This window comes from Streptomyces sp. NPDC047974 (assembly GCF_040653375.1).
GTDB lineage: Bacteria > Actinomycetota > Actinomycetes > Streptomycetales > Streptomycetaceae > Streptomyces.
The window spans coordinates 231122-275268 of record NZ_JBEZNU010000010.1; the positions used below are offsets into that span (position 1 = coordinate 231122).

The 44147-nt window shown below is 72.5% G+C and carries 39 protein-coding genes; 19 read left to right on the top strand and 20 right to left on the bottom strand.

Annotated features, from left to right (window positions below; genetic code table 11):
- From AB0E19_RS17215 to mce, 6 genes are all read right to left on the bottom strand, one after another.
- On the bottom strand, positions 1-416 hold a 416-nt coding region (locus AB0E19_RS17215), incomplete at its 3' end, for an ATP-binding cassette domain-containing protein (RefSeq protein ID WP_362180012.1).
- 250 nt (positions 417-666) lie between these two features.
- Positions 667-1446, bottom strand: coding sequence for an ABC transporter permease (locus AB0E19_RS17220; protein ID WP_362180015.1), 780 nt, complete (start codon positions 1444-1446; stop codon positions 667-669).
- A gap of 2 nt (positions 1447-1448) precedes the next feature.
- Positions 1449-2474 (bottom strand): ATP-binding cassette domain-containing protein, encoded by a 1026-nt coding sequence (locus tag AB0E19_RS17225; RefSeq protein ID WP_362180018.1) that lies wholly within the window; start codon positions 2472-2474, stop codon positions 1449-1451.
- A 107-nt stretch (positions 2475-2581) separates the two neighbouring features.
- Positions 2582-3517 (bottom strand): cellulose-binding protein, encoded by a 936-nt coding sequence (locus AB0E19_RS17230; RefSeq protein ID WP_362180021.1) that lies wholly within the window; start codon positions 3515-3517, stop codon positions 2582-2584.
- A 114-nt stretch (positions 3518-3631) separates the two neighbouring features.
- A complete protein-coding gene (gene scy / locus AB0E19_RS17235) occupies positions 3632-7924 on the bottom strand; it encodes a polarized growth protein Scy (protein ID WP_362180025.1) in 4293 nt (1430 codons plus the stop codon).
- Positions 7925-8138: 214 nt separating this feature from the next.
- A complete protein-coding gene (mce, locus tag AB0E19_RS17240; RefSeq protein ID WP_362180028.1) occupies positions 8139-8591 on the bottom strand; it encodes a methylmalonyl-CoA epimerase in 453 nt (150 codons plus the stop codon).
- A 137-nt stretch (positions 8592-8728) separates the two neighbouring features.
- On the opposite strand from mce, the gene AB0E19_RS17245 reads away from it, so the two are divergent.
- Both AB0E19_RS17245 and meaB read left to right on the top strand, forming a co-directional pair.
- On the top strand, positions 8729-9931 hold the full coding sequence (locus tag AB0E19_RS17245; RefSeq protein ID WP_362180031.1) for an acetyl-CoA C-acetyltransferase: 1203 nt from the start codon (positions 8729-8731) through the stop codon (positions 9929-9931).
- A gap of 24 nt (positions 9932-9955) precedes the next feature.
- Positions 9956-10912 (top strand): methylmalonyl Co-A mutase-associated GTPase MeaB, encoded by a 957-nt coding sequence (meaB, locus tag AB0E19_RS17250; RefSeq protein WP_362180034.1) that lies wholly within the window; start codon positions 9956-9958, stop codon positions 10910-10912.
- Between the two features lie 72 nt (positions 10913-10984).
- On the opposite strand, the gene AB0E19_RS17255 is transcribed toward meaB, so the two are convergent.
- The 4 genes from AB0E19_RS17255 to AB0E19_RS17270 form a co-directional block, all read right to left on the bottom strand.
- Entirely contained in the window at positions 10985-11461 is a 477-nt protein-coding gene (locus tag AB0E19_RS17255) for a MarR family transcriptional regulator (protein ID WP_360602069.1), read from the bottom strand.
- 124 nt (positions 11462-11585) lie between these two features.
- Positions 11586-12371: an AIM24 family protein gene (locus AB0E19_RS17260; protein ID WP_362180038.1), complete on the bottom strand. Its 786-nt coding sequence runs from the start codon at positions 12369-12371 to the stop codon at positions 11586-11588.
- The gene (locus AB0E19_RS17265) at positions 12368-13018 is read right to left on the bottom strand and encodes an AIM24 family protein (protein WP_362180041.1); all 651 of its coding nucleotides are present in this window, start codon (positions 13016-13018) and stop codon (positions 12368-12370) included. Before AB0E19_RS17265 ends, AB0E19_RS17260 begins: the two co-directional genes overlap by 4 nt.
- Positions 13018-13656 carry an AIM24 family protein gene (locus tag AB0E19_RS17270; RefSeq protein WP_362180044.1) on the bottom strand — a complete coding sequence of 213 codons (639 nt, stop codon included), beginning with the start codon at positions 13654-13656 and terminating at the stop codon, positions 13018-13020. The genes AB0E19_RS17265 and AB0E19_RS17270 overlap by 1 nt, the downstream gene beginning before the upstream one ends.
- 113 nt (positions 13657-13769) lie before the next feature.
- On the opposite strand from AB0E19_RS17270, the gene AB0E19_RS17275 reads away from it, so the two are divergent.
- The 5 genes from AB0E19_RS17275 to AB0E19_RS17295 all read left to right on the top strand — a co-directional run bounded on the left by AB0E19_RS17275 (position 13770) and on the right by AB0E19_RS17295 (position 19234).
- Positions 13770-14123 (top strand): DUF3817 domain-containing protein, encoded by a 354-nt coding sequence (locus tag AB0E19_RS17275; RefSeq protein ID WP_362180046.1) that lies wholly within the window; start codon positions 13770-13772, stop codon positions 14121-14123.
- Positions 14120-14413, top strand: coding sequence for an MTH1187 family thiamine-binding protein (locus AB0E19_RS17280; protein ID WP_360602059.1), 294 nt, complete (start codon positions 14120-14122; stop codon positions 14411-14413). Before AB0E19_RS17275 ends, AB0E19_RS17280 begins: the two co-directional genes overlap by 4 nt.
- Positions 14414-14655: 242 nt before the next feature.
- Positions 14656-15333 carry a TetR/AcrR family transcriptional regulator gene (locus AB0E19_RS17285; RefSeq protein WP_362180051.1) on the top strand — a complete coding sequence of 226 codons (678 nt, stop codon included), beginning with the start codon at positions 14656-14658 and terminating at the stop codon, positions 15331-15333.
- 91 nt (positions 15334-15424) lie between these two features.
- Positions 15425-17263 carry a cellulose synthase catalytic subunit gene (locus AB0E19_RS17290; RefSeq protein WP_362180054.1) on the top strand — a complete coding sequence of 613 codons (1839 nt, stop codon included), beginning with the start codon at positions 15425-15427 and terminating at the stop codon, positions 17261-17263.
- Between the two features lie 3 nt (positions 17264-17266).
- Positions 17267-19234 carry a kelch motif-containing protein gene (locus tag AB0E19_RS17295; protein ID WP_362180057.1) on the top strand — a complete coding sequence of 656 codons (1968 nt, stop codon included), beginning with the start codon at positions 17267-17269 and terminating at the stop codon, positions 19232-19234.
- Positions 19235-19243: 9 nt separating this feature from the next.
- Here the strand turns inward: AB0E19_RS17295 and AB0E19_RS17300 are convergent, their stop codons facing one another.
- Both AB0E19_RS17300 and AB0E19_RS17305 read right to left on the bottom strand, forming a co-directional pair.
- Positions 19244-20266 carry a glycoside hydrolase family 6 protein gene (locus tag AB0E19_RS17300; protein ID WP_362180060.1) on the bottom strand — a complete coding sequence of 341 codons (1023 nt, stop codon included), beginning with the start codon at positions 20264-20266 and terminating at the stop codon, positions 19244-19246.
- Between the two features lie 64 nt (positions 20267-20330).
- On the bottom strand, positions 20331-21326 hold the full coding sequence (locus tag AB0E19_RS17305) for a DUF5937 family protein (RefSeq protein WP_362180063.1): 996 nt from the start codon (positions 21324-21326) through the stop codon (positions 20331-20333).
- A 77-nt stretch (positions 21327-21403) separates the two neighbouring features.
- Between AB0E19_RS17305 and AB0E19_RS17310 the strand changes: the two genes are divergently transcribed.
- The 4 genes from AB0E19_RS17310 (at position 21404) to AB0E19_RS17325 (ending at position 25557) form a co-directional block, all read left to right on the top strand.
- Positions 21404-22888 (top strand): MFS transporter, encoded by a 1485-nt coding sequence (locus AB0E19_RS17310; RefSeq protein WP_362180066.1) that lies wholly within the window; start codon positions 21404-21406, stop codon positions 22886-22888.
- Between the two features lie 9 nt (positions 22889-22897).
- Positions 22898-23407: a MarR family transcriptional regulator gene (locus tag AB0E19_RS17315; protein ID WP_362180069.1), complete on the top strand. Its 510-nt coding sequence runs from the start codon at positions 22898-22900 to the stop codon at positions 23405-23407.
- 44 nt (positions 23408-23451) lie between these two features.
- A complete protein-coding gene (locus AB0E19_RS17320) occupies positions 23452-23784 on the top strand; it encodes a DUF3817 domain-containing protein (protein WP_362180072.1) in 333 nt (110 codons plus the stop codon).
- Between the two features lie 72 nt (positions 23785-23856).
- The gene (locus AB0E19_RS17325) at positions 23857-25557 is read left to right on the top strand and encodes a methylmalonyl-CoA mutase family protein (protein ID WP_362180075.1); all 1701 of its coding nucleotides are present in this window, start codon (positions 23857-23859) and stop codon (positions 25555-25557) included.
- Between the two features lie 64 nt (positions 25558-25621).
- On the opposite strand, the gene AB0E19_RS17330 is transcribed toward AB0E19_RS17325, so the two are convergent.
- Both AB0E19_RS17330 and AB0E19_RS17335 read right to left on the bottom strand, forming a co-directional pair.
- Positions 25622-26041: a PPOX class F420-dependent oxidoreductase gene (locus AB0E19_RS17330; protein ID WP_362180077.1), complete on the bottom strand. Its 420-nt coding sequence runs from the start codon at positions 26039-26041 to the stop codon at positions 25622-25624.
- Between the two features lie 9 nt (positions 26042-26050).
- Positions 26051-26683 (bottom strand): TetR/AcrR family transcriptional regulator, encoded by a 633-nt coding sequence (locus AB0E19_RS17335; protein ID WP_360602037.1) that lies wholly within the window; start codon positions 26681-26683, stop codon positions 26051-26053.
- Positions 26684-26935: 252 nt separating this feature from the next.
- Between AB0E19_RS17335 and AB0E19_RS17340 the strand changes: the two genes are divergently transcribed.
- The 4 genes from AB0E19_RS17340 to AB0E19_RS17355 all read left to right on the top strand — a co-directional run bounded on the left by AB0E19_RS17340 (position 26936) and on the right by AB0E19_RS17355 (position 31238).
- The gene (locus AB0E19_RS17340; RefSeq protein ID WP_362180082.1) at positions 26936-27904 is read left to right on the top strand and encodes a tetratricopeptide repeat protein; all 969 of its coding nucleotides are present in this window, start codon (positions 26936-26938) and stop codon (positions 27902-27904) included.
- 627 nt (positions 27905-28531) lie between these two features.
- Positions 28532-29194 (top strand): DUF6230 family protein, encoded by a 663-nt coding sequence (locus AB0E19_RS17345; RefSeq protein WP_362180085.1) that lies wholly within the window; start codon positions 28532-28534, stop codon positions 29192-29194.
- 105 nt (positions 29195-29299) lie between these two features.
- Positions 29300-29866 (top strand): DUF6114 domain-containing protein, encoded by a 567-nt coding sequence (locus tag AB0E19_RS17350; protein ID WP_362180088.1) that lies wholly within the window; start codon positions 29300-29302, stop codon positions 29864-29866.
- Complete coding sequence (locus AB0E19_RS17355; protein WP_362180091.1) at positions 29856-31238, top strand: hypothetical protein; 1383 nt, start codon at positions 29856-29858, stop codon at positions 31236-31238. The genes AB0E19_RS17350 and AB0E19_RS17355 overlap by 11 nt, the downstream gene beginning before the upstream one ends.
- Positions 31239-31332: 94 nt before the next feature.
- Here the strand turns inward: AB0E19_RS17355 and pyk are convergent, their stop codons facing one another.
- From pyk to pta, 3 genes are all read right to left on the bottom strand, one after another.
- Positions 31333-32763, bottom strand: a complete 1431-nt coding sequence (gene pyk, locus AB0E19_RS17360; protein ID WP_362180094.1) for a pyruvate kinase — start codon at positions 32761-32763, stop codon at positions 31333-31335.
- A 74-nt stretch (positions 32764-32837) separates the two neighbouring features.
- On the bottom strand, positions 32838-34088 hold the full coding sequence (locus AB0E19_RS17365; RefSeq protein WP_362180097.1) for an acetate kinase: 1251 nt from the start codon (positions 34086-34088) through the stop codon (positions 32838-32840).
- Complete coding sequence (gene pta, locus AB0E19_RS17370) at positions 34085-36202, bottom strand: phosphate acetyltransferase (protein ID WP_362180100.1); 2118 nt, start codon at positions 36200-36202, stop codon at positions 34085-34087. The genes AB0E19_RS17365 and pta overlap by 4 nt, the downstream gene beginning before the upstream one ends.
- Before the next feature lie 375 nt (positions 36203-36577).
- Here pta and AB0E19_RS17375 point away from each other — a divergent pair, with 375 nt between their 5' ends.
- Positions 36578-37603 (top strand): 6-phosphofructokinase, encoded by a 1026-nt coding sequence (locus tag AB0E19_RS17375; protein WP_360602021.1) that lies wholly within the window; start codon positions 36578-36580, stop codon positions 37601-37603.
- A 75-nt stretch (positions 37604-37678) separates the two neighbouring features.
- On the opposite strand, the gene AB0E19_RS17380 is transcribed toward AB0E19_RS17375, so the two are convergent.
- The 3 genes from AB0E19_RS17380 to AB0E19_RS17390 all read right to left on the bottom strand — a co-directional run bounded on the left by AB0E19_RS17380 (position 37679) and on the right by AB0E19_RS17390 (position 40966).
- Positions 37679-38350: a helix-turn-helix transcriptional regulator gene (locus AB0E19_RS17380; RefSeq protein WP_362180104.1), complete on the bottom strand. Its 672-nt coding sequence runs from the start codon at positions 38348-38350 to the stop codon at positions 37679-37681.
- Positions 38351-38657: 307 nt separating this feature from the next.
- Entirely contained in the window at positions 38658-39347 is a 690-nt protein-coding gene (locus AB0E19_RS17385) for a response regulator (protein WP_362180107.1), read from the bottom strand.
- The gene (locus AB0E19_RS17390; protein ID WP_362180110.1) at positions 39344-40966 is read right to left on the bottom strand and encodes a sensor histidine kinase; all 1623 of its coding nucleotides are present in this window, start codon (positions 40964-40966) and stop codon (positions 39344-39346) included. The genes AB0E19_RS17385 and AB0E19_RS17390 overlap by 4 nt, the downstream gene beginning before the upstream one ends.
- A 188-nt stretch (positions 40967-41154) precedes the next feature.
- On the opposite strand from AB0E19_RS17390, the gene AB0E19_RS17395 reads away from it, so the two are divergent.
- From AB0E19_RS17395 to AB0E19_RS17405, 3 genes are all read left to right on the top strand, one after another.
- Positions 41155-42543, top strand: coding sequence for a cation:dicarboxylase symporter family transporter (locus AB0E19_RS17395; protein WP_362180113.1), 1389 nt, complete (start codon positions 41155-41157; stop codon positions 42541-42543).
- Positions 42544-42730: 187 nt separating this feature from the next.
- Positions 42731-43594, top strand: coding sequence for a nitroreductase/quinone reductase family protein (locus tag AB0E19_RS17400; protein WP_362180116.1), 864 nt, complete (start codon positions 42731-42733; stop codon positions 43592-43594).
- Entirely contained in the window at positions 43591-44034 is a 444-nt protein-coding gene (locus AB0E19_RS17405) for a GNAT family N-acetyltransferase (protein ID WP_362180119.1), read from the top strand. Before AB0E19_RS17400 ends, AB0E19_RS17405 begins: the two co-directional genes overlap by 4 nt.
- The last annotated feature ends 113 nt before the right edge of the window (positions 44035-44147 follow it).

Genomic DNA, 44147 nt, shown 5'->3' on the forward strand with positions numbered 1-44147 from the left:
GCGATGCCGAGCCGCTGGCCCATGCCGAGCGAGAAGCCCTTGGAGCGCCGCTTCGCCACCTCCTGGAGGCCCACCACGCCCAGCACCTCGTCCACCCGGCGGGCCGGGATGCCGGCCAGCTGGGCCAGCGACAGGAGGTGGTTGCGGGCGCTGCGGCCGCCGTGCACGGCCTTGGCGTCGAGGAGCGCGCCGACCTGCCGGGGAGCGTTCGGCAGCCGCCGGAAGGGGTGGCCGCCGATCGTCACGTGCCCGGCCGTGGGGGTGTCCAGGCCGAGGATCATGCGCATGGTGGTCGACTTGCCGGAGCCGTTCGGACCCAGGAAGCCGGTGACGACGCCCGGCCTCACCTGGAAGGAAAGGTTGTACACGGCCGTCTTCGCGCCGTAGCGCTTGGTCAGGCCGACTGCCTCGATCATTCTCCAGCCCCATCGACGGCTCGGTGATGTGCGATCGGGGGCAGGACGGCGCGCGCGGCCGCGCGGCCCCCGTACGAGTCAGGAGCTTATCGAGCCGTTGACGGTTCCCGCGCCCGTGATTCGAGACCGAAGCGAAACCTCGGGGAGAAATCCGGGACGCCCCCGAGGGGGCCCGGGGGCGGACCCCCGGGGGCCGGGCTCCGCCCCGGGGTCGCGGCGGAGCTCCGTCCCCAGGGCCGCGCGTCCGCCCTCAGGCGTCCCGCCGCTTCAGCACCAGGTAGCCGCCGAGCAGCGACGCCGCCACCCAGAGCAGCATGATCCCGAGCCCGCCCCACGGCCCGTACGGCGCCTTCTCCGAGCCCAGCGCGTCCGGCACCACCTGCATGATCTTGGAGCCCGCCTGGTCCGGGAAGTACTTCGCGACCTCCTTCGCCTTCGGCACCGCCGACAGGATCTGGGAGATCAGGAAGAAGAAGGGCACCAGGATGCCGAGCGACAGCATCGAGGAGCGGAGCATCGCCGCCACGCCCATCGAGAAGACCGCGATCAGGCCCATGTAGATCCCGCCGCCGACCACGGCGCGCAGCACGTTGTCCGCGCCGATCGTCGTCCGGTGCTCGCCGAGCAGCGCCTGGCCGAGGAAGAACGACAGGAAGCTCGTCACCAGGCCGACGACCAGGGCGAGCACCCCGGCCACCGCGATCTTGGAGAAGAGGAAGGTGGCCCGCTGCGGGACGGCCGCCAGCGAGGTGCGGATCATGCCCGAGGAGTACTCGGTCCCCACCACCAGCACCCCGAAGACCACCATCGCCAGCTGGCCGAGGACCATCCCGGAGAAGCTGACGAAGGTCGGGTCGAAGGTCGCCCGCTCCAGCTCGGACAGGTCGTCGAAGGTCGAGTTCAGGACCGCGGAGAGCGCGGCGCTCATCGCCACGGTGACGATCAGCGCGGACGCCAGCGTCCAGATCGTCGACGAGACGGTCCGGATCTTGGTCCACTCGGACTGGAGGACCGCGGGTACCGCCGCCATGCTCAGACCCCCTCGCCGCTCTGGTCGCTCCGGCCCGCCTCCGCGTTCCGCGCGGGACCCCAGCCGGAGTCCGCGCCCCACGCGGGGCCGGGCGCGGCCGGCTCGCCGCCGCCGTGCACGTCGGTGCCGTGCGCGTGGTACTCCACCGCGCCCGCCGTCATCTGCATGAAGGCCTCCTCCAGGGAGGCGCGCTGGGCGCTCAGCTCGTGCAGCGTCAGCCGGTGCGCCGCCGCCAGCTCGCCCAGCTTCTCGGTCGAGGCCCCGTCGACTTCCAAAGTGCCGTTCCCGGCCTCGATCACCACGAGACCCGCCTCGTGGAGCACGTCCCGCAGCCGTTCCTGCTGCGGAGAACGCAGCCGGACGAAACTCCGCGAATTCTGCTGGATGAAATCCGCCATCGACGTGTCGGCCAGCAGCTTTCCCTGGCCGATCACGATCAGATGATCCGCCGTCAGCGCCATTTCACTCATGAGATGGCTGGAAACGAAGATCGTTCTTCCCTCGCCCGCGAGGGACTTCATCAGATTGCGGATCCAGTGAATTCCCTCGGGGTCCAGACCATTGACGGGTTCGTCGAACATGAGGATCTCGGGATCGCCGAGCAGCGCCGACGCGATCCCGAGCCGCTGGCCCATCCCGAGCGAGAAACCCTTCGACTTCTTCCGGGCCACCGCCGTCAGACCCACCAGGTCGAGCACCTCGCCCACCCGCTGCTCGGGGATCCGGTTCGACTGCGCCAGACAGAGCAGGTTGTTGTAGGCCGAGCGGCCGCCGTGCATCGCCTTGGCGTCGAGCAGCGCCCCGATGTACTTGAGCGGCTCGTCCAGCTCCCGGTAGTGCCGCCCGTCGATCCGCACCGTCCCGCTCGTCGGGTTGTCCAGATCGAGCATCATCCGCATCGTCGTCGACTTCCCCGCCCCGTTGGGCCCCAGGAAGCCGGTGATCATGCCCGGCCGGACCTGGAAGGAGAGATGATCGACCGCCGTCTTCGTCCCGTACCGCTTCGTCAGCCCCTCTAGCTCGATCATGCGTACCAAGCTAAAGGCGCGCGAAACCCCCCGCCACCGGAGTGACGGGGGGTTTCCACGGGGTCGTGCGGGGCGTCGCGCCCGGCCTCGGCGGGTCTGCCGGTGCCTCAGCGGGTCTGCTGGGCCGGAACGCCCGCGGAGCGGTCCTCGTCCAGCGGGGAGCCGGCGGCGGCCACCGCGGCACCGGTCAGCGTCGCCAGCATCTCGCGGACGTTGGTCAGCTGCGCGTTGATGGAGTCGCGGCGGTTGGTGAGCGCCGCCAGCTCGCGCTCCGATTCCGAACGGATCCGGTCGGCCTTGGCGTTCGCGTCGGCCACGATGTCCTCGGCCTGGCGCTGCGCGGTCTCCACCGTCTGGCGGGCCCGGCGCTCGGCGTCCGTACGGAGCTTCTCGGCCTCCAGGCGGAGCTGCTCGGCGCGGTGCTCGATCTCGGCCAGGCGCTTCTCGGCCTTGGCCTGACGGGAGGCCAGGTCGCGCTCGGACTGCTCGCGGCGCTTCGCCAGGTTGGTCTCGAAGTCCGCGGCGGCCTGGGCGGCCTTGGCACGGGTCTCCTCGAAGAGGGCGTCCGCCTCCTCGCGCTTCGACTGCGCGTCCTTCTGCGCCTCCGCCCGCAGCGAGTTCGCCTCGCCCTGCGCCTTCTCGACGATCCGGACGCCCTCGTCCTCGGCCTTCGACTTGCGCTCGGCGGCGAAGGACTCCGCGTCGTTGCGCACCTGCTGGGCGGCCGACTCGGCCAGCTCGCGGTGCTGCTCGGCGGCGCGACGGGCCTCCTCGCGCAGGTCCTTCGCCTCCTCCTCGGCGAGACGGAGGATCTTCTCGACACGCGCGCCGAGACCGGCGTACGACGGCTCCGCGTCGCTCACCTGCGCCTGGGCGTTCTGCGTTTCGAGGTGGAGCTCCTCGATGCGCTTCTCCAGGGAGGTGATCCGGGCCAGAGCACTGTCACGGTCGGCGACCAGCTTGGTAATGCGGTCGTCCACCTGACCGCGGTCGTAACCACGCCGCACGAGCTCGAAGCCGAAGGGGGAGGATGTGTCGCTCATGGGGTTCCTGTCGAATGAGACCGGTGAGGTGTTAGAGGGAATCCTAGGGGCCGAAGCGGCGTGTCATCGAGCGTATGCCCGTTTGATCTGGAGAATGTCCAGCCTTTTGAGTGGCTAGCCGTCCTGGGACTTGCCACTCGAACGAGTGGAACCCGAGGAAGCGCCCGCCTTGAGTCCGTCCTTCGTCCCCGCGGACGGAGTCTCGAAAGACTCCAACGCCTCGAGAACGTCCTGGACACGGGAGATCTCGGCATTGATGTCGGTACGACGCCGGGTCAGGACCTCCAGCTCGCGCCGGCCCTCCTGGACCAGCCGGTCCGCCTCGGCCTCCGCCTCCGCCTTGATCCGCTCGGCCTCCGCCACCAGCGAACTCTTCTTCTGCTCGGCCTCCTTCAGCAGCGTGTCGGCCTTCCGCACGGCCGCGATCCGGACCTTGCTCGCCTCCGAACTCGCCTCCGAGACCATCTCCTTGGCCTTCTCCTCCGCCTCGGCCCGCTGCTCCTCCGCGGCCTTCACCAGCTTGTCGACCCGCTCGCCGGCCGTCTTCATCTGCTCGGCGGACTCGCGCCGGGCCCGCTCGTGCAGCTCCTCGATCTCGCCCTCGATCCGGCCCCGCAGCTCCTCGGCCCGCTCCCTTATGGCGGTCGCGTCCTGCCGGGCCCCGACCAGGAGTTCGTCCGCGTCGGTCCGTGCCTTCTCCACCAGAGCGTTGCCCTCGACCGTCGCCTCGGCGACGATCCGGTCCGCCTCCTTGCGGGCGGCGCCGACCATGGTGTCGGCCTGGGTCTCGGCCTCGGCGGTGGCGCGCAGCGCCTCCTCCTGGGCCTTGGCGATCAGCTGGTCGGCCTGCTCGGCCGCGTCCGCGCGCTTCCTCGCGCCGGCCTCGCGGGCCTCGTCCAGCGTCCGGTCGGCCTCCGCGCGGGCCTCCGAGCGCATCTGCTCGGCGGCCGCCTCGGCGTCCTCCTTGACCCGCGCCGACTCCGTACGGATCCGCTCGGCGTCCTGACGGGCCGACTCCAGCGCCGTGGCGCCGTCCGTCCGCAGCCGCTCGGCCTCGCCGGCCGCGTCCGCGATCGTCCGCTCGGCCTCGGCCCGGGCGTCGGCGGTCACCGAGTCGGCCAGCTCGCCGGCCTCGTCGGTGATCCGGCCCGCCTCCGCCGTCGCCTCGCCGACCAGCGCGTCGGCCTGCTCGGCCGCGTCCTGGCGGCGCTTGTCGGCGGCCTGCCGGGCCTCGTCCAGGATCTGCTCGGCGTCGGCCAGGGCCGCCGTCCGCAGCGCCTGGGCGTGCGCCTCGCCGTCCGTCTTGACCTGCTCGGCCTCGCTCCGCAGCCGCGTCGCGTCCCGCTCGGTGGTCTCCCGCAGCTCGGCCGACTCCGCCGCGATCCGCTCCGCCTCGGCCGTCGCCTCGCCGATGAGGGCGTCGGCCTGTTCGGCGGCGTCCTGGCGGCGCTTGTCGGCGGCCTGTCGGGCGTCGTCGAGGACCTGGGTGGCTTCGGTGGTGATGCGTTCGGCTTCGGTGGTGGCTTCGCCGATGAGGGTGTCGGCCTGTTCGGCGGCGTCCTGGCGGCGCTTGTCCGCCGCCTGACGGGCCTCGTCCAGGACCCGCTCGGCCTCGGCGCCGATCCGGCCCGCCTCGGCCGTCGCCTCGCCGACCACGCCCTCGGCCTTCTCGGCCGCCTCCGAACGGATCCGGTTGGCGTCGTCCCGGGCGTCGGCCCGGGTGCGGGCCGCGTCCTGCTCGGCCGAGGCCAGCGCGTCCGTCGCCTCGGTGCGCATGCGCTGGGCGTACTCGGCGGTGTCCGTACGGAGCTTCTCCGCCTCCGCGATCGCGTCCCCGACGGTCCGCTCGGCCAGCGCCTTCGCCGCCTCGGACTCCTCCTGGGCCCGCGCCCGCGTGCGGGCCGCGTCCTCAGAGGCCCGCTCCCGCTCCTCGTGCGCGTCGGCGCGGACCCGGTCCGCCTCCTCCTGCGCCTCGGTCCGGGTCCGCTCCGCCGCGTGCTCCGCGGCCGAGCGCAGCCCGGCGATCTCCTCCTCGGCCTGCTCGCGCAGCCCGGCGACCGAGTCGCGGACCTCCTGCGCGGTCTGCGAGGCGGCGCCGACCATCTCGGTCGCCCGCGCGTCCGCCTCCTCGACCAGGCGCTGTGCCTCGGCCTGCGCGTCCTCCACCCGCTTGCGGGCGGCGGCCAGGAGCTCCTCGGACTGCTCGCGGGCGTGCTCGCGCTCCCGGCCGGCCTCGGAACGGGCCGACTCCAGCGTCTCCTCGGCCTCCCGGCGGCGCCGGACGGCCTCCTCCTGCGCGGCGGCCAGCGCCTCGGCGGCCTCGGCGGCCACCCGCTCGGCGGCGGCCGCGGCCTCCGCCCGCACCCGGTCGGCCGTCTCCTGCGCCTCGGAGCGCAGCCGCTCGGCCTCGCTCTCCGCCTCGGAGGTCAGCCGCTGCGCGGTCGCCTCGGCCTCGGCACGGGCCGCCGACGCGTCCGCCGAGGCCTCCGACCGCAGCCGCTCGGCCTCCTGCTCGGCCTGCTCCGACAGGCTCCGGATCCGCTCGGCGCCCTCCGCGCGCAGCCGCTCGGTCTCCTCGGCGGCCTCCCGCCGGATCCGCTCGCCCTCGGCCCGGGCGTCGGTCAGCTCCCGCCCGGCCGCCGCGACCTTCGCCTCGGCGTCGGTGTGCAGCCGGGTCAGCTCCTCGGCGGCCTCGGCGCGGCGCGCCTCGGCGGCCCGCTCGGCCTCCGCGCGCAGCTCGGCGGAGGCCTTCTCGGCGGACTCCCGTACCGCCTCGGCCTGCTCCTCGGACTCGGCGCGCAGCCGCTCGGCCTCCGCGCGGGTCCGCTCCAGGGTCTCCTCGGCCTGGGTGCGGAGCGTCTGGGCGCGCTCCATCGCCTCCGACCGGACCTTCTCGCTCTCCGCGCCGGCGCTGGAGCGCAGCTCGTCGGCGTCGGCCTTCGCCTTGGCCAGCAGCTCCTCGGCGGTCTTCGCCGCCTCCTCGATCTGCTGGACGGCCTCGCGGCGGGCCTCGCCGCGGATCCGCTCGCCCTCGGCGATCGCCTCGGCGCGCAGCTGCTCGGCCTCGCCGCGCAGCCGCCGGGCCTCCTCCTGGAGCTCGACCGTCTTGGCCCGGTACTCCTTGGTGTCGTCCTTCGCCGAGCCGAGCAGCTCGTCGGCCTGCTCCTCGGCGCGCGAGCGCAGCCGGTCGGCCTCGGTCTCGGCCTCGCGGCGGATCCGCTCGGCCTCCTCGGAGGCCTTGCGGGTGGTCTCGGCGGCGTCCTCCGAGGCCTTGCTGAGGATCTCCTCGGCGCCCCGGGCGGCCTTGGCGAGCGCGGCGGCCGAGTCCTCGGCGGCGCTGGCGCGGGCCTTCTCGGTGGCCTCGGCGAAGACCTTCTCGGTGTGGGCGGTGGCCTCGCGGAGCTTCTCCTCGGCCTCGGCCTTGAGCTGCTCGGCCTTCTCGGTGGCCTCGCCGACGAGGCGGGCGATCTCCGACTTGGCGGTACGGGTGCGCTGCTCGTTGACGGAGTCGGCGGAGGCCAGCGTCTTGGAGGCGGACTCCTTGGCCTCCGCGAGGGCCTTGTCGGCCTCGGCGCGGGCCTGCCGCAGCTTCTCCTCGGCCTCCTGCATCCGCTGCTCGGCGGCGCGGGTCAGCTCGGTGGCCTGGCGGCGGGCCTGGTCGGTCTCGGCGACGGCGGAGGTGCGCAGCTGCTCGGCGTGGCCGGTGGCCTCCTGGGCCTGGGTGGAGGCGGCCGTCATCAGCCGCTCGGCGTCCTTGCGGGCGCGCAGCAGAATCGCTTCGGCCTCGGCGCGGGCGGCCTCCGCCTCGGCGCCGACGCGGCGGCCGGTCTCCTCGGAGAGGCGGGTGGCCTCGGCCCGGGCTGCGGTGATCGACTGCTCGGCCTCGGCGCGGGCCTCGTCCATCAGCCGGCGGGCCTGGGACTCGGTGCGGGCGCGCAGCTGCTCGGCCCAGGCCACGTTCTCGTTGACGTGGGCCTCGACGGTCTGGCGGCGCTCGTTCAGCTCCTGGTCGAGCTGCTGGCGGCGCTGCACGGCCTCGTTGTGGAGCTCGGCCTGGAGCCGGGCCTGGTGCTCGGCGTGCTCCTGGAGGATCCGCTGGGTCTGCGCCCGGGCCTCGCGCAGCTCCCGCTCGGCGTCCTGGCGGAGCTGCTCGGCCTGCGCCTGCGCGTTGCGCAGCAACTGCTCGGCCTGGTACCCGATGTCCGCGCTGTCGTAGGCGGGACGGGACGCGATGGTCCGCCGCGCCTCGTGGAGCTTGGCACGCAGCACCTCGACCTGGTACCCCAGGTCCTCGGCGTGCTGGACGGCCTTCTCTCGCTCCTTCTTCAGCCGGTCCATCTCGGCTTCGAACCGCGAGAGATGGTCGTCCTCAGCCCGGTGGCTCTCCTGCCGTTCGTAGCCCCGCACCGCGCGGTCCATCCTTCCCCGAGCCCTGCGAGCGGGGGAGACCCCGACCCCTGGTCGCGACGTTCCGACGAGCACCGTTCACCCGACAGAACGGCCCCCCGGGGAATCGTGGCAGATCGGACGACCCCGACATCCCGACTACGGCGCCGCGCGAAGCGGCCCCGACCGGCCCCGGCCCGGAGCCGCCCACTCTACCGGGCCGGGAATACGGAGGTCAGTGCTCCGCTGAGGAGTGGTCGGTGGAAGGGGGCGCGGAGGTGACGAGTTCGGTCAGGACGCCGTGGCAGTCCTTGGGGTGGAGGAAGGTGATCCGGGAGCCCATGGAGCCGGTCCGGGGCTCGTCGTAGAGGACCCGGACGCCCTTGCCGCGGATGGCCTCGGCGTCCCCGTCGACGTCCGCGGTGCCGAAGGCGATGTGGTGGACGCCCTCGCCGTTCTTGGCCAGCCACTTGCCGACCGCCGAGTCCTCGCGGGTGGGCTCCAGGAGCTGGAGGTAGGAGGCGCCGCCGTCGTCCGTGGCGTTGATCCGCAGCATGGCCTCGCGGACGCCCTGCTCCTCGTTGACCTCCGAGTGGTAGACCTCGAAGCCGTACGTGGCACGGTAGAACTCGACGGTCTTGTCCAGGTCGAAGCAGGCGATCCCGATGTGGTCGATACGCGTCAGCATGGCTCCAGTCCACCCTGGCGGGGGTGGTTACGCAACGTGCGCGCCGTCACACCGGCAGGCCGGTGACCGCGCGCCGCACCGCTCAGTACATTGGCGGTAAACCCTCGTTCACTCCTCATCCCAAGGGGCTGTGCCTCATGTCTGGAACGACCGGTACCACCTCAGTGATCGTCGCGGGCGCCCGCACGCCCATGGGTCGTCTGCTCGGCTCGCTCAAGTCCTTCTCCGGTGCCGACCTCGGCGGCTTCGCCATCAAGGCGGCCCTGGACCGGGCCGGCATCGGCGGCGACCAGGTGCAGTACGTGATCATGGGCCAGGTGCTGCAGGCCGGCGCCGGTCAGATCCCCGCCCGCCAGGCCGCCGTCAAGGCCGGCATCCCGATGAACGTCCCCGCCCTCACCATCAACAAGGTGTGTCTGTCGGGCCTGGACGCCATCGCGCTCGCCGACCAGCTGATCCGCGCCGGTGAGTTCGACATCGTCGTGGCCGGCGGCCAGGAGTCCATGACCAACGCCCCGCACCTGCTGCCGAAGTCCCGCGAGGGCTTCAAGTACGGCGCGATCGAGATGCTCGACGCGATGGCGTACGACGGCCTCACCGACGCCTTCGAGAACATCGCCATGGGCGAGTCCACCGAGAAGCACAACACCCGCCTCGGCATCGACCGCGCCTCCCAGGACGAGATCGCCGCGCTGTCGCACCAGCGCGCCGCCGCCGCGCAGAAGAACGGCGTCTTCGAGGCCGAGATCACCCCGGTCGAGATCCCGCAGCGCAAGGGCGAGCCGGTCGTCTTCTCGAAGGACGAGGGCGTCCGCGCCGAGACGACCGTCGAGTCCCTCGGCAAGCTCCGCCCCGCCTTCACCAAGGACGGCACCATCACCGCCGGCACCTCCTCGCAGATCTCCGACGGCGCCGCCGCCGTGGTCGTGATGAGCAAGGCCAAGGCGGAGGAGCTCGGCCTGGAGTGGATCGCCGAGATCGGCGCCCACGGCAACGTGGCCGGCCCCGACAACTCGCTCCAGTCGCAGCCGTCCAACGCCATCCGGCACGCCCTGGAGAAGGACGGCCTGACCGTCGACGACCTCGACCTGATCGAGATCAACGAGGCCTTCGCCGCGGTCGCCGTACAGTCCATGAAGGACCTCGGCGTGTCCCCGGAAAAGGTGAACGTCAACGGCGGCGCCATCGCGCTCGGCCACCCGATCGGCATGTCCGGCGCCCGTGTGGTGCTCCACCTCGCCCTGGAGCTCAAGCGGCGCGGCGGCGGCGTCGGCGCGGCCGCGCTCTGCGGCGGCGGCGGCCAGGGCGACGCGCTGATCATCCGCGTGGCCGGCAAGTAAGCACTTCCGACAGGAGAAGGCAGCATGGTGGACGTCCCCGCACTGGTCGCCCAGGCACGGGAGGGCAGGCCGCGGGCCGTGGCCCGGCTGATCTCGCTCGTGGAGGGGGCGTCCCCGCAGCTGCGCGAGGTGATGGCGGCGCTGGCCCCGCTCACCGGCAACGCCTACGTGGTGGGTCTGACCGGCTCGCCCGGCGTCGGCAAGTCCACGTCGACCTCGGCGCTGGTGACCGCGTACCGCAAGGCCGGGAAGCGGGTCGGTGTGCTCGCGGTCGACCCGTCCTCGCCGTTCAGCGGCGGCGCGCTCCTCGGTGACCGGGTCCGGATGTCGGAGCACGCCTCCGACCCGGGCGTCTACATCCGCTCGATGGCCACCCGCGGCCACCTGGGCGGCCTCGCCTGGGCCGCCCCGCAGGCCATCCGGGTCCTCGACGCGGCCGGCTGCGAGGTGATCCTGGTGGAGACCGTCGGCGTCGGCCAGTCCGAGGTGGAGATCGCCGGGCAGGCGGACACCTCGATGGTGCTGCTCGCTCCGGGCATGGGCGACGGCATCCAGGCCGCGAAGGCGGGCATCCTGGAGATCGGCGACGTGTACGTGGTCAACAAGGCCGACCGGGACGGCGCCGACGCCACCGCCCGCGAGCTCAACCACATGCTGGGCCTCGGCGAGGCCCGGGGCCCCGGTGACTGGCGGCCGCCGATCGTGAAGACGGTCGCGGCGCGCGGCGAGGGCGTGGACGAGGTCGTCGAGGCCCTGGAGAAGCACCGGGCCTGGATGGAGGAGCACGGGGTCCTGGCGGAGCGCCGCAAGGCCCGGGCGGCCCGCGAGGTGGAGACCATCACCATCACGGCGCTGCGCGAGCGGATCGGCGACCTGCACGGGGACCGGCGGCTCGACGCGCTGGCCGAGCGGATCGCGACCGGCGCGCTCGACCCGTACGCGGCCTCCGACGAGCTCCTGGCGAGCCTGACCGGCAACTGAGCGCCGGAACGACCGGAACGACGGAGAAGGGCCTCCCCGGACGGGGAGGCCCTTCTCCGTGCATCCGTCAGGTCACGGCTTGCCGCGCTTGCCGCGCAGCCGCTCGGCGATCGGCTTGAGCGACTCGTGGAGGTCGCCGAGCGCCTCGGGGGAGAGCCGGTCGATGAAGTGGTCGCGGACCGACTCCACGTGGTGCGGGGCGACCTTGCGCATGGTCTCCATGCCCTCGTCGGTGAGCACCGCGTAGAGGCCGCGGCGGTCGGACTCGCAGTTGACCCGCTGGACCAGGCCGGCGTTCTCCATCCGGGTGATCTGGTGGGAGAGGCGGCTCTTGGACTGGAGGGTGGCGGCGGCGAGGTCGCTCATCCGGAGCCGGCGCTCGGCGGACTCCGAGAGGTTGACGAGGATCTCGTAGTCGTTCATGGTCAGGCCGAAGGGCTGGAGGTCGCGCTCCAGCTGGTGCGTCAGCATTCGCTGGACGTCGAGGAAGGTGCGCCACGCGCACTGCTCGGCGTCGGTGAGCCAGGGGGTGGCCGTCTCGGTGTCCATAGAGTGGATTCTACCTAAGAAGTTGAATACTTGACGAAATCTGCGGGGTGACGCACGGCACCCGCCGGGCCGGCCGCGGTCCCCGCGCGGCCGTTCGAAGGCGTCACGCTCCGCAGACTACCGCTCACAGCCCGAAGCGCCGCTGCAGGTCTCCGAGCTGGCCGGGAAGGCGCGGTACCGCCCCCTGCACCGCCTGGCCGGAACCATGCGTACCACGCCCGCCCGGTACCCCCGCCTGCGCCGGCGGCGCGCCGATCGCCCGCTCCGCCATCAGCAGCTCCGTCGACTGGAGCAGCACCGTGCCCGCGCCGACGAACTCGAACTGGTGCTCCTCGCCCGAGGAGCCCCCGATGCCGGTCAGGGCGCGTACGCCGCCCATCACGCCCGTCAGGTAGGCGTGGTCGTAATGGTGACAGGGGGACGGGCAGTCCGCCCAGCCGACCAGCGCCTGCGGGTCCACCCGCAGCGGCGGCTCCATGAAGACCACCGGACCGTTGGACGCGGCCACGAACTTCCCGGTTCCGATCAGCGTCACGAAACCCGGCACGATCGACTGCTTCAGCGCCAGCGTCGGCTGGTAGGCCAGCAGGTTCCCCGAACGGATCGTCAGATTGCCCTCGTCCAGGTCGTACGAGTTCACGTCGAAGGCCCGGTCCGCGAGCAGCATCTTCCCCGAGCCCTCGGCCACCACCCAGTCGCTCGCGTGCAGCGGCGAGTGGAAGGACGTGCGCACCAGCCGGTCGAGCCGCCCGTGCCCGATCCCGTTGAACTCGATCCGCCCGTAGTAGGCGATCATCTTGCCCTTCTGCAGGAACCACTGGGAGCCCTTGAGCTCCACGCAGAAGGTGTACGGATTGACGTTGTCGTCCGACGGCAGGGTCTGTGGATCGTGGATGACAGGGGTGCTCACAGCTTCTCCTCCGACGCCTGGACGTACACCGCACCGCTGCCGCTCAGCTCCAGCTGGAAGGCCTCGCCCGAGCCGCGGCCCACCATGTCGCGCCAGCCCAGCGCCGTCGAGAGCTTGTTGCGGACGTCGCCGTGGTGGGCGACGTACGCCTGCGGGTCGACGTGGACGGGGCGGCCCGGGGTGATAGGCAGCTCGATGACCCCGCCGTGGGCCATGACCGCCACCGAACCGTGGCCCTTGAGGGTCGTGGTGAAGAGGCCCTGGCCGGTGACCTGGCCGCGGACCATGCCCATGACCCCGCCCTGCGAGCCCATGAACATGGTGCCCTGCTCCAGGGTGCCGTCGAAGGCGAGCAGCCGGTCCGCCTCCACGTACAGGGTGTCGCCGCTCAGCGCGATCACCTGGATGTGGTGGCCGCCGTGCCCGAACATCACCGTGCCGCTGCCCTCCACGGTCATCAGCGGCGTCGCCTCGCCGGCCACCCGGCGGCCGATCATCGACATCAGACCGCCCTGGCCGCCCGCCGTGTTCGGCGTGAACGTGACGTCCCCGCGGTACGCCAGCATGGCGCCGCGCTGGCTGAAGAGGCGCTGCCCGGGGACGACGGTCGCCTCGATCATCTTCGAGTTGATCTCGCGGAAGGGCACTAGACGTCGCCTCCGATCGTGTTCCGCTCGCTCGGCTGGACGTAGACGAGCCCGTCGCCCTCGAAGCGGATCTGGAAGGCCTCGCCGCCGCCCTCGCCCAGCAGGGTGCGGAAGGTCACACCCGACTGGAAGTGCTGCTGGAGGTTGCCCTGGTGGGCGACGTACGCGCCCGGGTCGACCGACAGCGGGTACTGCGGGGTCACCCGGAGCACCACCGCCGGGCCGTCGGACACGATCGCGGCCTGTCCGGTGCCCTCCACCGTGGTGGTGAAGAGGCCGTTGCCGGTCGCGCCGCCGCGCATGCCCGTGAAGGTCGTGCCGGTGCGCAGCCCGGCGTCGGCGCAGAGCAGGTTGCTCGCCTCCACCCACAGCTTGTCGCCGTGCAGGTGGACGAGGTTGATCTCGGAGGCCCGGTCGGCGAACCAGCAGGTCCCCTGGCCCTTGACCTCCATCACCTCCATCTGTTCCCCCGTCAGGCGGCGGGTGACCATGCCGCGCAGGCCCTCCCCGCCGCCGCTCATCTTCTTGAACGCCATCTGCCCGTCGTAGGCGACCATCGAGCCGTTCTTCGCCTTGACGGCGTCGCCGGTCATCGTCACGGCGAGCACCTTGCTGCCTTGGAGTCGGAACGTAGCCACCGGTCGAAGGTAGCGGGGACCCGGATAAAGAGACAGCAAAGTCGCCGTGCACAATGGACCGACGCTTGTGCGCCGATTCACAAGATCGCCCGCCCCTTCCCGAAGGTGACCCCGTGGACATCAAGACCGCTTCCTCCCTCCACCGGCTCCGGCTCGTCTCCGCGCCCGAGGCCGTGTCGTTCCTGCTCCTGCTGGTCTGCTCGGTGCTCAAGCGGACCACGGACTTCAACGCGGTCCCGGTCATGGGCGCGGTCCACGGCATCCTCTTCGTCCTCTACGTGCTCTTCTGGCTGGACGCCTGGAACCGCACCAAGTGGAGCCTCGGCACCGCGGCCGTCTACTTCCTGCTCTCCGTCGTGCCCTTCGGCGGCTTCTTCGCCGACCGCAAGCTGAAGCGCGAGGCGGAGGCCGCCGTCATCGCCTCCCGCGCCCGCGCCGAGGCCTCCGAGGGCAAGGTGAACGCGTGATCGTCGCCTTCTCCGTCACCCCGCTCGGCGTGGGCGAGGAGGTCGGCGAGTACGTCGCCGACGCCGTCCGCGTCGTCCGCGAGTCCGGGCTTCCGAACCGCACCGACGCCATGTTCACGTCCATCGAGGGGGAGTGGGACGAGGTCATGGACGTCGTGAAGCGGGCCGTCGCGGCCGTCGAGGCGCGCGCCCCGCGCGTCTCCGTCGTCCTCAAGGCCGACATCCGGCCCGGTGTCACCGACGGCCTCACCGCCAAGGTCGAGACGGTGGAGCGCCACCTCGGCGGCTGAGCCCGCCCCGCCCGAGCCCCTGGCCGCCCGGCCAGGGGCTTTGTGCTGCCCGGCGGAACTTTGAGCGGGTGCTCAACATCGGTTAACGTCCTCCTTGAGCGATCGCTCAAGATCGCTCGAAGCGGGGGAGTGGCCGTGGGACGCCACCGGGCATCCCCGTTCCCGGCCGCCGCCGGCCCGGTGTCTCCGCGGGGGAGCGCCACCGGGCCCGCGGCGCGCCGCGCAGGCGAGGAGGGGCGGGTGTGAGCGGGGAGGAGAAGTCCCGGGGGGCGCGGGACGGCAAGGGGCGGGAGACCCGCGAGAAGCTGCTCGATGGGGCCCTGCGGGCGCTCGTCGAGCACGGCATCGCCGGCGCCTCCGCGCGGACCGTCGCCGCCGCCGCCGGGGTCAACCAGGCGCTCGTCTTCTATCACTTCGGCTCCGTCGACGACCTGCTCGCCGCCGCCTGCCGGCGGGGCGCCGAGCAGCGGGTGGCCCGCCACCGCGACCGGCTCCGGGCCGTCACCTGCCTCACCGAACTGCTCGCCTTCGGGCGGGCGATGCACGTCGAGGAGCGGGACGCCGGACACGTCGCCGTCCTCGCCCAGCTGCTCGCCGGCGCCCAGACCCACCCCCGGCTCGCGCCGGCCACCGCCGCCGGGCTCGACCTGTGGGCCGAGGAGATCGAGGGCGTGCTGCGGCGGGTCCTCGCCGGCACCCCGCTGGACGGCGTCACCGACCCGGCCGGCCTCGCCCGCGCCGTCGCCGCCTCCTTCATCGGCCTCGAACTCTACGAAGGCGTCGATCCGGACGCCGCCGACGCCGCGCTCACCGCCCTGGAGCAGCTCGGCGCGCTGCTCGCCGCCGTGGACGAGCTGAACCCCGTGGCGCGGAAGGCGGTCACGTACGCGCTGCGTCGATCGGGTGGACGCGGGCGGTAGAACGCCCTCACTCGGAGTACTCCAGTCGACACGCCGGACGGTGTCCCTTTTCGTGGGGATATCGACCCGATCGACGACAGCTGGAGGCACCGTGCGGCCGGGAGGCTACGACTACGACACCTACAGCCGACTCGCCGGTCCCCTCACGGAACCGGACACGGCGGAGTACCAGGTGCAGTACACGAGTCTGCTCTCGAAGGAACCGCACCGAATACGAGCCGTCCTCCTCATGGCACTCGCGCCGCTGCTCTCCGCGGTGCTCCTCGCCTACCTGGTCTGGCCCACCCACTGGACCGTCCGCGAGGGCGACGACACCTGGCGGGTGCCGTACGACACGGTGATGCTCGTGTCGATCGGCCTCATCTGCTTCTTCATGCTGGTGAACGTCACCTCGATCGCCCACGCCACCATGGTCGCCCGCGACCCCGTCCCGGTGTACCCGGAGAAGGGCACCCGGGTCGCCTTCCTCACCACCTACGTGCCCGGCAAGGAACCCCTCGCCATGGTGCGGGCCACCCTGGAGGCCGCCGTCCGCATCCGGCACGACGGCACCCTGCACGTGTGGCTCCTCGACGAGGGCGACAGCGGCGAGGCCAAGGCCCTCTGCGCCGAACTCGGCGTCCGCCACTTCACCCGGGCCGGCGTGCCCGAGTGGAACCGGAAGAAGGGCGTCCACAAGGCGAGGACCAAGCACGGCAACTACAACGCCTGGATCGCCATGCACGGCGACGCCTACGACTGCTTCGCCTCCGTCGACACCGACCACGTCCCGCTCCCGGACTTCCTGGAGCGGATGCTCGGCTACTTCCGCGACCCCGACGTCGCCTTCGTCGTCGGCCCCCAGGTCTACGGCAACTACACCGGCGCCGTCACCAAGGCCGCCGAGTCCCAGCAGTTCCTCTTCCACGCGCTCATCCAGCGCGCCGGGAACCGCTACCGCGCCCCCATGTTCGTCGGCACCAACAACGTCGTCCGGATCTCCGCCCTCAAGCAGGTCGGCGGCCTCTACGACTCCATCACCGAGGACATGGCCACCGGCTTCGAGCTGCACCGCCGCAAGAACCCCGCCACCGGACGGCGCTGGCGCTCCGTCTACACCCCCGACGTCCTCGCCGTCGGCGAGGGCCCGGCCTCCTGGACCGACTTCTTCACCCAGCAGCTCCGCTGGTCCCGGGGGACGTACGAGACGATCCTCAAGCAGTACTGGAAGGCGCCGTTCAGCATGCCGCCCGGCCGCCTCCTCAACTACACGCTCATGCTCGTCTACTACCCCATGACGGCCGTGAACTGGCTGCTCGGCATCCTCAGCTGCGTCCTCTACCTGTGGCTCGGCGCCTCCGGCACCCAGGTCTCCTCCCAGGTCTGGCTCATGATCTACAGCGACGCCGTCGCCCTCCAGATCGGCCTCTACCTCTGGAACCGCCGCCACAACGTCTCCCCGCACGAACCCGAGGGCTCCGGCGGCCTCGCCGGCATGGTGATGTCCGCGCTCTCCGCGCCCGTCTACCTCAAGTCCCTCGGCTCCGCGCTCCTGCGCACCCGCGGCCGCTTCGTCGTCACCCCCAAGGGCGGTTCCGCCAGCCCCGACCGCGTCCTCACCTTCCGCATCCACCTCTACTGGGCGGTCGTCCTCGTCGCCTCCCTGGCGGCCTCGGTCCACTTCGACCACACCCACGCCGCCATGCGCACCTGGGCGGTCCTCGCCCTCGTCATCACGCTCGCCCCGGTCACCGTGTGGGCCTGGAGCCTGCTGCGCGACCGGCGCGCCCGGACGCTGCGCGAACGGGCCCGCGCCCGGACCCGCGACCGCCGCCTCACCATCGCCCGCACGGCGATCGAGCTGCGCACCGTACCGCCGCTGCCGCAGTTCCCGCCCCTGCCCCCGCACCCGCCCGCGACCACCGCGCCCACGACGACCGGAGGGAACTGATCCATGGCCTACCGGCCGTCCAAGAAGTTCAAGAAGACCCTGCTCGGCAGCGGCGCCGTCCTCGTCCTCGCGGCGCTCAACGCGCCCGCGGCCGTCTCCTTCGCCTCGGAGAAGTACCACGCGTACAAGATCGCCCAGCCCGGCTACAAGAAGAAGTACGGCTCCTGGGGCGGGATCTCGTTCCCCGACGGGGCCCGGATCAACGCCATCCACGCCGCCCTCCTGCACACCGGCAAGGTGCTGCTGATCGCCGGCTCCGGCAACGACCAGAAGAACTTCGACGCCGGGACCTTCGACACCGTCCTGTGGGACCCGGTGAAGAACACCTTCAAGAAGGTCCCCACCCCCGAGGACTTCTTCTGCGCCGGCCACAGCCAACTGCCCGACGGACGGCTCCTGGTGGCCGGCGGCACCGCCCGCTACGAGGTCCTCGACGGCGGGGTGACGAAGGCCGGCGGCGGCATGCGGGTGAAGAACGAGAGCCCGGACAAGGCCGTCACCCTGAAGAAGGGCACCCGCTTCCGCTCCCCGTCCGGGGTCGAGTACGTCTCCACCACCGACGTCACCGTCCCCAAGGCGAAGCGCGAGTTCGAGATCTCGTACTTCAAGAGCGGCCAGATGAAGCCGTGGAAGACGAAGGTGACCGCGGCCGAGGCCCGGGTCTTCGTCGAGGCCGTCGAGCAGGGCCCGCAGGGCCTCACCACCGAGGCCGCGCAGTACGAGGTCGTCGGCCTCAAGGGCAAGCAGGCCGACGACGTCTACGGCCTCGCCCAGAAGCTCACGACCGAGAAGCAGGACTTCCAGGGGATCAAGGCCGCCTACGAGTTCGACCCCAAGGCGGAGAAGTACGTCCCGGTCGCCCCCATGAAGGACGCCCGCTGGTACCCCACCCTGGTCGGCCTCCAGGACGGCAAGGTCCTCGCCGTCTCCGGGCTCAACGACGTCGGAGACGTCGTCCCCGGCGACAACGAGATCTACGACCCGAAGACCAAGAAGTGGACCAAGGGCCCCTTCCGCTACTTCCCCACCTACCCCTCGCTCTTCCTCACCAAGGGCGGCAAGCTCCTCTACACCGGTTCCAACGCCGGCTACGGCCCCGCCGACAAGGGCCGGGCGCCGGGCCTGTGGGACCTGAAGACCAACAAGTTCACCCCCCTGACCGGCCTCACCGACCCCGACCAGCTGGAGACCTCCGCCTCCCTGATCCTGCCCCCGGCGCAGGCGCAGAAGGTGATGGTCCTCGGCGGCGGCGGGGTGGGAGAGTCCGCCAAGTCCACCGCCCGCACCTCCATCGTCGACCTGAACACCGACAGCCCGGCCTTCCGGGACGGCCCCGCGCTCCCGCAGGGCACCCGCTACCTCAGCAGCGTGCTGCTGCCCGACGACACCGTCTTCACCACCGGCGGCTCGCGCGACTACCGGGGCCGCAGCGGCAGCGACATCCTGAAGGCGCAGTTCTACGACCCCGCCGCCAACGCCTTCGCGGCGGCGGCCGACCCCACCGTCGGCCGCAACTACCACTCGGAGGCGCTGCTGCTGCCCGACGGGCGGGTCGCCACCTTCGGCTCCGACCCGCTCTTCGACGACAAGGACAACACCAAGCTCGGCACCTTCGAGCAGCGCATCGAGGTCTTCACCCCGCCCTACCTCCACAAGGCCGGCGCCGACCGGCCGGCGCTCGGCGAGGGCCCCAGGGAGCTCGACCGCAACGGCCGGGCCACCTTCAAGACCAAGGACGCCGGCCGGATCGCCAAGGCCCGGCTGATGCGGCCCAGCGCCGTCACCCACACCACGGACGTCGAGCAGCGCTCGGTGGCGCTGGAGCTGACCAGGGGCAAGGACGGGCTCACGGTCACCGTGGACGCCCCCGAGGACCGCACCCTCGTCCCGCCCGGCTGGTACATGCTCTTCGTCACCGACGAGGCGGGCATCCCCTCCGAGGCGAAGTGGATCCAGGTCGGGGGAGCGTAGAGGAGGACGTCAGGAGCCGGCGCGGCGGGCCAGGCCGAGGGCGTACTCCGGCCACCAGGTCCCCGCGGCCGGCCCGCCCCGGCACTGCCCGTCCGAATCCCCCGGACGTTTGATCCACAGATACGCGTCCACCAGCGCGTCCCCGGTCCGGTCCGTCGGCGGCACGCCGAGGGACCGGCCCGGCGGATTGCACCAGGCCTCCGCCCGGTCCCCCGGGAGGGGGCCGGCACCGTTCCGGCTCGTGTCCACGGTGAAGTGCATCCCGCCGAGGAGCCCCGACAGGGTCGCCCCGAAGTCCCGCACCACCGAGGTCTCCTGGAAGTTCGACACGTTCAGCGAGAAGCCGTCCGCGCGGGCGATCCCGGCCCGCCGCAGCGGCTCCACCAGCTTCCCCGGGTCGTCGATCCACGCCGGGTTCCCCGCGTCCAGGTAGACCCGGGTGCCCGGCTGCCGCTTCAGCCGCTCGATCGCCTCCGAGAGCAGCACCGACCGCTCCTCGTGGTACTGCCCCGGCGTACAGCCGTCCACCATGTGCGGCACCGCGTCCGGCTCCAGGACCACCACCGCGGAGGCGTCCCCGATCGCCGAGGCGAAGGCGTCCACCCAGGCCCGGTACGCCTGCCCGTCCCGCGCCCCGCCGGCCGAGTACATCCCGCAGTCGCGGTGCGGGATGTTGTACGCCACGAAGACCGCCGTCCGGTCCTCGGCCGTCGCCCCGGACACCGCCCGCCGGATCTCCGGCGCCGGGTCGTCCCCGGCCGGCCAGTCCGCGACCGGCTGCTCCGAGATCCGCTTCAGCACCCGGGCGTCGTCGCTGCGGCCCTGCGCCTCGTACCGCCTGACCTGCTGGGCGGCGTCGCTCTCCGGGTCCACCCAGAACGGCGAACCGCCGGTCGGCGCCGGCGCCTCGCCGCTCGTCGCGGCCGGCGGGCCGACGGGGGAGCGGGCGGGCTCGTCGGAGGAGCAGCCGCTGCCGGTCAGCAGCAGGGCGGCGGCGAGGACGACGGCGGTGACGGTGGTACGGCGGGACATCCGGCCCCCAGGGTCGGCAACACGGGGCATGGCGGAACCAACGGGACGTATCGTGACATGACGGTCAGTCGACGTCCGGTTGCGACACCGCGATCCCCAGCGGCGTCCGCTCGTACAGCACCTGGTGGCCGTAACGCCGCGAGGTCAGCAGCCCCGCGTCCCGCAGCACGGAGAGGTGCGCCGAGACCGACGACGGCGCCCGCCCCAGCCGGTGCGCGAGCGCCGTCGTCCCCATCGGCTCGTCCAGCGCGCACAGCACGTCCGCCCGCACGGGCCCGAGCAGCCGCGCCAGCGCCTCCGGCGTCCGCTCCCGCGACTCCGTCCACAGCCCGCCGATGCCGCGCACCGGGTACACCACCGTCGGCTGCCACGGCTCGTCGAAACCGCTGATCACCTCCGGCCAGATGAACACCGACGGCATCAGCACCAGCCCCTGCCCGTCCAGCGCCCGCACGTGCTCCCCGCGATAGGCGCCCACCTCCAGGACCCCCGCCTCCGCGTCCCACGAGAAGGACGGGTGCAGCTCGCCGAGCAGCCGTTCCAGGCCGCCCTCCGCGAGCCGCCGCGAGTGGTACGCCACATCCGCCTCCAGGAGCGCCCGCAGGCGGGGCCACTCGGGTGCGACCAGCGCCTCCCACGCGGACCGGAGCAGCTCCGCGAGCCGCACGACGGACGCCGCGGGATCCTTGAGCAGCCGCCGCCCCTCGGCGCTCCCGGCCGCCCCCGGCGTACAGGCGAGGGCCCGTGCGAGATCCGGCCCGACCAGCGCCGGATCGACGGCCCGTACGGCGGCCAGCTCCTCCTCGAAGGCGGCGGCGGGTCCCAGTGGAGGCGGATACAGGAAGTCCGGCGAGTGCCCCCGCTCCGGCATCAGCAGCTGGAGCGGCGCGAGGTCCAGCTCCCGCGCGGCCCCGGCGATCCGCCGCAGCCACGGCAGGTGGTACCCCTGCTGCCGGGGCCGCGCGAGCACCCGCACGGCCGACTGCGTCTCCCAGAGCGGCGACACGGCGAACCGGATCCGCAGCGGATCGGACTCCCCGAAGAGCAGGTGGTAGGGCACGGCCCCTCCGGAGACGCGAAGATTCGGCTGGACCCGAAAGTCTAGGCGGGCGCGAGACCGCCCCCCAGGCTGCGGACATGGCCCCGACCGACACCCCTGCCGCCCCCGAACCCGGCACCACCGCCACGGAACCCGCCCCCGTGCCCGGCCGCGCCCCGGCCCCCGTGCCCGGCCCCGGCTCCCCGCCCGGACCCGGTCTCGGCGCCCCGCCCGTGCCCGGCCACGCCCCGGCCCCGGTGCCCGTGCCCGGCCCCGGCTCCCCGCCCGGACCCGGTCCCGGCTCCCCGGCCGTGCCTGGCCCCGCCGGCTCGGCGTCCGCCCCCGCCCCCGCCCCCGAGCCCGGCGCGCCCGCCCCCGCCGGCCCGACCCCCGGCTACCTCGCCGTCTTCCGGGTCCGGGAGTTCCGGTGGGTGTTCGGGGCGCATCTGCTCTCGCTGCTCGGGCTCGTCGTCAGCGAGATCGCGCTCACCGTCCTCGTCTACGACCTCACCCGGTCCCCGCTGCTCTCCTCCCTCACCTTCGCCCTCGGCTTCCTCCCCTACCTCCTCGGCGGCACCCTCCTCGCGGGGCTCGCCGACCGGCATCCGCCGCGCCGGGTGCTCGTCGTCTGCGACCTGGTCTGCGCCGGGGCCGTCGCGCTCATGGTGGTGCCCGCCACCCCCGTCGCCGGGCTGCTCGTGCTGCGCTGCGCCGTCGCCGCCGTCGCGCCCGTCTTCCAGGGCACCCGCATGGCGACGCTCGCCGACATCCTCGGTGACGGCGACCTCTTCGTCCTCGGCCGCTCGCTCCTGCGGATCGTCTCCCAGTCCGCCCTCCTCGCCGGCTTCGGCGTCGGCGGCGTCCTGCTCACCGTCGTCCCCGCCCGCGGCGCCATCGCGCTCACCGCCGCGACCTTCCTCCTCTCCGCCCTGCTGCTGCGCCTCGGCACCGCCCGCCGCCCGGCCCGCGCCGCCGAACGGCGCGAGGGCGTCGGCGCCACCTGGTCCCTGCTGCGCGACCGCCGGATCCGCCGGCTGATGCTGCTCTTCTGGGTGCCGCCGCTCTTCGTCGTCGTCCCCGAGGCGCTCGCCGCCCCCTACGCCGACGGGCTCGGCGTCTCCACCGTCGCCCTCGGCCTGCTCATGTGCGCCATGCCCGTCGGCACCATCGCCGGCGAGCTCCTCGCGGGCGCCCTCCTGAGCCCCGCCACCCGGGTCCGGCTCGTCGCCCCCCTCCTCCTCGCCGGCTTCCTCCCCTTCCTCGTGTACGCGCTCCGCCCCGGCCCCGTGCTCGCCGCGCTCGCGCTCGTGGCGGCCGGTGCCGCCGGCGCGTACACCCTCGGTCTCGACGCCCGCTTCGTCGCCGCCGTCCCCGAGGAGCGGCGGGGGAGGGCGATGACCCTCATGACGGCGGGCATGATGACCGTCCAGGGCGTCGGCATGGCCGGCGCGGGCCTGGTCGCCGAGTTCGTCCCCGTCCATCTGGTGGTCGTCGGCGCGGGCCTGCTCGCCGTCCTGACCCTCGGTGTCCTGCTCGCGACCGAAGAGCGAGACGGGGCTGACCGTCATGTGACCAATCGGTAAGGTCGACGCGTGCCGAAGCCGCTGAGTCTCCCGTTCGACCCCATCGCCCGCGCCGACGAGCTCTGGCAGAAGCGCTGGGGTCCGGTTCCCTCGATGGCCGCGATCACCTCGATCATGCGCGCCCACCAGATCCTCCTGGGCGAGGTGGACGCCGTGGTCAAGCCGTACGGGCTGACCTTCGCCCGGTACGAGGCGCTGGTGCTGCTCACCTTCTCCAAGGAGGGCGAGCTGACCATGTCGAAGATCGGCGAGCGGCTCATGGTCCACCCCACGTCCGTGACGAACACGGTCGACCGCCTGGTGAGGTCGGGCCTCGTCGCCAAGCGTCCCAACCCCAACGACGGGCGCGGCACCCTCGCCTCCATCACGGAGAAGGGCCGCGAGGTGGTCGAGGCGGCCACCCGCGACCTGATGGAGATGGAGTTCGGACTCGGCGCGTACGACGCCGAGGAGTGCGCCGAGATCTTCGCGATGCTCCGCCCGCTGCGGGTCGCGGCGCACGACTTCGACGAGGGCTGACCCCAGCGAAGATCGCCCCGGAACGGGCGGTTACGCTCGACGGCATGAAATCCAGCGTGCTGACCCGCTACCGCGTGATGGCGTACGTGACCGCCGTCATGCTCCTGATCCTCTGCGGCTGCATGGTCGCCAAGTACGGCTTCGACACCGGCGAGGACCTGACCTTCGCGGTCTCCCAGGCCCACGGCGTCCTGTACATCATCTACCTGGTCTTCGCCTTCGACCTGGGCTCCAAGGCCCGCTGGTCGTTCGGCAAGATCGTGTGGCTGCTGCTCTCCGGCACGATCCCCTTCGCCGCCTTCTTCGTCGAGCGCAAGGTCGTCGCCGAGGTGAAGCCGCTGGTCAGCGGCGCGCAGCCGGTTCCGGCCAACGCCTGAGACTCACCCCCGCACAACTGTGCGGGGGTTTCTCATCGACATTTACTAGGACGTCCTAGTAAATTCGAAGGCATGGACGCTGACGCCATCGAGGAAGGCCGCCGTCGCTGGCAGGCCCGTTACGACAAGGCCCGCAAGCGCGACGCGGACTTCACCACGCTCTCCGGGGACCCGGTCGAGCCGGTCTACGGGCCCCGGCCCGGGGACACGTACGAGGGGTTCGAGCGCATCGGCTGGCCCGGCGAGTACCCCTTCACCCGGGGACTCCACCCCACCGGCTACCGGGGCCGCACCTGGACCATCCGCCAGTTCGCCGGCTTCGGCAACGCCGAGCAGACCAACGAGCGGTACAAGATGATCCTCGCCGCCGGCGGCGGCGGGCTCTCGGTCGCCTTCGACATGCCCACCCTCATGGGCCGCGACTCCGACGACCCCCGCTCGCTGGGCGAGGTCGGCCACTGCGGCGTCGCCATCGACTCCGCCGCCGACATGGAGGTCCTCTTCAAGGACATCCCGCTCGGCGACGTGACCACGTCGATGACGATCTCGGGGCCCGCCGTCCCCGTCTTCTGCATGTACCTGGTCGCCGCGGAGCGCCAGGGCGTCGACCCGGCCGTGCTCAACGGCACGCTCCAGACCGACATCTTCAAGGAGTACATCGCGCAGAAGGAGTGGCTCTTCCCGCCCGAGCCGCACCTGCGCCTCATCGGCGACCTGATGGAGCACTGCGCGGCCGGCATCCCCGCCTACAAGCCGCTCTCCGTCTCCGGCTACCACATCCGCGAGGCCGGGGCGACGGCCGCGCAGGAGCTGGCGTACACCCTCGCCGACGGCTTCGGCTACGTCGAGCTCGGCCTCTCCCGCGGCCTCGACGTCGACGTCTTCGCCCCCGGCCTCTCCTTCTTCTTCGACGCGCACCTCGACTTCTTCGAGGAGATCGCGAAGTTCCGCGCGGCCCGCCGCATCTGGGCCCGCTGGATGAAGGAGGTCTACGGCGCCAAGACCGACAAGGCGCAGTGGCTCCGCTTCCACACCCAGACCGCCGGCGTCTCCCTCACCGCCCAGCAGCCGTACAACAACGTGGTGCGGACCGCGGTCGAGGCCCTCTCCGCCGTCCTCGGCGGCACCAACTCCCTCCACACCAACGCCCTCGACGAGACCCTCGCCCTCCCCAGCGAGCAGGCCGCCGAGATCGCGCTGCGCACCCAGCAGGTGCTGATGGAGGAGACCGGCGTCGCCAACGTCGCGGACCCGCTGGGCGGCTCCTGGTACGTCGAGCAGCTCACCGACCGCATCGAGGCCGACGCCGAGAAGATCTTCGACCAGATCAAGGAGCGCGGCCTGCGCGCCCACCCGGACGGGCAGCACCCGATCGGCCCGATCACCTCCGGCATCCTGCGCGGCATCGAGGACGGCTGGTTCACCGGCGAGATCGCCGAGTCCGCCTTCCGCTACCAGCAGTCCCTGGAGAAGGGCGAGAAGCGCGTCGTCGGCGTCAACGTCCACCACGGCTCGGTCACCGGCGACCTGGAGATCCTGCGGGTCAGCCACGAGGTCGAGTGGGAGCAGGTCCGGGTCCTCGGCGAGCGCAAGGGCCGGCGCGACGAGGCGAAGGTCCGCGCCTCCCTCGACGCCATGCTGGCGGCGGCCCGGGACGGCTCCAACATGATCCCGCCGATGCTCGACGCGGTCCGCGCCGAGGCCACCCTCGGCGAGATCTGCGACGTGCTCCGCGACGAGTGGGGCGTGTACGTGGAGCCCGCCGGCTTCTGAGCCGGTACGGCGACAGCACGAAGGGCCGGTACGGGACTCCGTACCGGCCCTTCGGCCGCACGCGTCAGCGGACCGAGCCCAGCACCTTCGCCGGGGTGATCCGGAGCGTCACCCGGACCCGCTCCGGCGGCAGGTCCCGATACTCCTGCCCGGCGCCCTCGCCCTCGTACTTCTCCGCCAGCGCCACCGCCAGGACCCGTCCCTCGTCCTCGGCGACCGTCGCCGAGCCGCGGATCTCCGTGTAGCGGTCCGGGTCGCGGCGGTCGAGGAGGGTGAGCGAGACCCGGGCGTCGGCCCGGACGTTCTCCACCTTGCGCCGCCCGGCCTGACTGGAGATCAGGACGTCGTCGCCGTCCCGGCCCACCCACACCACGGAGGACTGCGGGGAGCCGTCCGGCTGGATCGTGGACAGCACGGCGTGGTTCACGTCGTCGAGCAGCGCGCGTACCGCCGCCGAAAGGCGCATGTCTGTACGGGAGGTCATGCGGGCACGCTAGCCGAGCGTCGCCACCGCGCCCAGGCCGCCCATCAGCAGCGCGGAGAGCCGGTCCACCCAGGCCGCGTCCACCGGCTCGGCGCTCACCAGCGCGCGGTGCACCACGGCGCCGGCGACCACGTCGAAGATCAGGTCGTCGATGGCGTCCACGGTCACCGGGTCGGGGTCCGCGGGCAGTTCGCCGCGCTCCTGCGCCCGCCGCCGGCCGTCGAGCACCAGCCGCTTCTGGCGGTCCACGATCGAGGCGCGGATCCGCTCGCGCAGCGGGACGTCCCGCGTCGACTCGGCGACCACGGCCATCAGCGCCGTCTGGGTCTCGGGGCGCTCCAGGAGGGTCGCGAACTGGAGGACGACATGGGCGATGTCGGCCTGGAGGGAACCCAGGTCGGGCAGTTCGAGTTCATCGAAGAGGACGGCGACGGCGTCGACGACGAGTTCGTTCTTGTTGGCCCAGCGGCGGTACAGGGTGGTCTTGGCGACCCCGGCGCGGGTGGCGACGTCGCCCATCGTGAGCTTGGACCAGCCCAGCTCCACCAGGGCCGCGCGGGTCGCCTCCAGGATGGCCTCGTCGGCCTCGGTGGAGCGGGGGCGGCCGGTACGGGTGCTGCGGGGGGTGGTGCGGCTACACATGAACGACGACCATACCCGCCGGTAGGTTCGGCGCCAGAGGCCCGTGATGTGAGGCAGTTCACGGCGTACGGCTCCCCTCCGCCCAGGCCCCGGCCATTACGCTACGACCCGTAGCGAAAGGCTTTGAGCGGCCCGAGCGACAACCATGCAGGACGCCGGGTGGGGACCTGGCGAGAGGTGAGCGCCCCCGGCGGGGGGTGCTGTTCAGCCACGGCTGAACGAATCCGTGCGCGGAGGGGGGAGGATGTACTCATGCAGCCCCGAAACATGTCCATGAGCGGCGTCGTCGACCTCGCCGCGGTGAAGGCGGCCGGAGAGGCCAAGGCGAAGGCGGAGCAGGCGCGCGCCGAGGCCGCGCGCCACGGCGGGCCCGCGGCGGTGCCGCCTTCCGCCCTCGTGATCGACGTCGACGAGGCGGGCTTCGAGCGCGATGTGCTCCAGCGGTCCGCCGAGGTCCCGGTCGTCCTCGACTTCTGGGCCGAGTGGTGCGAGCCCTGCAAGCAGCTGGGCCCGCTCCTGGAGCGGCTGGCCGTGGAGTACGACGGCCGTTTCCTCCTCGCGAAGATCGACGTCGACGCCAATCAGATGCTGATGCAGCAGTTCGGCATCCAGGGAATTCCGGCCGTTTTCGCGGTCGTCGCCGGCCAGGCGCTGCCCCTCTTCCAGGGCGCGGTGCCGGAGGCCCAGATCCGCGAGACCCTCGACCAGCTGATCCAGATCGGCGAGGAGCGGTTCGGTTTGACCGGTCTGACCGTGGACACCGGCGCCGAGGGCGCCGAGCCCGCCGACCGGCAGGTCGCCGGCCCGTACGACGCCCTCCTGGAGGCGGCCGCGACCGCGCTGGACGCGGGCGACATGGCCGGCGCGGTGCAGGCGTACAAGAACGTCCTCGCCGACGACCCGGAGCACCCCGAGGCCAAGCTGGGCCTCGCCCAGGCGGAACTGCTCGGCCGGGTGCAGGGCATGGACCCGCAGACGGTCCGGAAGAACGCGGCGGACAACCCGGCGGACGTCGCCGCGCAGATCGCCGCCGCCGACCTGGACCTGGTGGGCGGTCACGTCCAGGACGCCTTCGGGCGGCTCGTGGAGACCGTGCGCCGCACCTTCGGCGACGACCGGGACGCGGCGCGGCTGCGGCTCCTGGAGCTGTTCGAGGTCATCGGCCCGGAGGACCCGCGGGTGATCGCGGCCCGCCAGGCGCTGGCCCGGGTGCTGTTCTGACCCCTGAATTCCGGGGCAGGGACTAAGCGCCTGCTCAGAGCGGGAAAAGCCGCCGGATCGTCCGGCGATTTGGCGACACGGTGACAAGTGGCGGCCGCGCTTTACCAAATCTTGATAAACGCGGCCGCTGTTACTTGCAGTAAATCGAACCCGTGGGTCTGTCCGGGTTCGCCTTCACATAAGCGGATTTTCCGCACCACGCACCCCCACCCTGCGTACCCGGGTGGCGGCATCGCGCCATGGCGTGGTCACGCATCCGTTACTAGCGAGTAATGAACCCCTTGTGCGGGCGCCGGGAATGGACCACGATCGGCCACGCTCGGTCCGAACCGCACGCCCCGGCAACCGCCAGGACGCACGGCGAGGGTCCCCACCGGGCGGACCGGACGCCCCAGGCGACCGGTCATCGGACAGGGGGGTTCCTGCTCCCACCGGGCAGGACCTGTCCACCGGGCCGTGCGCACGCGCGGCACATGGTTGTCGCTCGGGGGTGATCGCCGGTGATTCGGACGCGCGTCGCGCCTCCTGACGCTTCGGCGCTCTCCTTCCCGAGGACGTAGCTCTTCTCCCATCCCAGGCCGGGCCCCGGGCCCTCCTGGAGATGTACGTCCGAGAAGGAGGATTCTCATGAAGTCCCAGGTTCGTGGCGGGACCAGATGGAAGCGTTTCGCCGTCGTCATGGTCCCGAGCCTGGCGGCCACGGCCGCGATCGGTGTCGGCCTGGCCCAGGGTGCGCTCGCCGCGTCCTTCGCGATCTCCGGCCAGGAGTTCAAGGTCGCGACGGACAAGCTCGAAGGCACCCAGTTCGTCCAGTACGGCAGTGTCAACAAGGCCAAGGACCTCAAGGGCGAGCCGTTCGCCGCCCCGGTCGCGGTCTCCGGCTTCGACACGGCCAAGATCACCAACATGTGCCAGTCCGTCGTCACCCCCGTCCCGGGCCTGGGGAACATCACCCTGCGCCTGGAGGCCGGTAACGAGGGGACCAAGGTCGAGGCCGAGGAGCTCTACCTCGACGTCTCGTACCTCGACGCCGACGCCGAGTTCTCGAACATCGACATCGGCATCGCGGCGGGCGCCCTCGACCACGGCCCCGACGGCAAGCCGTCCGGCCGCCAGGGCATCCAGCCCAACACCCAGGCCAGCCCGTACGGCTTCGCCCAGCGCGCCGAGACCGCGACGCTGACCAACGTCAAGCAGAAGGCGTGGGCCACCACGGCCGGCACCTTCAAGCTCCCTGACCTGAACCTGTCCCTGCACCGGGGCACGGACAAGGAGTGCTTCCAGGGCTGACCTGGTCCTGCGGGGTGCGGGCCGTTCCGGCGGCCCGCACCTTCACCGGGGCCGCCCCGGTCTTCTCACTTTCTCAGCAACACCGCTTCCAGGGAGCTGTTTTCCATGAGCGCCGAGACCCCTGCCTCCCACGAAGTCCGCAAGGAGAACCGGTTCAAGGTCTGGCGGCAGACCCGGCCCTTCTGGGCGGGCCTGTTCACCATCTTCGCCAGCCTGCCGATCGCCTACCTCCCGTACGGAGACGTGCGACTCGGCAACATGACCCTGGCCATGGCCACGACCGCCGGAGCCGGTGCGCTGATCATCGGCGTCCTGCTCTTCACACTCGGCCTCACGATGTGGTTCCAGCCCGTCGTCCGGGTCTTCGCGGGTGTCGCGACGATCGTGCTCGGCCTGGTCTCCATCCCCGTGTCGAACTTCGGCGGTCTCGTCATCGGGTTCTTGTTCAGCCTCATCGGCGGCGGCATGTCCGCGGCCTGGGCACCCGCCCCGCCGGTCGAGGAGACCGACGACGCGGAGCACGACGGTGAGCCGGTGGCCTCCGAGGAGACCGCGTACGCCCCCGAGGCCGGGACCGAGGCCGTGATGGCGGCCGGAGTCCCCGAGCAGGCGCACGGACCGGCGACCGACACGACGATCGACGCCAACGGCGGGAGGAACAGTGCGGGGTGACGAGACCCAGCAGGGCCTCGGGAGGAGCGGACCGCGCCACGCGGCCCCTCGCAAGACGCTGCTGAACAGGATCCAGGGCCCGGCGGGCAAGGCGATGGCGCTCGCCGCCATGCCCACCGCGGTGCTCATGGGCATGGGCCTCGCGCCCAGTCCCGCGCTCGCCGACGAGAAGGACGTCCCCTTCGCGCCCGGCCCCTGTGTGACCCGCTCCGACGAGCCGGTGGCGGAGGAGACGACGGCCACGCCCACGGCGAAGGCCACCGAGACCGCGAAGCCGGAGCCGACCGCGACGGCCACGGCCACCGAGCCGGCCGAGCCGACCGGGGAGCCGACGGCGACCCCGTCCGCGACCGCCACGCCCACCGCGACGGCGAGCCCGTCCGCCACCACGGCGGTCCAGGGCGGCGCCCAGGCGGCGGCCGCCGAGGCGGCGCCCACCGCCACCGCCACGGCCACGCCCACGCCCACGAAGTCGGTCAACCCGCTCGACCCGCTGGGAGTCGGCGACGCCCTCAAGGACTTCTTCGGCGGGCTCGCCCCGGAGCAGGAGCCCACGGCGACCCCGACCGCGACTCCGACCCCGACGCCTTCGGCGACGACGGCCGCCCCGCAGCAGAAGGCGGCCGCGGCGGACGAGACGCAGGCCCCGGCCACCGAGGCGCCCGCCCCGAAGACCGACACCGCGAAGTCCGACACCACGAAGACCGACACCGCGAAGTCCGGTACGACGGACACGACGGCAGCGGACACGAAGGCCGAAGAGACCAAGGCCGCCATCAAGGAGGCCGCGGAGAAGGCCGGCGTGGAGGTCCAGGAGCTGCCGAAGAGCGCGCAGGGCCTGGAGGCCAAGCCGGACACGGACATACCCGACGGCGCCAAGCCCCGATTCCCGTGCCCCGAGCGCGACGACGCGGCGCTCGCCGCCGCCGAGGTCGAGCCCGGCATCCCGCTGCTGCCGGACGAGCCGTGGCGCCTGGAGTCCTCGCTGCTCACGCTCAGCGGCCTGAAGTACCACGGCATCGTCGAGGTGAAGACGTACGGCGGCAAGGTCAAGAAGGTCCTGAAGTTCACGGCGACCTACGTCGGGATCAAGGACCTGCACCAGATCACCGAGCACTCCGAGGGGCGTGAGGCCCACGTCCGCTCCAAGCGCGGTTCGACCTCCACGATCACCGACGGCACGGTGACGATGTACACGGAGGAGCTGAAGGGCAACCTCCTCGGCATCATCCCGATCACCTTCGGCCCCGAGTCCCCGCCGCCGCTGGACCTCCCGGCCGTCTTCTTCAGCAACGTCAAGCTCAAGCAGGCCGGCCAGTTCGGCGGAACCCTCAAGGTCGAGGACCTCCGCAACACCATCGAGCCGAGCTGACCCCGAACCACTCCGGGAGCCGCACACGACGACGGCCTCTCCTCCCAGCCGGGAGGAGAGGCCGTCGTCGTGTCACGGCGTCAGCGGCGAGGCGTCAGGCGCCCTCGCCGCCGCCCAGGTGGTGGACGCGGACCATGTTGGTGGTGCCGGGGACGCCGGGCGGGGAGCCGGCGGTGATGATCATGGTGTCGCCCGCGTTGTAGCGCTGGAGCTTGAGGAGCTCGGCGTCGACGAGGTCGACCATCGCGTCGGTGTTGTCGACGAAGGGGACGAGGAAGGACTCGACGCCCCAGCTCAGGGTGAGCTGGTTGCGGGTGCCCTCGTCGGTGGTGAAGGCGAGGATCGGCTGCTGGGTGCGGTAGCGGGAGAGGCGGCGGGCGGTGTCGCCGGACTGGGTGAAGGCGATGAGGGCCTTGCCGTCCAGGAAGTCGGCGATCTCGCAGGCCGCGCGGGCGACGGAGCCGCCCTGGGTGCGGGGCTTCTTGCCGGGGACCAGGGGCTGGAGGCCCTTGGAGAGGAGCTCCTCCTCGGCCGCGGCGACGATCTTCGACATCGTCTTGACGGTCTCGATCGGGTAGGCGCCCACGCTCGACTCGGCGGAGAGCATGACCGCGTCCGCGCCGTCCAGGATCGCGTTGGCGACGTCGCTCGCCTCGGCGCGGGTCGGACGGGAGTTGGTGATCATCGACTCCATCATCTGGGTGGCGACGATGACCGGCTTGGCGTTGCGGCGGCACATCTCGACGAGGCGCTTCTGCACCATCGGGACGCGTTCGAGGGGGTACTCGACGGCGAGGTCGCCGCGGGCGACCATGACCGCGTCGAAGGCGGCGACGACCTCGGCCATGTTCTCGACGGCCTGCGGCTTCTCGACCTTGGCGATGACGGGGACCCGGCGGCCCTCCTCGTCCATCACCTTGTGGACGTCCTTGACGTCGGCGGCGTCGCGGACGAAGGAGAGGGCGACCATGTCGCAGCCCATCCGGAGGGCGAAGCGGAGGTCCTCGACGTCCTTCTCGGAGAGGGCCGGGACGTTGACCGCCGCACCGGGCAGGTTGATGCCCTTGTGGTCGGAGATCACGCCGCCCTCGATGACGACGGTCTTGACCCGGGGGCCCTCGACCTCGACGACCCGCAGCTCGACGTTGCCGTCGTTGATGAGGACCTGGTCGCCCTTGGAGACGTCGCCCGGGAGGCCCTTGTAGGTGGTGCCGCAGATGGACTTGTCGCCGGGGACGTCCTCCGTGGTGATGGTGAACTCGTCCCCTCGGACCAGCTCGACCGGACCCTCGGCGAAGGTCTCCAGACGGATCTTGGGGCCCTGGAGGTCGGCCAGCACACCGATGGCGCGGCCGGTGTCGGCGGCGGCCTTGCGGAGACGGTCGTACCGCTCCTGGTGCTCTGCCTGGGTTCCGTGGCTCATGTTGAAACGGGCCACGTTCATACCGGCCTCGATGAGAGCCTTCAGCTGCTCGTACGAGTCGACGGCGGGGCCCAGCGTGCAGACGATTTTGGAACGGCGCATGAGGCGGATCCTATCGGTTTGTTTCACTGCGGAATATTCCGGCTGGCGGAAAGTACAAATGGGCGCGGGCCCGCTCAGGCGTTTGTCGTTCGAGTAACTTTTTCGGCCACCGGATCCGCGCCCGTCAGGGCGAAGGTCTGGCGGGCGATCTCCAGTTCCTCGTCGGTGGGCACCACGGCCACCGCGACCCGGGCGTACTCGGGCGAGATGATCCGCGGTTCGCCGGACCGTACGGCGTTGAGGTCCGCGTCCACCGCGAGGCCCAGCTCCTCCAGGCCGGCGATGGCCGCCTCCCGCACCGGCGCCGCGTTCTCGCCCACGCCGGCGGTGAAGACGACCGCGTCGACGCGCCCGAGGACCGCGTAGTACGCGCCGATGTACTTCTTCAGGCGGTGGACGTAGATGTCGAAGGCGAGCGCGGCCCGCGCGTCGCCCTCGTCGACCCGGCGCCGGATCTCGCGCATGTCGTTGTCGCCGCAGAGGCCGACGAGGCCCGACTTCTTGTTGAGGAGGACGTCGATCTCGTCGGCGTCCATGCCCGCCACCCGCTTGAGGTGGAAGGTGACCGCCGGGTCGATGTCGCCGGAGCGGGTGCCCATGACCAGGCCCTCCAGCGGCGTCAGGCCCATGGAGGTGTCCACGCAGCGGCCGCCGCGGACCGCCGAGGCGGAGGCGCCGTTGCCGAGGTGGAGCACGATCACGTTCACCTCCTCGGGCTCCTTGCCGAGCAGCTTCGCCGTCGCCCGGGAGACGTAGGCGTGCGAGGTGCCGTGGAAGCCGTAGCGGCGGATCCGGTGGGCGTCGGCGGTCTCCACGTCGATCGCGTACCGCGCCGCCGCCTCCGGCATCGTGGTGTGGAAGGCGGTGTCGAAGACCGCGACCTGCGGCAGGTCGGGGCGCAGCGCCATCGCGGTGCGGATGCCGAGCAGGTTCGCCGGGTTGTGCAGCGGCGCCACCGGCACCAGCCGTTCGATCTCGGCGACGACCTCCTCGTCGATGACGGTCGGTTCGGTGAAGCGCAGCCCGCCGTGCACCACCCGGTGGCCGATCGCGGCCAGTTCGGGGGAGTCCAGGCCGAGGCCGTCCGCCGCCAGCTCCGCGGCGACCGCCTTCAGCGCGGCCGCGTGGTCGGGGATCGGGCCGGTCCGCTCGCGCGGCGCGCTCCCGCCGCCCAGGAGCGGGGTGTGGGCGAGCCGGGAGGTCTCCTCGCCGATCCGCTCGACGAGCCCCTGGGCTAGCCTGCCGTCGCTCATGTCGAGGAGCTGGTACTTCACCGACGAGGAGCCGGAGTTGAGGACGAGGACGCGGGTGGGGGTGCCGGTCATGCGGGGAGCTCCTGAGCCGGGGTCGGAACCTGGGACTGGCCCTGTGACGGGATCTGGGACTGGATCGCGGTGATGGCGACCGTGTTGACGATGTCGCTGACGAGGGCGCCGCGCGAGAGGTCGTTGACGGGCTTGCGCAGGCCCTGGAGGACCGGTCCGACGGCGATGGCGCCGGCCGAGCGCTGGACCGCCTTGTAGGTGTTGTTGCCGGTGTTGAGGTCCGGGAAGATCAGCACGGTCGCCTGGCCCGCCACCTCCGAGTCCGGCAGCTTGGTGGCGGCCACGGAGGGCTCGACGGCGGCGTCGTACTGGATCGGGCCCTCGATCCGCAGCTCCGGGTGGGCCTCGCGGACGAGCTTGGTCGCCTCGCGCACCTTGTCGACGTCGGCGCCGGAGCCGGAGGTGCCGGTGGAATACGAGAGCATCGCGATCCGCGGTTCGACGCCGAAGCGGGCCGCGGTGGCCGCCGACTGGACCGCGATGTCCGCGAGCTGCTCGGCGTTCGGGTCCGGGTTGACGGCGCAGTCGCCGTACACGAGCACCTTGTCGGCGAGGCACATGAAGAAGACCGAGGAGACGATCGACGCCTCCGGCTTCGTCTTGATGATCTCGAAGGCGGGGCGGATGGTCGCGGCGGTGGAGTGGACCGCGCCGGAGACCATGCCGTCGGCGAGGCCCTCCTGGACCATCAGGGTGCCGAAGTAGTTCACGTCCGAGACGACGTCGTACGCGAGCTCCACGGTGACGCCCTTGTGGGCGCGGAGCGCCGCGTACTGCTGGGCGAAGGCGTCGCGCAGCTCGGAGGTCTGCGGGTCGATCAGCTGGGTGTCGCGCAGGTCCACGCTGAGGTCGGCGGCCTTCTTGCGGATGGCCTCGATGTCGCCGAGGAGGGTGAGGTCGCAGACGTCGCGGCGCAGCAGCACGTCGGCGGCGCGCAGCACCCGCTCCTCGGTGCCCTCGGGGAGGACCACCCGGCGGCGGTCGGCGCGGGCCTGCTCCAGGAGCTCGTGCTCGAACATCATCGGGGTGACCCGGCCGCTGGGCGCCACCGAGATCCGCTTGAGCAGGTCGGCGGTGTCCACGTGCCGCTCGAAGAGGCCGAGCGCGGTCTCCGCCTTGCGGGGGGTGGCGGCGTTGAGCTTGCCCTCCAGGGCGAAGAGCTCCGCGGCGGTGGGGAAGCTGTTGCCGGCGACGGAGATGACCGGGGTGCCGGGCGCGAGCCGGGCGGCCAGGGTGAGGACCGCGTCGGTGGGCCGCTCGTCGAGGGTGAGCAGGACGCCCGCGATCGGGGGCGTACCGGCCGAGTGGGCGGCGAGCGCGCCGACGACCAGGTCGGCGCGGTCCCCGGGGGTGACGACGAGGCAGCCGGGGGTCAGCGCGCCCAGGAAGTTCGGCAGCATCGCGCCGCCGAAGACGAAGTCCAGGGCGTCGCGGGCGAGGCCGGCGTCGTCGCCGAGGACGACGGTGGCGCCGAGCGCGTGGGTGATCTGGGCGACCGTCGGAGCGGCGAGGGCCGGCTCGTCGGGGAGGACGTAGCAGGGGACGGGGAGCCGGGCGGCCAGCCGGTCGGCGATGGCCTCGCGGTCCTCGCCGGCGACCCGGTTGACGACCATGGCGAGGACGTCGCAGCCGAGGCCGTCGTAGGCGCGGAAGGCGTTGCGGGCCTCGGCGCGGACGGACTCGGCGGGCTGGCCCTTGCCGCCGACGACCGGGATGACGGAGGCGCCGAACTCGTTCGCCAGGCGGGCGTTGAGGGCCAGTTCGTCGGGGACCTGGGTGCCGGCGAAGTCGGTGCCGAGGACGAGGACGACCTCGTAGTCGCGGGCGACCGCGTGGAAGCGGTCGACCAGCCGGGAGAGCAGCTCGTCGGTGCCCTGCTCGGCCTGGAGCGCGGAGGCCTCGTGGTAGTCCATGCCGTAGACCGTGGACGGGTCCTGGGTGAGGCGGTAGCGGGTGCGCAGCAGGTCGAAGAGGCGGTCGGGGCCGTCGTGCACCAGTGGACGGAACACCCCCACCCGGTCCACCTGTCGGGTGAGGAGCTCCATGACTCCCAGCTCGACGACCTGGCGGCCGTCCCCGCGGTCGATCCCGGTCACGTACACACTGCGCGTCACGCCGCGGTCTCCTGTCCCGTCCTGCGGAAGGGGCCCGTCCCGTGGGAGGGCCGTCCTGCGCGAGGGCCCGGCCCGTCCTCGGGCCCGGCCCTCGACCTTCGTCAACCCTCGGCCCCGGAAAGGCACCGATAGGGTGGCATTACCCCCTTGACAATACCCCTGCACCTGGGTACGCCGCCCGCCGTACGAAGGCCCCACTCCAGGGGACGAAAGACCCCCGGACGGACCCGTCCCCGCCGCGCGCCGAGCGGCGGCACAGGGCCCTGGCGGATCCGTCGTGTGAGAATCGGAAACGGCTCAAGGAAGCGGGCCGACGGCTCAGGCAACGGGTCAACGGCTCACACGGAACCTCGATCGAGCAGGAGACACAGCACGATGCGCATCGGAGTCCTCACCGCAGGCGGCGACTGCCCCGGCCTGAACGCAGTGATCCGGTCGGTCGTGCACCGGGCCGTCACCCACTACGGGGACGAGGTCATCGGCTTCGAGGACGGCTACGCCGGACTCCTCGACGGCCGCTACCGCCCGCTCGACCTCAACGCCGTCAGCGGCATCCTCGCCCGCGGCGGCACCATCCTCGGCTCCTCCCGCCTGGAGCGCGACCGCTTCGCCGCCGCCTGCGACAACGCCAAGGCGCTCGTCGAGAAGAGCGGCTTCGACGCGCTCGTCCCGATCGGCGGCGAGGGCACGCTGACCGCCGCCCGGATGCTCTCCGACGCGGGCGTGCCGGTCGTCGGCGTCCCCAAGACCATCGACAACGACATCTCGTCCACCGACCGCACCTTCGGCTTCGACACCGCCGTCGGCGTCGCCACCGAGGCGATGGACCGGCTGAAGACCACCGCCGAGTCGCACCAGCGGGTGATGGTCGTCGAGGTGATGGGCCGTCACGCCGGCTGGATCGCGCTGGAGTCCGGCATGGCCGGCGGCGCCCACGGCATCTGCCTCCCGGAGCGGCCCTTCGACCCGGCCGACCTCGTCAAGATGGTCGAGGAGCGCTTCGCCCGCGGCAAGAAGTTCGCGGTCATCTGCGTCGCCGAGGGCGCGCACCCGGCCGAGGGCACGATGGACTACGGCAAGGGCGAGATCGACCAGTTCGGCCACGAGCGCTTCCAGGGCATCGGCACGGCCCTCGCGTACGAGCTGGAGCGGCGCCTCGGCAAGGAGGCCCGGCCGGTCATCCTCGGCCACGTCCAGCGCGGCGGCACGCCCACCGCGTACGACCGCGTCCTCGCCACCCGCTTCGGCTGGCACGCGGTGGAGGCCGTGCACCGCGGCGAGTTCGGCAACATGACGGCGCTGCGCGGCACCGACGTGAAGATGGTGCCGCTCGCCGAGGCCATCACCCGGCTCAAGACGGTCCCCGCGGACCGCATCCGCGAGGCCGAGTCGGTCTTCTGACCGCCCGCGACGCGACGACGGAGGTCCCGCCCGGCGGGACCTCCGTCGTCTGTTCTCCGGGTCCTAGGGCCTGTCCTAGTGCCCCACCGCCGCCCAGAAGTGCTCGTTGACCGACTCCAGGTACGCGCGGCCCTCGTCGCCCGTCGCGCCCGAGGCGCCCCAGCTGGACGTGGCGGCCATGTGGGCGTGGTACTCCGCGTGCAGCCGCGCGAGGGCCGGTTCCACGACCCGCTTGGACAGCGGCAGCATCCGTACGGCGGGCTTCACGTACGCCTGCCAGCGGGTCGTCGCCGCGTCCCGCAGCAGCTCCGCGAGCCGCTCGTCGCCGCCGGTCGCGGTGATCAGGGCGCGCGGGCCGAGCCCCAGGACCTCGGCGAGCGCGGCCGTCTGCCGCTCGGTGCCCTTCCAGGTCCCCGCGTCCTCCATCCGGGCGTACGCGTGCGCGGCGACGCCGACCCGCCGGGCCAGCTCCTCCACGGACAGCCCGCGCGCCACCCGGTGCTCGCGCAGCGTGGAGGCGACGGCGATCAGATCGGCCGGCGAGCACCACAGGACGCCCGCGAGGGCGGTCAGCTCCTGTTCGCTCGGCACGAGGGTGCCGCGCTCCCAGGCGGCGACGGCGTCGGGGGTGACGGGGAGGCCGTACTGCGCCCGCAGGCCGTACGCGACATGGGCGGGCGCCATGCCGAGCCCCTGCCGCAGGCGGCGCGCGGCCGGGGCGTCGAAGGGGGGAGAGGGATGGTGCACCCGGCCACGGTAGCCACGAATGGCCGAATATGGCTACGGTGCGTTCATATGAGGCCACGGCCTGTAGGAACGTCGGAACCGGCCGGTAATCCCCGGTGAGCGGTGCGTGACGTCCGGTGAGCGACCGCGGGCCCGTCCGGGCCGCCGCCGGAAGGGGTACGGGATCCGCCGCGCCCGGCCCGGGAGGCCGCACGCCCGCCCCGGGACGCCCCGGGCCCGGCAGGCCCGGCCGTCCCGGGGGACGGACGTCGGGGACTCCCGGCCGGCTCCGCGGCGACGGCGGCCCGCGGTCCCGAGGCGCGGCCTGTCAACGGGTGGTTTCGCGCCAGCGGTACTGGAGCTCCGGGCGGCCGATCTGGCCGTACTGGGGGGCTCGGGCGGCGCGGCCCTCGGTGACGAGGTGCTCCAGGTAGCGGCGGGCGGTGATGCGGGAGATGCCGACCGCCGTGCCGGCCTCGGCGGCGGTGAGGCCGGCCGGGGCCTCCCGCAGGGTGCGGGTGACGGCCTCCAGGGTCGGGCCGCTGAGGCCCTTCGGGAGGGTGGCCGGCTGCGGGGCGCGCAGCGCGGCGAGGGCGCGGTCGACCTCGTCCTGCCCGGACGCCTCCCCGGCCGCGCCCCGGAACTCCGCGTACCGCGTCAGCCGGTCCCGCAGGGTCGCGAAGGCGAAGGGCTTGAGGACGTACTGGACGACCCCGAGCGACACCCCCTCGCGGACCACCGCGAGATCGCGCGCCGAGGTCACCGCGATGACGTCCGCCGCGTGCCCGGCGGCCCGCAGCGCCCGCAGCAGCGCGAGGCCGTGCCCGTCCGGAAGGTAGAGGTCGAGCAGGATCAGGTCGACGGGGACCCGGTCGAGCAGCCGCACCGCCGCCGCCCGCGAGTGCGCGACCCCGACCACCCGGAAGCCCTCCACCCGCCCCGCGTACAGCGCGTGCGCGTCCGCGGCGACGGGATCGTCCTCCACGACCAGGACCCGGATCTCCTGCGTCCCGCTCATGCCTCGCCTCCGGCGCGGGGGAGCGGCACCCGGACGGTGAAGCGGGCGCCGCCCCCGGGGGCCTCGGCGACGGTGAGCGTGCCGGCGGCCCGGGTGACGGCCTGGCGGACCAGGGCCAGGCCGAGGCCGCGCCCCGGGCCCCGGGTGGACCAGCCGCGGCCGAGGACCGCGTCGCGGTCGGCGGGCCGGACGCCGGGCCCGCTGTCGTCGACGCGGACCAGCAGCTCGCCGTCGCCCGCGCGGGCCGCGACCGTGACGGTCACGCGCGCGTGCGGGGTCCCGCCGGCCGCCTCCACCGCGTTGTCGACGAGGTTGCCGAGGACCGTCACGAGGGCCCTCGGCTCCAGGGCCGGCGGCAGCAGCCCGTCGTCGATCCGGCTGTCCTCGGTGAGGACCAGCTCCACGCCGCGCTCGTTGGCCTGCGCCGCCTTCCCGAGCAGCAGCGCCGCGAGGACCGGCTCGCCGACCGCCTCGACCACCCGGTCGGTGAGCGCCTGCGCCAGCTCCAGCTCGGCCGTCGCGAACTCCACCGCCTCCGCCACCCGCCCGAGTTCGATCAGCGAGACCACCGTGTGGAGCCGGTTCGCCGCCTCGTGGGCCTGCGAGCGCAGCGCCTCGGTGAACCCGCGCTGGGAGTCCAACTCCCCCGACAAAGCCTGGAGTTCGGTGCGGTCGCGGAGGGTCACGACGGTGCCCCGCTGCTCCCCGCCCACCACCGGGCGGGTGTTGACGACGAGGACCCGCTCGTCCGTCAGATGGGTCTCGTCTACCCGTGGCTCCGAGGAGAGCAGCGCCCCCGTCAGCGGGGCCGGAAGGCCGAGCTCCGCCGCGGGCCGGCCCACCACCCCCTCGTCGAGGCCGAGGAGTTCGCGCGCCCCGTCGTTGATGAGCGCGATCCTGCGCCGCCCGTCCAGCATCACGAGGCCCTCCCGCACCGCGTGCAGCGCCGCCTCGTGGTAGTCGTGCATCCGGCTGAGCTCGGTGGCGTTCATCCCGTGGGTGTGCCGCCGCAGCCGCGCGTTGACGACGTACGTGCCGGCGCCGCCGAGCGCGAGCGCCGCGCCCGCCATCCCGAGCAGCGCGGTCACCTGCTCCCGTACCTGGGCGCTGATCCGCTCGATGGTGATGCCCGCGCTGACCAGGGCCACCACCCGCCCCCCGGAGAGGACCGGCGTGATCGTCCGCACCGACGGGCCGAGCGTCCCCGGATACGTCTCCGAGAAGGTCTCGCCGCGCAGCGCCGGCTCGATGTGGCCGAGGTAGTGCGCCCCGATCCGGTCGGGCTCCGGGTGCGTCCACCGGGTGCCGTCCGGCGCCATGATCACCACGAAGGCGAGGTCCGCCCGCCGCCGGAGCTCCTCCGCGTACGGCTGGAGCGCGGCGGACGGCGCGTCCGAGCGCGCGGCGGCCCGCACGGACGGCGAGCCGGCGACGGCCGTCGCGGCGGCGGTCACCTGCCGGCGCGCGGTCTCCTCGGCCTGCGTCCGGTCCGTGAGGTACGCGAAGACGGCGCACCCTGCCACGACCGCGGCCATCAGCACGACCTGCATGGCGAAGAGCTGGCCGGCCAGGCTGCGGGGCCGCGGCCGGGGGAGGGGGCGGAGGAGCGGGAGACGCATGCGTGCAAGTGTGCACGCCGTGATTTGCTCCCGCGCATCGCGTTCCCGAATCGTTCTCCGCGGACGCGGCGGGCGCACGTTTCGGCCATGAACGAAACGCACGCAACGGTGACCCCGGTCACAGGCTGATGGATAGTCGCGGAGTCCACCGGGACGTGGACGCCCCCCATCAGCGCGAGGAGGACCCCGTGGCCGCACGCCGGGACCGCACCCACTATCTGTATCTGGCCGTGATCGGCGCCGTCCTGCTCGGCATCGGCGTCGGCTTCCTCGCCCCCGGCGTGGCCGTCGAGCTGAAGCCGCTGGGCACCGGCTTCGTGAACCTCATCAAGATGATGATCTCGCCGATCATCTTCTGCACGATCGTGCTGGGCGTCGGCTCGGTCCGCAAGGCCGCCAAGGTCGGCGCCGTCGGCGGCCTCGCGCTCGGCTACTTCCTGGTGATGTCGACCGTCGCACTCGCGATCGGTCTCGTCGTCGGCAACCTCCTGGAGCCCGGTTCCAGCCTCCACCTCACCAAGGAGCTGGCCGAGGCCGGCGCCAAGCAGGCGGAGGGCGCGAGCGAGGGCACCGCCGACTTCCTGCTCGGGATCATCCCGAAGACCCTGGTCTCCGCCTTCACCGAGGGCGAGGTCCTCCAGACCCTGCTCGTCGCCCTCCTCGCGGGCTTCGCGCTCCAGGCGATGGGCTCGGCCGGCGAGCCGGTGCTCCGCGGCATCGGCCACATCCAGCGGCTCGTCTTCCGCATCCTGTCCATGATCATGTGGGCGGCGCCGGTCGGCGCCTTCGGCGCCATCGCCGCCGTGGTCGGCGCCACCGGCCTCGACGCCCTGAAGTCGCTCGCCGTCATCATGATCGGCTTCTACCTGACCTGCGCCCTCTTCGTCTTCGTCGTCCTCGGGGCGCTGCTCCGGCTGGTCGCCGGGGTCAACATCTGGTCGCTCCTGAAGTACCTGGGCCGCGAGTTCCTGCTGATCCTCTCGACCTCCTCCTCCGAGTCGGCGCTGCCCCGCCTGATCGCGAAGATGGAGCACCTGGGCGTCTCCAAGCCGGTCGTCGGCATCACCGTCCCCACCGGCTACTCCTTCAACCTCGACGGCACCGCCATCTACCTCACGATGGCCTCGCTCTTCGTCGCCGAGGCGATGGGCGACCCGCTCTCGATCGGCGAGCAGATCTCCCTCCTCGTCTTCATGATCATCGCCTCGAAGGGCGCCGCCGGCGTCACCGGCGCCGGTCTCGCCACCCTCGCCGGCGGCCTCCAGTCGCACCGCCCCGACCTGGTCGACGGCGTCGGCCTGATCGTCGGCATCGACCGCTTCATGAGCGAGGCCCGCGCCCTCACCAACTTCGCCGGCAACGCCGTCGCCACCGTCCTGGTCGGGACCTGGACGAAGGAGATCGACCGGACGCGGGTGACGGAGGTCCTGGCGGGGAAAATCCCCTTCGACGAGACGACGCTCGTCGACGACCACGCCGGCCACGCCGGGCCCGCCGACCCCACCGGGCCCGCCGACCCCACCCCCGTACCCGACCAGCGCGACCAGGGCGAGGAGCGCGCCCGTACCGGAGTCTGACCCCCACCGAACCTCCTCCCGGGACCCGGGCCTTGAGCCGGATCCGGGCACCGGGAGGAACCCGCCCCGTGACGAAGGCCCTTGACACCGTCAAGGGCCTCCGCGTCAAAATGGGGCTCCTCGCGTCGCGTGTCGGTCCGCGCTCGAAAGCGGAGACATGGAGGCAAGAGAACAGTAGGGACGGCAGTTGCCTCTCGACTTCAACACCCCGATCATCGACGAATTCCGCACCAACGCCGGACGCCTCGGCGGCCCCTTCGAGGGCTGGGTGCTCCTGCTCCTCACCACCACCGGCGCCAGGTCCGGGAAAGAACACACCACTCCGCTCGGATTCGCCGAGGACGGCGACCGGCTGCTCGTCGTCGGCTCGGCCGGCGGCTCCGACCGCCACCCGGACTGGTACCGCAACATCCTCGTCAACCCCACGGTGACCGTGGAAAGGGGCGCGGACACCTGGCAGGCCACCGCCGTCGCCGCGACCGGCGCCGAGCGGGACGCGCTCTTCGCCAAGGTCGTCGCCGTCGCCCCCGGCTACGCCGACTACCAGAGGCAGACCGACCGGGTCCTGCCCGTCGTCGTCCTCCACCGGATCCCGGACGACGACTACACCCCGCCGGACCGGCTCGACGCCCTCGCCGACGAGCTGGTGAAGGTCCACGACTGGCTGCGCGGCGAGCTCGCCGCCCTCGCCGAGGGCCTCGCCGCGCCGGGCGCCGCCGAGCTGACGGTGGAGCTCCGCCGCCACTGCCTCACCTTCTGCTCGGGCCTCGCCCGGCACCACGGCGGCGAGGACGCCGGCCTCTTCCCGTACCTGGCGCGTGAGTTCCCCGGGAAGGCCGGGGTCTTCGAGCGGCTCCACGCCGAACACGCCACCGTCTCCCGCGCGCTCGACGGCCTGCGGGAGCTGCTCGCCCGGGTCGACGAGACGGGGCCGGAGCGGCTGCGGCCCGAATTCGAGCGGCTGCGGGCGGAACTGGAGGCCCACTTCGCGTACGAGGAGGCCGAGGTCGTCCCCCTCCTGAGGGCGCCCGTGCCAGACTCGGCGGCATGAACCATGATCACGACGAGGCGGGGCTGACCGTCGGGGACCGCGACCCGGACCTGGCGAAACTCCTGGACCGGGGTCTCGACGCGCACAACTTCGCGGCCACCGGGACCACCCCGGAGGACCAGGGCGCGCTGTCCGTGCGGGCGCAGGACCCGGCGACGGGCGAGACCGTCGGCGGGCTGACCGCCTGGACCTGGGGCGGACTGCTCGGCATCGAGATGCTGTGGGTGCACGAGGAGCACCGCCGGGACGGCTGGGGGAGCAGGCTGCTGCGCGCGGCCGAGGCCGAGGCCCGCCGGCGCGGCTGCGACCGCGCCACCGTCTCCTCCTTCACCTTCCAGGCCCCGGACTTCTACCGGCGGCACGGGTACGCGGAGACCGGCCGCACGCTCGGCATCCCGGGCGGCGCGGAGGACGTCCACTTCTACAAGAGCCTGAGCTAGGCCGCTTCTTCCGGATCGTGCCGGGCTCGCGGCGTCTGGCACGCGCGCTCGCCGCGTTGTCGTCGGTCGCCGATGCTCCGCATGGACTCCCTCCTCCGCCTTGCGAGCGCACG

Bases quoted from the DNA above. Each gene is read 5' to 3' on its own strand.
- AB0E19_RS17220 (WP_362180015.1), bottom strand. From the start codon at position 1,446: ATGGCGGCGGTACCCGCGGTCCTCCAGTCCGAGTGGACCAAGATCCGG.
- AB0E19_RS17225 (WP_362180018.1), bottom strand. From the start codon at position 2,474: ATGATCGAGCTAGAGGGGCTGACGAAGCGGTACGGGACGAAGACGGCG.
- AB0E19_RS17230 (WP_362180021.1), bottom strand. From the start codon at position 3,517: ATGAGCGACACATCCTCCCCCTTCGGCTTCGAGCTCGTGCGGCGTGGT.
- mce (WP_362180028.1), bottom strand. From the start codon at position 8,591: ATGCTGACGCGTATCGACCACATCGGGATCGCCTGCTTCGACCTGGAC.
- AB0E19_RS17245 (WP_362180031.1), top strand. From the start codon at position 8,729: ATGTCTGGAACGACCGGTACCACCTCAGTGATCGTCGCGGGCGCCCGC.
- meaB (WP_362180034.1), top strand. From the start codon at position 9,956: ATGGTGGACGTCCCCGCACTGGTCGCCCAGGCACGGGAGGGCAGGCCG.
- AB0E19_RS17255 (WP_360602069.1), bottom strand. From the start codon at position 11,461: ATGGACACCGAGACGGCCACCCCCTGGCTCACCGACGCCGAGCAGTGC.
- AB0E19_RS17295 (WP_362180057.1), top strand. From the start codon at position 17,267: ATGGCCTACCGGCCGTCCAAGAAGTTCAAGAAGACCCTGCTCGGCAGC.
- AB0E19_RS17300 (WP_362180060.1), bottom strand. From the start codon at position 20,266: ATGTCCCGCCGTACCACCGTCACCGCCGTCGTCCTCGCCGCCGCCCTG.
- AB0E19_RS17310 (WP_362180066.1), top strand. From the start codon at position 21,404: ATGGCCCCGACCGACACCCCTGCCGCCCCCGAACCCGGCACCACCGCC.
- AB0E19_RS17320 (WP_362180072.1), top strand. From the start codon at position 23,452: ATGAAATCCAGCGTGCTGACCCGCTACCGCGTGATGGCGTACGTGACC.
- AB0E19_RS17325 (WP_362180075.1), top strand. From the start codon at position 23,857: ATGGACGCTGACGCCATCGAGGAAGGCCGCCGTCGCTGGCAGGCCCGT.
- AB0E19_RS17330 (WP_362180077.1), bottom strand. From the start codon at position 26,041: ATGACCTCCCGTACAGACATGCGCCTTTCGGCGGCGGTACGCGCGCTG.
- AB0E19_RS17335 (WP_360602037.1), bottom strand. From the start codon at position 26,683: ATGTGTAGCCGCACCACCCCCCGCAGCACCCGTACCGGCCGCCCCCGC.
- AB0E19_RS17340 (WP_362180082.1), top strand. From the start codon at position 26,936: ATGCAGCCCCGAAACATGTCCATGAGCGGCGTCGTCGACCTCGCCGCG.
- AB0E19_RS17345 (WP_362180085.1), top strand. From the start codon at position 28,532: ATGAAGTCCCAGGTTCGTGGCGGGACCAGATGGAAGCGTTTCGCCGTC.
- AB0E19_RS17350 (WP_362180088.1), top strand. From the start codon at position 29,300: ATGAGCGCCGAGACCCCTGCCTCCCACGAAGTCCGCAAGGAGAACCGG.
- pyk (WP_362180094.1), bottom strand. From the start codon at position 32,763: ATGCGCCGTTCCAAAATCGTCTGCACGCTGGGCCCCGCCGTCGACTCG.
- AB0E19_RS17365 (WP_362180097.1), bottom strand. From the start codon at position 34,088: ATGACCGGCACCCCCACCCGCGTCCTCGTCCTCAACTCCGGCTCCTCG.
- AB0E19_RS17375 (WP_360602021.1), top strand. From the start codon at position 36,578: ATGCGCATCGGAGTCCTCACCGCAGGCGGCGACTGCCCCGGCCTGAAC.
- AB0E19_RS17385 (WP_362180107.1), bottom strand. From the start codon at position 39,347: ATGAGCGGGACGCAGGAGATCCGGGTCCTGGTCGTGGAGGACGATCCC.
- AB0E19_RS17390 (WP_362180110.1), bottom strand. From the start codon at position 40,966: ATGCGTCTCCCGCTCCTCCGCCCCCTCCCCCGGCCGCGGCCCCGCAGC.
- AB0E19_RS17405 (WP_362180119.1), top strand. From the start codon at position 43,591: ATGAACCATGATCACGACGAGGCGGGGCTGACCGTCGGGGACCGCGAC.